Here is a 57,671-nt window from a genome sequence, read left to right on the forward strand (position 1 = left end):
CAGCAGTGATGGTACAGCTAATAGCACAACCTTCACCAATGTTTACACACCAGCTAAAACACAGGTTCCAGTGAAGAAAGTTTGGAATGATAGTGCCAACCAAGATGGGAAACGTCCAGAGTCTATTACTGTTAAACTTCTAGCAGATGGTGTTGAAACTGGTCAAACACGTGAATTGAATGCTGCGAACAACTGGCAAGCTACTTTCACAGATCTGGACGCAGATAAAGGTGGTACTCCAATCTCCTATACAATCGAAGAAGTTTCAGTCGCAGAATATGAATCTAAGGTAACAGGAGATGCCTCAACTGGCTTCACCATTACCAATAGCTACACACCAGGTAAGACTCAAGTACCAGTGAAGAAAGTTTGGAATGATAGCGAGAACCAAGACGGCAAACGTCCAGCGTCTGTTACAGTTAAACTTCTTGCCGATGGTCAAGATACAGGTAAGACCCTTGAACTCAATAAAGACAACAACTGGTCAGGAAGCTTCACAGATCTTGATGTGAACAAAGCTGGTAAAGCGATTAAGTACACTATTGAAGAAGTTTCAGTCGCAGAATATGAGTCTAAAGTAACAGGAGATGCCACAACTGGCTTCACCATTACCAATAGCTACACTCCAGCCAAAACTTCAGTTTCTGTGAAGAAAGCATGGGATGATAAGGACAACCAAGATGGTAAACGTCCAGCGTCTGTCACAGTTAAATTGCTTGCAGACGGTCAAGATACAGGTAAGACACTTGAGCTCAATGCCGCAAACGGTTGGGCTGGAAGCTTCACAGACCTTGATGCTGATAAAGGTGGCACACCTATCCAGTACACAGTAGTAGAAGTAACTGTTCCTGGTTACACTTCTAAGGTTACTGGTGACGTTGCATCAGGATTCACTATCACAAATAGCTATTCTCCAGAAACAGTTGACATTAAAGCAACCAAGAACTGGGATGACGCGAATAACCAAGATGGCAAACGTCCAACTAAGATTACAATCAATCTCTTAGCAGACGGTCAGAAAGTTGATTCAAAAGAGATTCAAGCTGCACCAGACGGCACTTGGTCTGTTGAATTTACAAAACTTGCAAAATATAAAGCTGGTAAAGAAATCAAATACACTGTAACAGAAGAAGCCGTAGCAGAATACGAATCAACTATTACAGACTTTACCATCACAAACAAATATGCTCCTAAAGCAATCGACTACAAAGTAACAAAAGTATGGAACGACGCGAACAACCAAGACGGCAAACGTCCTGAGTCCGTAACCGTTCAACTTTATAAAAAAGTAGGAAATGCGGATCCAGTAGCCGTTGAAGGTAAGAAATTGACCTTGACAGCTAAGGATAAGACTGACGCTAACACTTGGGTAGCATCCTTCACAAATCTTCCACAATACGAAGCTGGTAAAGAAATCACTTACTCTATCAATGAAGTAGATGTACCAGCTGGCTATAAAGCCTCTGTGACTGGTCAAGTAGTGACTAACACTCACAATCCAGATACAGTTATCCTTTCAGGAACTAAGGTGTGGGATGATAACAATAACCAAGATGGTAAACGTACAAGATCTGTGAAAGTTCAAATTCTTAATGGCGATAAAGTCGTTCAAGAAATTGAAGTTTCAGAAAAAACTGGTTGGAAGTTTGAATCTAAAAAACTTCCTAAGTATGAAAATGGTCAAGAAATCAAGTACACTGTCAAAGAAGTGGCTGTGAAAGAATATACCTCAACAGTTACTACGGACAAAGATGGTAAGTACACAGTTACCAATGAATACACACCAGTGAAAACATCTGTAAAAGGTCATAAGATCTGGAAAGGTGGTGAAAACCATAAAGACGCTCGTCCATCTTCTATCACTGTGAAACTTCTTGCGGATGGTAAAGATACTGGTAAAACTGCAATAGCTTCAGAAGCAAGTGGTTGGACTTATGAGTTTACTGGTCTTGAGCGTTATAAAGATACTAAAGATACAGAAATCAAGTACTCTGTAGAAGAAGTACCGGTTGAAGGTTATTCATCTAAAGTAGAAGGCCTCAATATCACAAATACATACGTTCCAGAAGAACCAACACCAGGTGAACCAAATGAACCAGGAAAACCAGGACAAAAACCTCAACTTCCTAACACTGGTGAAAAAGCATCTAGCGCAGCAGTAGTTGCAGGACTTGCTTTGATGGCAGTGACTGGTGGATTGTACTTTGTAAGCCGTAAAAATAAATAATCTCTAGATGAGAGTTGATTTTCAGTTAGTTCTTAGGAAGTAATTGGAAAGGAAATAGTCCAGAACGATTGTTCTGGACTATTTTTTTATCTTGAGAAATAAGCGATGCTCTTCAATCGTTTGAGTAGTGGACGGCTAATGAAACTAATGGCAATAATCTTACCAAGATCAGGGAGGATAAAGGGAAGGACACCAACTGCAAGTGTCTGATCAAATGGCATCCCAGCAAGGAAGTGGAGGCTGAGAATACCTCCGACAAAGACGAGGGAGTCACCCAAGAGGTTGGCTAGGAAAATGCGAATGTAGCCACTATTTTGATGGATGAGATAAGATGTAAGTCCTGCATAGACAAGGTCGAACCAAAGATAGCCTGAACTTGGACCGACTAAAACATGAAATCCTGCACCACCCCCTGCAAAGACAGGTAAACCAATGGCACCCAGCAGGAGATAGATAGCTACAGATAAAACAGCTTCCCTAGGTCTAAAAACAGTGGCAATCAGACCGATCGCAAAGTTTTGCAAAGTGAAGGGGACAGGACCGATAGGGAGACTGATTTGTGCCAATACGGCGATGAGAGCAGCACCGATAGCAGGAATGGCATAGATATGAGCTTTTTTCAAAACTGTTAACCTCTTTTCAAAATTATAGTAACTATTATACTAATTTAGTAACAGAAGTCAACCTATTTTTGAAATCAAGGTAACAATTTTGTAACGGCCGATTTTGCAAGTAAAAAGAGACTACATGGGGTCTCTTTTGGTAATTAGCGCATGGTTACAAATTCTTCTGAGGCAGTTGGGTGGATAGCTACTGTAGCATCAAAGTCCGCCTTGGTTGCTCCCATCTTAATAGCAACAGCGAATCCTTGAATCATCTCATCCACTCCGTAACCAAGTCCGTGAAGTCCAACAACTTTTTCATCAGCACCGGCAGTGATGAGTTTGAAGCGAGACTCTTGACGATGGCTTGTAACGGCAGAGTACATAGATGCAAAGCTTGACTTGTAGACTTTGATGTTATCTTGGCCGTATTCTTTGATAGCTTGATCCTCGGTTAAACCGACCGTTCCGATTGCTGGGTGTGAGAAGACAACAGTAGGGATAGTCGTGTAGTCCATCTTGGCATTTGTTTTTCCGTTAAAGAGGCGTTCAGATAGAGTCCGTCCTGCCTTGATAGCTACTGGGGTCAGTTCCTTCTCACCAGTAACGTCTCCAAGGGCGTAGATACCATCTACAACTGTATTTTGATACTCATCCACTTGGATAAATCCACGTTGGTTGAGTGTGACGCCGGCCTTTTCTAAATCCAGACCATCTACATTTGGACGGCGTCCAGTAGCCCAGATAACTTGGCTAGCAGTGTGACTAGAACCGTCTTCAAAATGAATGGTAATGCCTTGCTCCGTTTCTTCGAGCTTGACGGGTACCTTATGTGTGTGCAAAGGTAGACCTGTTTTTTCCATTTCATTGACAAGTCCTTCAACGATGTAGCTGTCAAAAGTGCGCAAGGGACGATCGCGACGGACAAACAAATCCGTTTTTACTCCTAGTGCGTGGAGAACACCTGCTAGTTCAACCGCGATATAGCCAGCTCCAAGAATCGCAACGGATTCAGGAAGTTGCTCCCAAGCAAAGACATCGTCTGAGCTACCACCGAGTTCCGCTCCAGGAATAATTGGGATGCTTGGACGAGCACCAGTCGCAATCACGATATGTTTGGCACGAATCAATTCGCCATTAACGCTGACCGTATGAGCATCAACGAAATGAGCACGACCTTCAATCAAATCAATCCCATTGCGTTTGAAACTTCCATCATAAGACGAGCGGGCACGATCGATGTAGGCTTCACGATTTTGACGAAGTTTTGCGAAATCAAATTGAACATCTGAACTTGTAAAACCATAGTCAGGGCCGTAGTGGTGGAAGCTTTCAGCAATTTGCGCTCCATACCACATGATTTTCTTAGGAACACAGCCAACGTTGACACAAGTTCCACCTAATTTTTTCTCTTCGATAACGGCTGCTTTAGCGCCGTGTTCGCCAGCGCGGTTCATAGTGGCAATGCCGCCACTCCCTCCGCCGATAGCGATGATATCATATTCTCTCATAGAAAACTCCTTATAGCTTTGATAGTCATATTCTATCGTTTTTACTTTTTGAATGCAAAAATCTGCTACGTTTAAAAAAATTACAAAAACACTTGCCAATTTTGAAAAGATAGTGTATTATATATCTAGCACAATAATCCAATAAACGAATACCGAACGAAATAATGATCCTGAACTATCATTGTTTCCATCTGAACTGTCATTGTTTGGTCTCGGTATTTCTGATATAATGGTTTTTGTAAGGCAAAAGAATAAAGGAGTTTGAAAATGAAAAGAAATAAGAAGGCAAAAAAATGGCAATTATACACAGCGATTGGTGTTGCCAGTGCTATTGTTATCGGTGCTGCGGGGATTTTGATTTTTAGACAGCCTTCCCAGTCAGCAGTCAAGGATGAAACCTCTCATATCGTTACTGCTAAGGAAGGTTCTGTTGCTTCATCGGTTCTCTTGTCAGGTACGGTTACAGCAAAAAATGAACAATACGTTTATTTTGATGCTAGTAAGGGAGATTTAGATGAAATTCTCGTTTCAGTCGGGGACAAGGTCGAAGAAGGGCAAGCGTTGGTCAAATACAGCAGTGCAGATGCTCAAGCTGCCTATGATGCAGCCGATCGTGCAGTTGCAAAGGCAGACCGTCATATTGAGGAGTTAAACAAAGCTCGTGAAAATGCATCAGCTACACCAGCTTCCCCACAGGTTCCAACAGAAGCTGGACTCCCAGAACAAGCACAAGCAACGACTTCTTCAGTATCCTCTATTGATTCTCAAATCAGTGATGCCAAGGATAACCGTGCAGATGCTGTGGCTCAGCTCAACAAGGCTCAAGCACAGCTAGATGCCGCAACTGTCCTCAGTACACTTGAAGGGACTGTAGTTGAAGTTAATCGTAATGTTTCCAAATCACCAACGGGTAACAGCCAAGTGGTAGTTCATGTTGTAAGTAATGAAAACTTGCAGGTCAAAGGGGAGTTGTCTGAATACAACCTTGCTAACCTTTCTGTAGGCCAAGAAGTTACCTTTACTTCGAAGGTTTACCAAGATAAGAGCTGGACAGGAAAAATCAGCTATATTTCTGATTATCCTAAAAACAATGGAGAAGCAGCAAATGCAGCCCTTGGAGGAAATACTGGATCTAAGTACCCTTATACTGTTGATGTGACTAGCGATATCGGTGAGTTGAAACAAGGCTTCTCTGTCAGTGTGGAAGTCAAAAATAAGAGTAAGGCCATCCTTGTTCCTTTGACAAGTGTCATTACTGAAAATGACAAAAATTATGTCTGGCTTGTAGACGACCAGAAAAAAGCGAAGAAGGTAGAAGTTACATTGGGGAATGCGGACGCAGACAACCAAGAAATTACTTCAGGTTTGACAGACGGTGCCAAGGTCATCAGTAATCCAACATCTTCCTTGGAAGAAGGAAAAGAGGTAAAGGCTGATGAAGAAACTAATTAGTCTCAAAAATATCTGCAGGAGTTATCGAAATGGTGACCAAGAACTGCAGGTCCTAAAAAATATTAACTTAGAAGTTCAAGAAGGTGAGTTTGTCGCTATTATGGGACCGTCTGGTTCTGGTAAGTCCACTTTGATGAATACCATCGGAATGTTGGATACACCAACCAGTGGAGAGTACTACCTTGAAGGGCAAGAAGTTGCAGGTCTTGGAGAGAAACAGCTTGCCAAGGTCCGCAACCAGCAAATCGGCTTTGTATTTCAGCAGTTCTTTCTCTTGTCCAAACTCAATGCACTTCAAAACGTCGAATTGCCCTTGATTTACGCTGGAGTTTCAGCTTCAAAACGTCGGAAATTGGCTGAGGAATTTCTAGAAAAGGTTGAGCTAACGGAGCGCAGTCATCATTTGCCTTCCGAGTTATCAGGTGGTCAAAAGCAACGTGTAGCGATTGCGCGTGCCTTGGTAAATAATCCCTCTATCATCCTAGCAGACGAACCCACAGGAGCCTTGGATACCAAGACGGGAAATCAAATCATGCAGCTGTTGGTGGAGTTAAACAAGGAAGGGAAAACCATTATCATGGTCACGCATGAACCTGAGATTGCGGCCTATGCCAAACGCCAGATTGTTATTCGTGATGGGATCATCTCGTCCGACAGTGCTCAGGTAGAAAAGGAGGAAAACTAGATGCAGAATCTGAAATTTGCCTTTTCATCCATCATGGCCCACAAGATGCGTTCCTTCCTCACCATGATTGGGATTATCATCGGAGTTTCATCTGTCGTTGTCATCATGGCTCTTGGCGACTCTATGTCTCGTCAGGTCAATAAAAACATGACCAAATCGCAGAAGGATATCCATGTATTTTTCTCTCCTATCAAGAGCAAGGATGGCTCCTTTACTCAGCGTCAGTCTGCTTTGACAGTCAGTGGGAAAGAAGAGGATGTTCATGTTGAACCGCCAAAACCACTAGAGTCTTGGGTCAAGGAGGCTGCTAAACTCAAAGGAGTAGACAGTTACTATGTCACCAACTCGACCAACGTCACCCTGTCTTATAAGGATAAGAAGGTTGAACGAGCGACTTTGACTGGTGGAAATAGCACCTACATGAATGCGGTTGAAAATGAAATCGTTGCGGGTAGAAGTCTAAGACCGCAAGACTACAAGGAATTTGCCAGTGTGATTTTGCTGGATGAAGAACTAGCCAAGAGTTTGTTTGATAGTCCAGAAGCTGCGGTTAATCAAATCATCTCTATCAATGAATTTAGTTACCGTGTGATTGGTGTTTATACTAGTAATGAAGCTAAAACTGCGAAAGCCTTTGGGATCGGTGGTCTTCCAATTACGACCAATATCTCTCTTGCAGCCAATTTTAATACTGATGAAATCTCGAACATCGTCTTTCGTGTCAATGATACTAGTCTAACGCAGACCTTGGGTCCAGAGTTGGCTCGAAAACTGACTGAGATTGCTGGTCTTCAGCAAGGAGAGTACCAAGTTGCGGATGCGACTGCCGCCTTCCAAGAGGTACAACAACTATTTGGTTTTATGACCACCATTATCAGTGCTATCGCAGGCATCTCTCTCTTTGTTGGGGGAACTGGTGTTATGAATATCATGCTGGTTTCGGTGACAGAACGCACGCGTGAGATTGGTCTGCGGAAAGCTCTCGGTGCTACACGAGCTAATATCTTGGTACAGTTTTTGATTGAATCCATGATCTTGACCTTGTTGGGTGGTGTCATCGGTCTTGGAATTGCTGCTGGAATGACCATGTTAGCCGGAGTGCTGCTTCAAAACATGATTGCAGGTATCGAAGTTGGGGTTTCCCTCCCAATTGCTCTCTTTAGCTTGGCTGTATCAGCCAGCGTTGGTATGATATTTGGTGTCTTACCAGCCAATAAAGCCTCTAAGCTTGATCCGATTGAAGCCCTTCGTTATGAATAAGATATAGAGCAGAAAAAACAAGATGGACATTTGTCTGTCTTGTTTTTGTATGGATTTTCCTATCGAAAATCACTAAAAATATGATATAATGAAGTGTTAGAAAAACAGGTTTCATTTGCCTGGAAAGGAAATATTATGTCTGAAAAGAATTTTTATATTACAACACCGATTTACTATCCATCTGGTAAACTTCATATCGGTTCTGCTTACACAACCATCGCTTGTGACGTACTAGCTCGCTACAAACGTCTCATGGGCTACGATGTCTTTTATCTGACAGGTCTGGATGAGCATGGTCAGAAAATCCAGCAAAAAGCTGAAGAAGCTGGCATCACACCTCAAGCTTATGTTGATGGGATGGCGGTTGGAGTCAAAGAACTCTGGAAATTACTCGATATCTCATATGATAAATTTATCCGTACAACTGATGATTACCATGAAAAAGTAGTAGCACAAGTATTTGAACGCTTGCTTGCTCAAGATGACATCTACTTGGGTGAATACTCTGGCTGGTATTCAGTCTCAGATGAGGAATTCTTTACAGAAAGCCAGCTTGCGGAAGTTTTCCGTGATGAAGCTGGAAATGTGACGGGCGGTATCGCTCCATCAGGTCACGAAGTTGAATGGGTATCTGAAGAGTCTTATTTCCTTCGCCTCAGCAAATACCAGGACCGCTTAGTCGAATTTTTCAAAGCTCATCCTGAATTCATCACTCCAGATGGTCGTCTGAATGAAATGCTTCGCAACTTCATCGAACCAGGTTTGGAAGACTTAGCAGTTTCTCGTACAACCTTTACCTGGGGTGTGCCAGTCCCATCCAATCCAAAACACGTTGTCTACGTTTGGATCGATGCCCTTCTTAACTATGCGACAGCGCTTGGTTACGGTCAAGACGATCATGCTAACTATGATAAATTCTGGAATGGAACGGTCTTTCACATGGTCGGAAAAGACATCCTTCGTTTCCACTCAATCTATTGGCCAATCCTTCTCATGATGTTGGATATGAAATTGCCTGACCGCTTGATTGCCCATGGTTGGTTTGTCATGAAAGACGGTAAGATGTCTAAGTCTAAAGGAAATGTCGTTTACCCTGAAATGCTAGTAGAGCGTTATGGACTGGATCCGCTTCGTTACTACCTCATGCGTAGCCTCCCAGTTGGTTCAGACGGAACCTTCACTCCTGAAGACTATGTAGGTCGTATCAACTATGAATTGGCCAATGACCTTGGAAACCTCCTCAACCGTACGGTTTCTATGATTAACAAGTACTTTGATGGGCAAATTCCAGCCTATGTAGAAGGCATGACAGAATTTGACCATGCTCTTGCTGACGTTGCGAAACAATCAATCGCTGATTACCATACACACATGGAAGTAGTTGACTATCCACGTGCTTTAGAAGCAGTCTGGACGCTTATCTCTCGTACTAATAAATACATTGACGAGACAGCTCCATGGGTCTTGGCTAAGGATGAAGCTCTTCGTGACCAATTGGCAAGTGTCATGAGTCACTTGGCAGCCAGCCTTCGTGTCGTAGCTCACTTGATTGAACCATTTATGATGGAAACTAGTCGCGCTGTATTGGCACAACTTGGTCTAGCAGAAGTTTCTAGCCTAGAAAACTTGAGCTTGGCAGATTTCCCTGCAGGTGTAACAGTCGTTGCCAAAGGAACACCAATCTTCCCGCGTCTCGACATGGAAGAAGAGATTGCCTATATCAAGGAACAAATGGAAGGCAACAAGCCAGACGTCGAGAAAGAATGGAATCCAGATGAAGTTGAACTCAAACTCAACAAGGATGAAATCAAGTTTGAAGACTTTGACAAGGTTGAAATCCGTGTCGCAGAAGTCAAAGAAGTGTCTAAAGTGGAAGGTTCTGATAAGTTGCTTCAATTCCGCCTAGATGCTGGTGATGGTGAAGACCGTCAAATCCTCTCAGGAATTGCCAAATACTATCCAAACGAACAAGAATTGGTCGGCAAGAAGGTACAAATCGTTGCCAACCTTAAACCACGTAAGATGATGAAAAAATATGTCAGTCAAGGAATGATCCTCTCAGCTGAACATGAAGGACAATTAACCCTTCTCACAGTTGATCCAGCTGTACCAAACGGAAGTGTGATTGGGTAAAAGCAAAAAACCAACGTTATACACGTTGGTTTTTCTTGTTATGCGCGAGATTTTCTAAGAAGTAATCCATCTCCTTTTGCGACTTGAGGACAATTACTTTCTCAGGGTAGGTTTCTTGAACCTGCTGATAGCGTACTTTAGCATTCTTTGTCCGCCCATCCCAGAGAATCCATTTGATAAAATCCCAGTCAAAGCGTTCAGGACAGCCTGCTGCCATACTTTCTCTGACCTTGCCTCGGTATGTGAGATACCGTTTAAAGGCTCGAAAGAGACAAGTCCATGGTGAAAAATTGAGAAAGATAATTTGGTCAGCTTCCAGCATTCTTTCTTCATAGCAACACCAAGAGTAGTTGCCGTCGATGACCCAAGCTTCGTGCTTTGTGAGAAAGTTTTTCATCTCGCCCAGCATCCATTCGCGGTCACTGTCTTGCCAACCAGGTTGAAATTGGAGTGTGTCCATATGCAGTTTGGGGATAGAGTAGTAGTTTGATAACGTTTCAGCTAGAGTTGACTTGCCGGCTCCAGAATATCCTATGATTGCTATTTTCATTTTCTACCTTTTCTGATTAGAGGACAAAAAAACAGCCTCTATGGACTGTTTCTTATTTAGCAAGTTTAGCTGAAAGACGAGCTTTATCGCGGCTTGCTTTGTTTTTATGAATCAAACCTTTAGTTTCTGCTTTGTCGATAGCTGAGCTAGCAGCACGGAAAAGTTCTTCAGAAGGGTTTGCTTCGAAAGCTTTGATAGCAGTACGCATAGCTGATTTTTGAGCTGAGTTTTTTTCGTTTTGTTTAACGTTCAATTCAGCGCGTTTGATAGCTGATTTAATGTTTGCCAATGTTCTTACCTCCATATTTACTAACTATACCATTATATATGAAAACTTAGGTTTTGACAAGGGGAAATTATTTTTTTAGGTAAATTTCATCGATTTCATGGTTTTTAGTCTTGTGAAGAATTACCTCGGCGCGATTCCTTGTCGGTTCGATATAGTTTTGTAGATTTGTGAGATTAATACTGGTCCAAACCTGGTGTGCAAAGGCTTCAACTTCTCCAATTGGCATTTGCGTAAAACGGTGGTAGTAGCTGTTGGGATCATTTTGGGCAAAGCTGAGCAGTTTTAAGAAACGATCCAGATACCAACTTTCAATGTCCTCGACAGCAGCATCCACATAGATGGAGAAATCAAAGAAATCAGTGATGTAAAGGCGCTCATTTTGAGGATTTTGAAAGACATTGATGCCTTCAACAATAACAAAATCCGCAGCTTTGACACGTTGTTTCTCTCCAGGAACGATGTCATACACTTCATGGGAATAGACAGGAATATCTACATCTTGCCCATTCTTTAGGCGATCAAGAAAATTCAGCAAGGTTTCCATATCATAACTTTCAGGAAAACCTTTGCGATTTAATATATCTTGATCCATCAAGGTTTGATTGGGATAGAGAAAGCCATCCGTTGTCACTAGCTCTACAGTAGCATCAGTAACTGTACGAGAGAGAAGGATTTGCAGAAGTCGGCTAGTTGTTGATTTTCCTACAGCGACACTTCCTGAAACTCCAATGATAAAAGGCTGGGATTTGCTTTCACGTTGGAGGAAAATTCCTTTTGAAAATGCCAAATCATCCTTGGTGCGCTTGTAAATATGGATAAGATGGACAAGGGGAAGATAGACATCCGTTACGTCCTGCAGACTAATCTGGTCATTGAAACTCTTGATGGATTCTAACTCTTCCTCTGTCAAGGGAGGGGTTGTTTTGCGATGCAATGATTGCCAAGTATGGCGGCTGATTTTCTCAAAATGTAAAAATTCGTTGGTCATTTGTTTTCCCCTAGATATTTTGTTTATCATACCATAAAAAATTAAAAAAATAAAGCGGTTTCTTGATGGTAGTAAGTCAATATCATATAATAGAGGTAGATGGAGGTTGAATAATTTAATGATGAAATAGGGAATTGTTTTTGATGACTTATCAGTTATTAAAAGTGGGCTTTTTAGTTCGCAACTTATAGGGGGTATACTATGAAAATCTTGAGATGTTACATATTGGAACTCTGTTTTATTTTAAGTTTTGCCTTACCTTTTATAAGGGGAGCGAATGCGGATAATGGTAGACGCTTTGTAGAAACCTATTACGGCTTTACCTTCTTAATGGATCATCTCCTTGTAACAGTTGTCTTTATCTGTTCACTCTTGATTGCTTGGTTAGTAAAAAAGCAGTGGACAAAATGGCTTGCTGCTGGTAGTTATCTATTTTTGATTTTGTGGATTGCTACAGAAGGATATCTATTCCGTATGTCACTAGAAGATTTGATACGACTTTGGACAAGTTTGGAAATCTTGACACAAACTTATCAGTTGGGTTTTTATCTAAACATCATATTGGGAATCTTGTTGATAATAAAGTATTTTAAGGTTAAGAAATAGTAATAAAAATGCGCCTGGTTACAGACGATCTGTTTTTTCCTGACTATGATAATTTGTAGTTCTCGATAGATTGTAATGTATTTCTAATAATTGAAAGAGATTGAAGAAAAGGTTTTTTGACTAGGATTCTTCAGTCTTTTTCATTTGATCATCACTTTGTAAACGATTTACAATCCAAGCCAAATTATGGTAAAATAGTTTTATGAGTAAAATGTATTATGCAGAAAATCCTGATGCTGCTCACGACATTCATGAGTTGAGAGTGGAGTTGTTGGGAGAAAATATGACCTTTTTAACAGATGCGGGTGTTTTTAGCAAGAAAATGGTTGACTTTGGGAGCCAACTTTTATTGAAGTGTTTGGAGGTTAACAAAGGAGAAACGGTCCTTGATGTAGGCTGTGGTTATGGGACATTGGGTTTGTCCTTGGCCAAGGCTTATGGAGCTCAGGTAACCATGGTTGATATCAATAATCGTGCCTTGGACTTAGCGCGGCAAAATGCTGAACGAAATAAAATTGAGGCGACGATTTTCCAATCCAATATCTATGAACAAGTTGAAGGGAAGTTTGACCATGTTATTTCCAATCCGCCTATTCGAGCGGGCAAACAGGTTGTTCATGAGATTATCGAAAAGAGCAGAGAATTTTTGAAAGACGGAGGAGATTTAACCATCGTCATTCAGAAAAAGCAAGGAGCTCCGAGCGCCAAAAGCAAGATGGAAGATGTTTTTGGAAATTGTGAAATTATAAAGAAAGACAAGGGATATTATATCCTTAGAAGCGTGAAAGCATGAGAGCAGTTGATTTAATTCAAAAGAAACGAGATGGTCAAGAACTAACTTCAAATGAAATCAAGTGGCTAGTAGAAGGCTATGTGGAAGGAACTGTTCCAGACTATCAGATGTCTGCCTTTGCTATGGCGGTTTATTTCAAAGGAATGACGACACGAGAGATTTCTGACTTGACGATGAATATGGTTAAGACAGGTCAGGAGTTTGACTTGTCAGCTATTGATGGGGTTAAAGTTGACAAACATTCTACTGGTGGTGTAGGTGATAAGGTGACCTTGATTTTAGCTCCCCTTGTTGCTAGCTTTGGTGTGCCTGTGGCAAAAATGAGTGGTCGTGGACTAGGGCATACTGGCGGAACCCTAGATAAGTTGGAAGCAATCAAGGGTTACCAAGTGGAGCGCAGTCAAGAAGATTTCATTCGTCAGGTACAGGATATTGGTGTATCTGTCATTGGGCAGTCAGATCAGCTTGTTAAAGCAGATAAACTTCTCTATGCCCTACGAGATGTGACGGCGACTGTCGACACGATTCCTTTGATTGCGAGTTCTGTCATGAGCAAGAAAATTGCTGCTGGGGCGGATGCCATTTTGCTAGACGTGACTGTTGGTGAGGGTGCCTTCATGAAAACTGTCGATGAGGCGCGAGAATTGGCTCAAACCATGGTCGATTTGGGTAAGGCCGTTGGTCGAAAGACAGTAGCGGTTATTACCGATATGAGCCAACCCTTGGGACGAGCCATTGGCAATCGTCTCGAAATCCTAGAAGCAATTGAAATACTTCAAGGAAAAGGCAGAGAAGATATTAGTCACTTTATTTGTGAACTAGCTCAGATTATGCTTGGTTTGGCAAATGTTGAGAAGACAGTTGAAGAAGTCCGTCAACATCTTGAAAACGGCCAAGCGCTGGCTAAGTTTGAAGAAATGGTGGCGGCTCAAGGCGGTGATTTAGAAGATCTTTATCGCCCAGTCAAGGTGGCGCATGTAGTAGATATCCCGGCTCAAGAGTCAGGTGTCATTTCAGCCCTTCCAGCGATGGAATTTGGTCTCTGTGCCATGAGATTGGGAGCTGGTCGTGCAGTCAAGTCTGATGATTTAGACTATGAAACTGGAATCGTTTTTGAGAAGAAGGTTGGTGACTCCGTTCAAAAGGGAGAAATTGTCGCAAAAGTTTATACAAATGGAAAAATTTCCCCTCAACTAGTTACAGAATTCCAAAAATATGTTAAAATAAATGATGGAGTGAAACGTTTGCAGGAAATAATTGAAATCATCTCATGAAAAAGAGAGGAATCCGAATATGAAATTAAACAAATACATTGATCATACGCTTTTAAAACAAGATGCAAGTCAAGAACAAATTGATCGTTTGCTATCTGAAGCGCGTGAGTATGACTTTGCCAGCGTTTGTGTTAATCCCACATGGGTTAAACATGCGAAAACAGGACTTGAAGACTCAGATGTAAAGGTTTGTACAGTAGTTGGTTTCCCCTTGGGAGCGACAACTTCAGCTGTAAAAGCTTTTGAAACCAAGGAAGCCATCCAAAATGGTGCAGATGAGATTGATATGGTTATCAATGTTGGTGCTCTCAAATCAGGTAATCTTGATTTGGTTGAATCGGACATCCGTGCTGTCGTAGAAGCAAGTGGTGACAAGTTGGTTAAGGTCATTATTGAAGCTTGCTTGTTGACAGACGATGAAAAGATTGTGGCTTGCCAATTATCCCAGAAAGCAGGTGCTGACTTTGTCAAAACATCAACTGGATTTTCAACTGGTGGTGCCACTATAGAGGATGTTAAGTTGATGCGTAAAACAGTCGGGCCAGATATGGGAGTTAAGGCTGCTGGTGGTGCTCGTTCTTATGCGGATGCTGTTGCTTTTGTGGAAGCGGGCGCTACCCGTATCGGAACATCAGCTGGCGTTGCAATTTTAAAAGGAGAATTAGCAGATGGCGACTACTGAGTTGATTGAACTAGCAATTGAAACCAGCAAACAAGCCTATGTACCCTATTCTCATTTTCCTATTGGAGCTGTTTTAGTAGCTAAGGACGGTAGCATTTATACGGGTGTGAACATCGAGAATGCTAGTTACCCCTTGACTAATTGCGGAGAACGTACTGCTATTTTTAAAGCAGTTTCGGAGGGGCAACGGGAGTTTTCAGAATTGATTGTCTACGGACAAACTGAAAAACCTATCTCGCCATGTGGTGCTTGCCGCCAAGTGATGGCTGAATTTTTTGAACAAGATCTAAAAGTGACCTTAGTCGCTAAAGATAAATCGACGGTCGAGATGACGGTCGGGGAGTTGCTTCCATACTCTTTTACAGACTTAAACTAGTCTGAGTCACTCTTTGAGTGACGCGGTCCTTGTGGCCAACCAATCCATACTTGCAACATCGTTGCACATCTTATTTAGGAGGTTCAGTAATGAACAAGAAACAATGGCTAGGCCTTGGTCTAGTTGCAGTAGCAGCAGTTGGACTTGCTGCATGTGGTAACCGCTCTTCTCGTAACGCAGCTTCATCTTCATCAGAAATGAAGACCAAAGCAGCGATCGTAACAGATACTGGTGGTGTTGATGATAAATCATTTAACCAATCAGCTTGGGAAGGTTTGCAAGACTGGGGTAAAGAACACAACCTTTCTAAAGATAACGGTTACACTTACTTCCAATCAACAAGTGAAGCAGACTATGCGAACCACTTGCAACAAGCGGCTGGAAGTTACAACCTGATCTTCGGTGTTGGTTTTGCCCTTCACAATGCAGTTGAGGAAGCAGCAAAAGATCACTCTGACTTAAACTATGTCTTGATTGATGATGTGATCAAAGATCAAAAGAATGTTGCGAGCGTAACATTTGCTGATAACGAAGCAGCTTACCTTGCTGGTGTTGCAGCAGCGAAAACAACTAAAACAAAACAAGTTGGTTTTGTAGGTGGTATCGAATCTGAAGTTATTTCACGTTTCGCTGCTGGATTTAAGGCTGGTGTTGAGTCAGTAGACCCATCTATCAAAGTACAAGTTGACTATGCTGGTTCATTTGGTGATGCTGCCAAAGGTAAAACAATTGCAGCTGCTCAATACGCTGCAGGTGCAGACGTTGTCTACCAAGCAGCTGGTGGTACAGGTGCTGGTGTCTTTGCTGAAGCAAAATCTTTGAACGAAAGTAAAAATGAAGACGAAAAAGTTTGGGTCATTGGTGTAGACCGTGACCAAGCAGCAGAAGGTAAATACACTTCTAAAGATGGTAAAGAATCAAACTTTGTTCTTGTATCTACATTGAAACAAGTTGGTACAACTGTAAAAGATATTGCCAACAAAACAGAAAAAGGTGAATTCCCTGGCGGACAAGTTATTGTCTACTCATTGAAGGATAAAGGGGTTGACTTGGCAGTAACAAACCTTTCAGAAGAAGGTAAAAAAGCTGTTGAAGACGCAAAAGCTAAAATCCTTGACGGAAGCGTAAAAGTTCCTGAAAAATAATGGATAAAAGTCATTTCTTAGGAAGCGACCATCGGTCGCTTCTTTAAGAATTGAGGCAATTTTTTGTCTCAATAGAACTTGTTAACACGATTAGTAGGTTTTATTGAAACAAAATAAACCTCGGAAAGGAAAAGCATATGGCACACGAAAATGTCATTGAGATGCGGGATATTACCAAGGTGTTTGGTGAATTTGTAGCGAACGACAAGATCAACTTGCAACTGCGAAAAGGTGAAATCCATGCACTTTTAGGAGAAAATGGAGCGGGTAAATCCACTCTGATGAATATGCTGGCAGGACTTCTCGAGCCAACTAGTGGTGAAATTGCCGTGAATGGTCAAGTTGTCAAACTAGATTCACCTTCTAAAGCCGCTAGTCTTGGAATTGGGATGGTTCACCAACATTTTATGTTGGTTGAGGCTTTTACAGTAGCTGAAAATATCATTTTGGGGAGTGAAATCACTAAAAATGGTGTGCTAGATATAGCTGAAGCTACTAAAGAAATCAAGGCTCTTTCTGAACGTTATGGTTTGGCAGTGGATCCTGCTGCCAAGGTGGCAGATATTTCCGTTGGTGCTCAACAACGTGTAGAAATCTTGAAGACACTTTACCGTGGTGCTGATATCCTCATCTTTGACGAACCTACGGCAGTATTGACTCCTTCAGAGATTGATGAGTTGATGGCTATCATGAAAAACCTTGTTAAAGAAGGAAAATCCATTATTTTGATTACCCATAAACTGGATGAAATTCGTGCGGTATCCAATCGAGTGACGGTTATTCGTCGTGGGAAATCAATCCAGACGGTTGAAATTGCAGGGGCAACCAATGCAGACTTGGCAGAGATGATGGTAGGACGTTCTGTCTCCTTCAAAACGGAGAAACAGGCACCACAACCAAAAGAAGTAGTCTTGTCTATCAAAGACTTGGTTGTTAATGAAAACCGAGGTGTACCAGCTGTGAAGAATCTTTCTTTGGATGTTCGTGCTGGTGAAATTGTCGGTATTGCAGGTATTGATGGCAATGGCCAATCTGAACTCATTCAAGCCATCACGGGTCTTCGTAAGGTTGAGTCTGGTAGTATTGAATTAAAAGGCAAATCAATCGTAGGGATGCACCCTCGACAAATTACGGAACTCAGTGTAGGGCATGTTCCTGAAGACCGCCACCGTGATGGTTTGATTTTGGATATGATGATTTCAGAAAATATCGCTCTCCAAACTTACTACAAAGAACCACTCAGCAAGAATGGTATCTTAAACTATGCGAATATCACTTCACATGCCAAAAAATTAATGGAAGAATTTGACGTCCGTGCGGCGAGCGAATTTGTCCCAGCAGCAGCTCTTTCAGGGGGAAATCAACAAAAAGCGATTATCGCTCGTGAGATTGATCGTGATCCTGATCTCCTTATCGTCAGCCAACCAACTCGTGGTTTGGATGTCGGTGCCATTGAATATATCCACAAACGCTTGATTGAAGAACGTGATAACGGGAAAGCTGTGCTTGTTGTCAGCTTTGAATTGGATGAAATTTTAAATGTTTCAGACCGAATTGCTGTTATTCATGATGGTAAGATTCAAGGTATTGTGTCGCCAGAAACGACTAACAAACAAGAACTTGGTATCTTGATGGCAGGTGGAAACTTGGGAAAGGAGAAGAGTGATGTCTAAAAAATTACAACAAATTTCGGTTCCCTTGATTTCCGTATTCTTAGGAATCTTGCTCGGAGCCATTGTCATGTGGATTTTCGGCTACGATGCTATCTGGGGTTATGAGGAGTTGTTCTATACAGCTTTTGGTAGTCTCCGTGGGATTGGTGAAATTTTCCGTGCCATGGGTCCTCTTATCTTGATTGGTCTGGGGTTTGCAGTTGCTAGTCGTGCAGGTTTCTTTAACGTTGGGCTTCCTGGTCAGGCACTAGCGGGTTGGATTCTTAGTGGTTGGTTTGCTTTGTCGCATACGGACATGCCACGCCCAATGTTGATTTTAGCGACCGTAGTAATTGCTTTGATTGCAGGTGGGATTGTAGGTGCTATTCCAGGTATTCTCAGAGCTTATTTAGGTACATCAGAGGTTATCGTAACCATTATGATGAACTATATTGTTTTGTACGTAGGGAATGCCTTTATTCATTCTTTCCCGAAAGACTTTATGCAAAGTACAGACTCAACGATTCGTGTGAGTGCCAATGCCACTTATCAAACACCATGGTTATCTGAGTTAACTGGCAATTCTCGTATGAATATCGGAATCTTCTTTGCCATCATTGCTGTTGGTGTGATTTGGTTCTTGCTCAAGAAAACGACTCTCGGTTTTGAAATTCGTGCAGTTGGTCTCAATCCCCATGCCTCAGAGTACGCTGGTATTTCAGCAAAACGTACAATCATCCTATCAATGATTATCTCTGGTGCTTTGGCTGGTCTTGGTGGAGCTGTCGAAGGTCTTGGAACTTTCCAAAACGTTTACGTTCAGGGCTCATCATTAGCTATCGGATTTAACGGGATGGCAGTTAGTTTGCTTGCTGGGAATTCACCAATTGGGATTCTCTTTGCGGCCTTCTTATTTGGAGTTTTGCAAGTAGGTGCGCCAGGTATGAATGCTGCGCAAGTTCCGTCTGAACTTGTCAGCATTGTAACAGCGTCCATTATCTTCTTTGTCAGTGTTCACTATATTATCGAACATTTTGTCAAACCAAAAAAACAAGTTAAAGGAGGTAAGTAAGGATGTCTATTACAACATTACTCACCCTCTTGGTCTCTTCTATGCTGATTTACTCAGCACCACTTATTTTTACGAGTATTGGAGGAGTCTTCTCTGAACGTGGTGGTGTCGTTAACGTCGGTCTTGAAGGAATTATGGTTATGGGAGCCTTTTCTGGGGTTGTCTTTAACCTTGAGTTTGCAGAACAACTTGGAGCAGCGACTCCTTGGATTTCCTTATTAGTTGCCGGTATCGTGGGAGCTATTTTCTCCCTCATTCATGCAGTCGCTACAGTTCATTTCCGTGCGGACCATGTTGTCAGTGGTACAGTATTGAACTTGATGGCTCCCGCCCTAGCAGTTTTCTTGGTTAAAGTTCTTTATAACAAAGGACAAACGGATAACTTAAGCCAGACCTTTGGCCGTTTTGATTTTCCAGTTTTGGCTAATATCCCAGTGATTGGAGATATCTTCTTCAAGTCAACAAGTTTGCTAGGTTATATCGCGATTACCTTCTCATTCTTTGCTTGGTTTATCCTCTTCAAGACACGCTTTGGTCTTCGCCTTCGCTCTGTTGGTGAACACCCTCAAGCAGCAGATACCTTGGGGATTAATGTCTACAAGATGCGGTATCTTGGGGTTATCATATCAGGTTTCCTAGGGGGAATCGGTGGAGCGATTTATGCTCAATCCATTTCAGTTAACTTCTCAGTGACAACTATTGTTGGTCCTGGATTTATCGCTCTTGCTGCGATGATCTTTGGTAAATGGAACCCAATCGGTGCTATGCTTTCTAGTCTCTTCTTTGGACTTTCACAAAGTTTGGCAGTTATCGGTTCTCAATTGCCTTTCCTACAAGGAGTGCCAGCGGTTTACCTTCAAATCGCACCTTACGTCTTGACCATCCTTGTCTTAGCAGCCTTCTTTGGAAAAGCAGTTGCACCTAAGGCAGACGGTATTAACTACATCAAGTCAAAATAAGCATACAAAAAAACGTCAGTTCAAACTGGCGTTTTCTATTTTTAAAATTTCAGTTTTGAAACATATGATAGTAAATTATAGCGAATAAGCAACTCTTAAATTTTAAGTTCTAATTAAACTTAGTTTTCAATTTTTAGTATTCTAAAAATTTTAGGCAACATTATAATTATATATATTAGGAGGGTTCCTCCTCCAAATATGAATATCACCCCTCCATTCACTTCTTTTTGAAAAAGATAAGTGAATACTAGGGTACCTATTGGCATGATAGATGTATTTAGTGTAAATAAAGTACTCATTACTCTGCCTAAAAATTTTGTTTCGATGGAACTTTGAAGGTAAGTCATCACAATAATATTTAAAACAACAAGAGTAAACGCTATGATTCCCATAAATATACTACCAAGAAAAGAAATAATAATTTGAGAGTTAGTTGATGCAAATGTGATGCCTAAACCAATAATAGCCATAGTTAAGAGAACAAGCGGCATGGTTATCTTACTCGAGAGTAAGATGTTGTTTTCTTTCTTATCTGGCAATAGTGACATTGAAATACTGGCTAAAAGCATTCCTACTGCTGCCATAGTTTCAAGCATTCCTACTGTTGAGTTACCTAACAGAAGTTGTTCCTTTACTACAAATGGCACCCCAATACTGATAGATGTGTAGAAAAAATTGAGGATAACACTTACAAGAATAATGTATTTTACAATTTGATTTTTTTTAAGAAATTGAATAATTTCTTTGACTCCATGCAGAGGATTTTCACAACTCGTAGCCTTGTTCTCTTTCTCGTTATATTCATAGTAAAATTTCATACTAAGTAGAACTCCTAAAGAGAGGAGATTTGCAAAAATTTCAATTAGAATAAAACCTGCAAAACCTAACCAACCATAAAAAATGACTCCAATAGCTGGAGAAATCATGGTTGCAATTGCAATGGCAGTCTATGTAACAGAACTTAATCTTTGAATTTTTTTATCATTTACTAATTCATGAATTGAGGCTGAATAACAAGTATCACTTATATTGACTGTAATAGAGTGGAGTATTACAAATGGAATTACTAGATATAAGATACTAGAAGAATCCATAAGAAAATAAAAAGTATAAAACAAAAGAAAGATAAAAATCCTAAAGATGAAATTATATATTAAAATTTTCTTGTGTGGGTATCTATCTACTAGATTACCAATGGGAATTAAGAAAATCAAACTGACTAAAGGATAAATAATCATATTAATCCCAAAACTCATTGCAGATTTTGTTTGATCCAGTAGCATCAGACCTAAAGCAAAATTGAAAGATTTCCCGCTCAAAGAGCCAATGAAATTGCTAATAAAATCTTTTATAATTTGCTTATTTGATATACGATCACTAATTATATTTTTCATTTTTATTTCCACCATGAAAATTATTACTTAGAAAGTTTATATATTAAAATTCTTCACTAGGATACTAGTGTAATAGAATATTTTTAAACGCCAGTTTAAACTGGCGTTTTATTTTTTAGGATTTTGATGTGTCAAGTTTAGTCCCCAAGGAACGAGATTTTCAGTTTTGTTTTTGATGCGTGTGATATTATCCTTGTGACGAATGATAATCAAGCTAGCAAGTGCTAGGATAATCAAAATGAAGAGAGGGTCATAGCTGTTTAGGACAAAACCAAATAGTGGAAATAGGAGAACTCCGATAACGGCTGCGATAGAAGCGGCAACGCTAGACAAGGAAATCATACTACCAAGATAGAGGGTTCCAAAGAATACGACTGCTAGGTAGAGACAGAAGATAGGCGCAAATCCGAAAACAACTCCAGCGCTAGTTGCGACAGCCTTGCCCCCTTTAAATCCTGCAAAGATAGGAAAGGTATGTCCAATTACAGCTAAAAGTCCAAAGACAAGAGGCGATACACCTTGTAGGTGGAAAAGAATAGGAAGTAGAGTGGACAAGGTCCCTTTAAAGAAGTCAATCACAAAGGTTGCCATACCAGCTTTCTTACCTAAAATGCGAAAGGTATTAGTCGTTCCAGTATTACCAGAACCATGCTCGCGCAGATTTGTTTGAAAGAAGATTTGTCCAATCCAAAGACCAGACGGAATCGAACCTAGCAGATAAGCTAAAATTAATAATACAAATGTCATCATAGACCTATTATACCATGAAATGCTTTCGAAAGTCAGAGAATATCCTGTGAAATTGTGACGGCTGAATGGGAAAAATTTTGCAAAATCCCTAGAAAACCTGTAAAATAGAAAAGATGAACGAATAGGAGGTTCCTTGTGTCAAAAAAGGAAATCAGTATTAATAGCTACAATGATGACGCCATTCAGGTGCTAGAAGGGTTGGATGCGGTTCGTAAACGTCCGGGGATGTATATCGGTTCGACCGACGGTGCGGGTCTCCATCACCTAGTCTGGGAAATAGTGGACAATGCAGTCGATGAGGCCTTATCTGGATTTGGTGACCGCATTGATGTAACTATCAATAAAGACGGAAGTCTAACAGTAGAGGACCATGGTCGTGGGATGCCGACTGGTATGCATGCCATGGGAATTCCAACTGTAGAGGTTATCTTTACCATTCTCCATGCCGGAGGAAAATTCGGTCAAGGGGGTTATAAGACATCTGGAGGTCTCCACGGGGTGGGGTCTTCTGTTGTTAATGCCCTTTCTAGTTGGCTAGAAGTAGAAATCACTCGTGATGGTGCTGTTTATAAGCAACGCTTTGAAAATGGTGGAAAACCTGCCACGACTTTGAAGAAAATTGGTACAGCACCCAAGACTAAGACAGGTACCAAAGTCACCTTCATGCCTGACGCGACGATCTTTTCTACGACTGACTTCAAGTACAATACCATTTCAGAACGACTCAATGAGTCAGCCTTTCTCTTAAAAAATGTGACCTTGTCTCTGACAGACAAACGAACAGATGAAGCGATTGAATACCATTATGAAAATGGAGTTCAGGACTTTGTTTCCTATTTGAACGAAGACAAGGAAACCTTGACACCAGTCCTATACTTTGAAGGCGAAGACAATGGTTTCCAAGTGGAAGTTGCCCTCCAGTACAATGATGGATTCTCAGATAACATTCTATCCTTTGTCAATAACGTTCGTACGAAAGATGGTGGAACGCATGAGACAGGACTTAAGTCAGCCATTACTAAGGTCATGAACGATTATGCGCGTAAGACGGGACTTCTCAAGGAAAAAGATAAAAATCTTGAAGGGTCAGATTACCGTGAAGGTTTAGCAGCCGTTCTATCAATTCTGGTTCCGGAAGAACACCTCCAGTTTGAGGGTCAGACAAAGGACAAACTTGGAAGTCCTCTGGCTCGTCCTGTTGTGGATGGCATAGTATCTGATAAGTTGACCTTCTTCCTAATGGAAAATGGTGAATTGGCTTCCAATCTTATTCGCAAGGCTATTAAGGCGCGTGATGCGCGAGAGGCAGCCCGCAAGGCGCGTGATGAGAGCCGAAATGGTAAGAAAAATAAGAAAGACAAGGGCTTGTTGTCTGGGAAATTGACTCCAGCCCAGTCTAAAAACCCTGAAAAGAATGAACTCTACCTAGTCGAGGGGGACTCTGCCGGCGGTTCTGCAAAGCAAGGTCGTGACCGTAAGTTCCAGGCTATCTTGCCCCTTCGAGGTAAGGTCATTAATACAGCCAAGGCCAAGATGGCGGATATCCTCAAAAATGAAGAAATCAACACTATGATTTATACCATTGGTGCGGGTGTGGGAGCAGACTTCTCTATTGAAGATGCCAACTATGACAAGATTATTATCATGACCGATGCGGACACCGATGGTGCCCACATTCAGACCTTGCTCTTAACATTTTTCTACCGCTATATGCGTCCGCTAGTCGAGACAGGACATGTCTATATCGCCTTACCGCCTCTTTACAAGATGTCTAAAGGTAAAGGCAGGAAAGAAGAAGTGGCCTATGCTTGGACGGATGGTGAGCTAGAAGAGCTCCGCAAGCAGTTTGGCAAAGGCGCTACCCTTCAACGCTACAAGGGACTTGGTGAGATGAACGCCGATCAGCTCTGGGAAACAACCATGAACCCAGAAACCCGTACCCTTATCCGTGTCACCATTGAAGACCTAGCACGCGCCGAACGCCGGGTCAATGTCCTCATGGGAGATAAGGTTGAACCCCGCCGTAAGTGGATTGAAGATAATGTTAAGTTTACGCTGGAGGAGACAGGGGTGTTTTGAGATAGGGAGAGAATAAATGAAATTTAATCAAGTGGAAGATAAGATATCAGGATGGATTTTAAAAACTTTTGAGCAAGATAAGTATCAAAACTATGTGAATTCTAAAAATTTAACATCGCTTAAAGTGCTTGACAATAGAGAATATTTGAAAGACCTCTCTATTGCTAAAGAAAGCCTCAATCACTGGAGATTTATAATTGCATTTCTAGCTGCTTGGGGGACGTCCTTTATTAATGTATATAATTTATGGCTAATACTTAGTATGTTTTTTGCATTTAGTTGTTCTTTTGCTGTTGTAATAATATCTATATTACGGTTTCTATACTATAAACTACATAAATGGTTTAAAGTAAGTCCGGCCATCTATATCATTATTCAAACGGTAGTTTTAGCTGGGATATTTACATGGGTGTTTGGACAGTCAACTTTTCCACTTTTTTTTAAAGAGGAAAATTGGCTCAATCACTTATTAACAGAATATAATTTGCAATCTAGTTCTCATTATACGGTTGAGGGATTCTGGTCTTTGTTTGGTATTTTCTTATTAGTCTTACTTGTGGCGCTGTGGTTGAGTTTAAAATCATCTAGTATCTTTGAGTTAGAAAAAATGGGAGTGGGTATGGGAGCTCTAACAGTTGGTTTAACAATAATAGCACTGGTCATTAAAGTAAGTCTTGAGGACATAAGACCAATGGGAATTGTAGTTGTATTACTTACTGGTCAGGCAGTTTTCATATCATGGTACATCAAATCCAAGATAGCTAAGTTACATGAACAAGCGCAAGAAATCTTTGAATGGCAGCTCTTAATTGACAAGCCAGTTTACCAAAAGTTAAAAAAATGCTATGCTTTTGGTGGTCAAAAATATAAAGATAAAATGCTCAATAATAAAGAAATGCGCCAAGTCATTTTACAAAATGAAAAGGATAGTTTTTACAAACTTTTAAACAATGAAGTCTGATTATTCCCACCCCCTCATCGGAAAACCCGACAATCTATTTTAAGTGGCAGGGAGCTTGTCGGGATTTCCGACGACCTCCCTATCGTTTGAGAAATCTCTTCGGAAATGCTGATGAGCTGCCTAGCTGACAGGGAGAAGATCGGGAAATCCGACATCAACACTGCCAAGATGCTGGGACAAAAATCTTGAACATTGAAACCATGTTCTTAATAAGTGCGAGACGCGGTAGCCTTTTGGATTCTGCGTTCGCCTTTTCAGGATCCGCACAACCCTAACAGGCATCGCGGGAGTGGGACAGAACTCATTCCCACAATTTAATAAAATTTTAGGAGAAAAAAATGAAATATAAGATTACAAATTTAGATATGACCAGATTGGAAGGAAAGAGCTTCTTCCAACTGCTGAGCGATAGTCTTGAGGCTGTCAATGCTTTTACAAAAGCCAATAAGTCTGAGCAGGTTTATGTAACGAAGCTTGGGGACATGGAGAAACTTCTTGAGACTTTGCAAGCTGGTTTGCACCGTTCCAAGGCCAGTCAAACGGTGGCTAGTCTGGAAACGTCTGATCGTGAGCGTGATGATGCGCTTTCTACCTTGACTGGTTTGGTCAAGGCCTTCTCTCGTGTAAAAGAGGCAAGTAGCAAGGAAGCTTACGACAAACTCAGCAAACTTTTCAAAAATTATGCTGGGCTAACTAGTATGAGCTACGAAAAAGAGACAGAAGCTATTAACCATTTGCTCAAGGAGCTAAAAGATACTGACTACCATACTGCCCTTTCAACCCTGCATTTGACAACTCATGTAGAAACCTTGACAAAGGCGCAGGCTCAGTTTGAAAAAGCCTATAAGGAGCGCTTGGCTGAGCAAAAAGGCAAGGCACCTAGTCAAAACAAGGAAATCCGTGCGAAACTACAAGAAATCTATGACTTCCTTGTGGACTTTACTGCAATCAACGCCTATGCTTATCCAGATAAAAAGCAGTATGCTGATCTCCGTGACCATCTCAACGCTATCCGTAGTCGCTACCAGAAACGTAAACCAAGCAAAAAAATTACCCCAACACAACCAGAAGAAGCCAAATAGGTTGTTCTGTTTAATTTATGCCAGTCAAAATAAATCTTAGAAAGTGAATATAGGATATAAAGATGAATGAATTAGTGATTGGATTATTTGCGGCTCTGTTAGGTGCAATTGTGTCAATCTTTACCTTATATACCAATTATAGAAGTTCTTTAGATAGCATTTCAGGCTGGCGCTCAAAGCTTTTTGATGCAGCTTCTGCTAAAGAAATTACGCTTAAAGAAGTTCAGGTGTTAAGGACAGCTCTACGCTATGAACCAACTAAGGAAGTTCAAGAAAACACTTTTGCATGGATAACTAATATCATGATTTATTATTGTGATTATATTTCGTTAAAATACTTTGAACATTATGAAACAAGTCTCTTGTATCAAGAACAGGAAATCATCAGGGTTTTTATCAGATGTCTGTTGAAGAACCATTGGGAATACAATGCTTCTATGGTATCATCGTTGAAATTCTTGAAGGTTCATAACAAAGCTTCAGAACAGCCAGAATTTATTCGTGAAACATATGATAAAGCAAAGGCAATAAGCAGAACCTTAGAGAATGACGATAAAGAATACGATCTGATTGAAAAAATCAATAAAAAGATGATGGGAAGTATATTTGAACTAGATGTTAAAATTAATAAAAATAGTGAAGATAAGATAAATAAATTTGATGCTAAGAAGTATTTAGATAATTATATAAAACCCGGTGAAGCTAATCAGGAAAAGGAAGAAAAAGAAAATATTATGACAAAAATTTCAGGTTGGGGCATATTGGTCATGAGTGTAATTGTAGGGGTTAATTTTGCAAGCAATCAAAGCCTGCTAGGGCTCAAGCCAATTGGACGCCAAACGAATGTATTAGCTGTTCTGTTAGTAGTTTTACTTATTATTAATGAGCTTTTTAAAAAGAAGAAATAAAAACAAAGATGGCTGTCAAAGTCATGAAAAAACTAGTCATGGGATTTTTCAAAGAATTTGATAAGGAAAAAGTTCCAGCAGCCAGTCCCCTTTATAGACATGTCCTCTACAGAATCAAAAGTTTTCACTAAAAAGGCAGGTATCCCCATGAGAACTGAACCCCAAATGCTTGATTTAATTTTTCAAACTGCAAAAGTGTTACAAGTCGAGGCTGTCGCTATGTCTGGTTCATGAACGGATACAAAAGCACCAAAAGATGAGTTTCAAGACTATGATGTTGTTTTTGTCGTGGACGACTTAGATAATCTGACGAGTGACCTTTCTTGGCTGGACTCCTTTGGCAAACGTATCATTGAGCAGCATAATATCCTAGGCAACCGTCGTCTCTACCTCATGCTTTTTGAAGATGGCAATAGAATCGACTTGACCCTCTGCCCCAAAGAGCACATTCAAGAGTGGGTGAATAGTGAAGCAGGATTCACCGTTTTAGAAGATCCTAAGGGTTTGTTTGCGCCTTATTATCCAAATCCTCAACGTTACTGGACGAATCCAGCTAGTGAGATTGATTTTGAAAAAGCCTGCAATGAATTTTGGTGGGTTTCCGCCTATGTGGTCAAGGGAATCTGTCGTAAGCAAGTCATCTATGCCACCGACCATCTCTACGGTATTTGTCAACAAGAACTCTTGAAGGTCTTGGCTTGGCAGGTCGCAAGTGATAGGGGAACAGTCGATATCGGTAAGAACTATAAGTATCTTTTCCAGTATTTACCTACAGAGAAAGAGAAGGAAATCTCTGCTCTCCTTGATTTTTCAAGTGTAGAAAAACTTACTCAGTCATTGTTTGATACGATGCAACTTTTTCACAGGGAAGCTCAAATCCTTGCTCAAAAGATGGGCTTTGCCTACGATAAGGAGGTGGCTGAGAAGATGATTGAGTATGCTAAAGAGAGACTTAGCTTCTAATTATTATTAAAAAGAAAAATAAAAAGAGAATTATTATGTCCAATATTCAAAACATGTCCCTTGAGGATATCATGGGAGAGCGCTTTGGTCGCTACTCCAAGTACATTATTCAAGACCGGGCTTTGCCAGATATTCGTGATGGATTGAAGCCGGTTCAGCGTCGCATTCTTTATTCGATGAATAAGGATGGCAATACCTTTGACAAGAGCTACCGTAAGTCTGCCAAGTCTGTCGGAAATATCATGGGGAATTTCCACCCACACGGGGACTCTTCTATCTATGAAGCCATGGTGCGTATGTCTCAGGATTGGAAAAACCGTGAGATTCTAGTTGAAATGCACGGTAATAACGGTTCTATGGACGGTGATCCGCCTGCGGCAATGCGTTATACTGAGGCGCGTTTGTCTGAGATTGCCGGTTATCTCCTTCAGGATATCGAGAAAAAGACCGTTCCTTTTGCGTGGAACTTTGATGATACCGAGAAAGAACCCACTGTTTTGCCAGCAGCCTTTCCAAACCTTTTGGTCAATGGTTCGACGGGAATTTCGGCTGGATACGCCACGGATATTCCACCACATAATTTGGCCGAAGTTATCGATGCGACAGTCTACATGATTGATCATCCAACTGCCAAGGTTGAGAAGCTGATGGAATTCTTGCCTGGACCAGACTTTCCTACAGGAGCCATTATTCAAGGACGTGACGAGATCAAAAAGGCTTATGAAACTGGTAAGGGGCGCGTGGTTGTTCGTTCCAAGACTGAGATTGAAAAGCTAAAAGGTGGTAAGGAACAAATCGTTATCACTGAGATTCCTTATGAAATCAATAAGGCCAATCTGGTCAAGAAAATCGATGATGTTCGTGTCAATAACAAGGTGGCAGGAATTGCCGAGGTTCGTGATGAGTCTGACCGTGATGGTCTTCGTATCGCTATCGAACTCAAGAAAGACGCCAATACCGAGCTTGTTCTTAACTATCTCTTCAAGTACACAGACCTGCAAATCAATTACAACTTCAACATGGTGGCGATTGACAATTTCACTCCTCGTCAGGTTGGAATTGTGCCAATCTTGTCTAGCTACATCGCCCACCGTCGCGAAGTGATTTTGGCACGTTCCCGCTTTGACAAGGAAAAGGCTGAGAAGCGTCTCCATATCGTCGAAGGTTTGATTCGCGTGATTTCGATTTTGGACGAAGTTATTGCCCTTATCCGTGCTTCTGAAAATAAGGCTGATGCTAAGGAAAATCTCAAGGTTAGCTATGAATTCACAGAGGAGCAGGCAGAGGCTATCGTAACCTTGCAATTGTATCGTTTGACCAATACAGACGTGGTTGTCTTGCAGGAAGAAGAAGCAGAGCTTCGTGAAAAAATTGCCATGCTTGCGGCCATTATCGGTGATGAACGGACCATGTACAATCTCATGAAGAAAGAGCTTCGTGAGGTCAAGAAGAAATTTGCGACTTCACGTTTGAGTACTTTAGAAGATACAGCAAAAGTCATCGAGATTGATACAGCTAGCTTGATCGCAGAAGAAGATACCTACGTTAGTGTGACCAAGGCTGGCTATATCAAACGTACCAGCCCACGTTCCTTTGCTGCTTCAACGCTAGAAGAAATTGGCAAACGTGATGATGATCGTTTGATTTTTGTGCAATCTGCCAAGACAACCCAGCACCTCTTGATGTTTACAACTCTTGGGAATGTCATCTATCGACCAATTCATGAATTGGCAGATATTCGTTGGAAGGATATCGGAGAGCATCTGAGCCAGTCTATTACAAACTTTGAAACTAATGAAGAAATCCTCTACGCAGAAGTCGTGGATCAGTTTGATGATGCGACAACCTACTTTGCAGCAACTCGCCTTGGTCAAATCAAGCGCGTAGAACGCAAAGAATTCTCTCCATGGCGGACCTACAAGTCGAAATCTGTCAAGTACGCTAAACTCAAAGACGAGACAGACCAAATTGTAGCAGTGGCTCCGATTAGACTTGATGATGTACTCTTGATTAGCCAAAACGGTTACGCCCTTCGTTTCAATATCGAAGAGGTTCCGGTTGTTGGTGCCAAGGCTGCAGGGGTCAAGGCTATGAATCTGAAAGCAGATGATGCGCTTCAGGCAGCCTTCATCTGTAACACCTCATCCTTCTACCTCTTGACCCAACGTGGAAGCTTGAAACGCGTTTCCATTGAGGAAATTCCAGCGACCAGCCGTGCTAAACGAGGCCTTCAAGTCTTGCGTGAGTTGAAAAACAAACCGCACCGTGTCTTTTTAGCAGGAGCAGTTGCAGAGCAAGGACTTGTAGGTGATCTCTTTAGTACAGAAATGGAAGAAAACGACCAAACGTTACTTGTCCAATCTAACAAGGGAACAATCTATGAGAGCCGATTGCAAGACTTGAACCTGTCAGAACGTACTAGCAACGGAAGCTTTATCTCAGATACCATTTCAGATGAGGAAGTTTTCGATGCTTACCTCAAAGAGGTCTTTAAAGAGGACAAAACAAATTCGTAAAAAGAATCAGTCCAGAGGGCTGATTTCTTTTGTGTTGAAAAAATTTTCAGAAAATTACAAATAATACTTGAAATTTTACTAGAAAAGTGTAGAATAGAACACATAGTTTGAATAGTATAAAGGAGAAACACATGACAGTTGCAATTGATTGGGAAAACCTTGGATTTTCTTATATGAAATTACCTTATCGCTATATCGCTCATTACAAAAATGGTCAATGGGATCAAGGAGAATTGACAGAGGATGCGACCTTGCATATTTCAGAGTCTTCTCCAAGTCTCCACTATGGACAGCAAGCATTTGAAGGTTTGAAGGCCTATCGTACGAAGGATGGTAGTGTTCAACTGTTCCGTCCTGACGAAAATGCCAAGCGTCTGCAACGTACTTGTGACCGTCTCTTGATGCCACAAGTTCCGACAGAAATGTTTGTAGAAGCTTGTAAAGCAGTTGTCCGAGCAAATGAAGAATACGTCCCACCATATGGAACAGGTGGAACCCTTTATCTTCGTCCTCTCTTGATTGGTGTCGGAGATATCATCGGGGTAAAACCAGCAGAAGAGTATATTTTCACCATCTTTGCTATGCCGGTTGGTAACTATTTTAAAGGTGGTTTAGTCCCAACTAACTTCTTGATTCAGGATGAATACGACCGTGCAGCTCCAAATGGTACGGGTGCGGCCAAGGTAGGTGGGAACTACGCTGCTAGTCTCCTCCCAGGTAAAATGGCCAAGTCACGCCAATTTTCAGATGTTATCTACCTAGACCCAGCTACCCACACCAAGATTGAGGAAGTTGGATCAGCTAACTTCTTTGGAATCACGGCTGACAATGAATTTATTACGCCATTGAGTCCATCTATCTTGCCATCCATTACCAAGTACTCTTTGCTTTACTTGGCAGAACACCGCTTGGGCTTGACTCCGATTGAAGGCGATGTCCCAATCGATAATTTGGATCGTTTTGTAGAGGCAGGAGCTTGTGGTACAGCAGCAGTTATTTCTCCAATTGGGGGGATCCAACATGGCGATGATTTCCATGTTTTCTATAGTGAAACAGAAGTAGGTCCTGTTACACGTAAACTCTACGATGAATTGACTGGTATCCAATTTGGTGATGTGGAAGCACCAGAGGGATGGATTGTCAAAGTGGACTAAAAGACACGAAGTAAAGAAGAACTCCATAGCAGTTGTAATGGCTGAAATGGAGTTTTTTCTTGCTAGTTTGAGCATTTTCCTGTACAATAGAAAAAGTGAAAAGAGGTACAGTATGAGTAAAAAAGATAAGAAAATTGAAATTCAATTAACGGATGCAAAAGTGACTGTTGGAAAAGACAGCTATGAAGGATACGTTTTGACGATTGGGAAAAAGGTTATTGGGGAAATTGCCGAATTAGATAGCCAATTTGCCATCATAAAGAATGGAAATGTCGATAGTTTTTATAAAAAACTTGAAAAAGCTGTGGAAATTTTGATTGAAAACTATAATTTGACAAAATAATACTTGTTTTATTGAAAATTTCATGATATAATAGTTCTCGTTAAATATTGGAGAGATAGCGAAGAGGCTAAACGCGGCGGACTGTAAATCCGCTCCTTCGGGTTCGGGGGTTCGAATCCCTCTCTCTCCATTCATCAATGGGGTATAGCCAAGCGGTAAGGCAAGGGACTTTGACTCCCTCATGCGTTGGTTCGAATCCAGCTACCCCAGTTCTTAGGTAATAAATTCAAGATAAAAAGAAAAATATCTTAGGGTATTTTATTTTTATAATTGAAAGGCGTGAACGATGTGAACATGTCTTTGCGGGTGCTTAGGAAAAAAATTATAAGTATGTCAAGTTTGGAAAGACTTGATTGTTGGAGGATTTTTTAGATGAACGAATTTGAAGATTTGCTAAATAGCGTTAGCCAAGTTGAGCCTGGTGATGTTGTTAGTGCTGAAGTATTGACAGTTGATGCGACTCAAGCTAACGTTGCAATCTCTGGGACTGGTGTTGAAGGTGTCTTGACTCTTCGCGAATTGACAAACGATCGCGATGCAGATATCAATGACTTTGTGAAAGTAGGAGAAGTATTGGATGTTCTTGTACTTCGTCAAGTAGTTGGTAAAGATACTGATACAGTTACATACCTTGTATCTAAAAAACGTCTTGAAGCTCGCAAAGCATGGGACAAACTTGTAGGACGCGAAGAAGAAGTTGTTACTGTTAAAGGAACTCGTGCCGTTAAAGGTGGACTTTCAGTAGAATTTGAAGGTGTTCGTGGATTTATCCCAGCTTCAATGTTGGATACTCGTTTCGTACGTAATACTGAGCGTTTCGTAGGTCAAGAATTTGATGCTAAAATCAAAGAAGTTGATCCTAAAGAAAACCGCTTCATCCTTTCACGTCGTGAAGTTGTTGAAGCAGCTACTGCAGCAGCTCGTGCTGAAGTATTCAGTAAATTAGCTGTTGGTGATGTAGTAACTGGTAAAGTTGCTCGTATCACTAGCTTCGGTGCTTTCATCGATCTTGGTGGTGTTGACGGATTGGTTCACTTGACTGAATTGTCACACGAACGTAACGTATCACCTAAATCAGTTGTAACTGTTGGTGAAGAAATCGAAGTTAAAGTCCTTGATCTTAATGAAGAAGAAGGACGCGTATCCCTTTCACTTAAAGCAACAACACCTGGACCATGGGATGGCGTTGAGCAAAAATTGGCTAAAGGTGATGTAGTAGAAGGAACAGTTAAACGTTTGACTGACTTCGGTGCATTTGTTGAAGTATTGCCAGGTATCGATGGACTTGTTCACGTATCACAAATTTCACACAAACGTATCGAAAATCCAAAAGAAGCTCTTACTGTTGGTCAAGAAGTTACTGTTAAAGTCCTTGATGTTAACGCTGACGCAGAACGTGTATCCCTTTCTATCAAAGCTCTTGAAGAGCGCCCAGCTCAAGAAGAAGGACAAAAAGAAGAAAAACGTGCTGCTCGTCCACGTCGTCCAAAACGTCAAGAAAAACGTGATTTCGAACTTCCAGAAACACAAACAGGATTCTCAATGGCTGACTTGTTCGGTGATATCGAACTTTAATCAAATTGATAATCACAAAATCCTTTGTTTAAAACAAGGGATTTTTCTTTTGTCTCTTTCCCATTTTTGATATAATAGTTCTATGTTAGATTCAGAAAAACAATCACAATATCAATTGTTAAATGAGGAACTCTCTTATTTACTTGAAGGTGAGAGCAATGTTCTTGCCAATCTTTCGAATGCTAGTGCCCTCCTAAAATCTCGCTTTCCGAATACTGTATTTGCAGGGTTTTATCTGTTTGATGGTAGCGAGTTGGTTTTAGGGCCTTTTCAGGGTGGTGTTTCTTGTATTCGCATTCCGTTTGGGAAAGGCGTGTGTGGAGAAGCTGCTGAGTTTCAAGAGACTGTTTTAGTTGGCGATGTGAGCACCTATCCAAACTACATTTCTTGTGATAGTATGGCCAAGAGTGAAATCGTAGTCCCTATGCTCAAGAATGGAAGACTAGTCGGTGTCTTAGACTTGGATTCTTCTCTGATTGATGATTACAATGCTATTGATCGTGATTACTTGGAACAATTTGTCGCGATTTTGCTTGAGAAGACAGAATGGGACTTTACGATGTTTGAGGAGAAAGCCTAATGTATCAAGCACTTTATCGAAAATATAGAAGCCAAACTTTTTCACAACTGGTAGGTCAAGAGATTGTGGCTAAAACCCTAAAACAAGCGGTCGAGCAGGAAAAGATTAGTCATGCCTATCTTTTCTCAGGTCCTCGTGGAACTGGGAAAACCAGTGTAGCCAAGATTTTTGCCAAGGCTATGAACTGTCCGAACCAAGTGGACGGAGAACCGTGTAATAACTGCTATATCTGTCAGGCTGTGACAGAAGGTAGCCTAGAAGATGTTATTGAAATGGATGCGGCTTCAAATAATGGAGTTGATGAAATCCGTGAAATTCGTGACAAATCTACCTATGCACCTAGCTTAGCACGTTACAAGGTCTATATTATTGACGAGGTTCATATGCTGTCTACGGGAGCCTTTAATGCGCTTTTGAAGACGCTTGAAGAGCCGACTCAGAATGTCGTCTTTATTTTGGCAACCACTGAATTGCATAAGATTCCTGCAACCATTTTATCGCGTGTTCAACGTTTTGAGTTCAAATCGATTAAAACTCAAGATATCAAGGAGCATATTTATCATATTCTAGAAAAAGAAAATATCAGTTCTGAACCGGAGGCTGTGGAAATCATTGCCAGACGAGCTGAAGGTGGAATGCGGGATGCCTTGTCCATTCTGGATCAAGCTTTGAGTTTAACACAGGGAAACGAGCTCACGACTGCTATCTCTGAGGAGATTACAGGCACCATTAGTTTATCAGCACTAGATGACTATGTAGCTGCCTTGTCTCAGCAGGATGTTCCAAAAGCACTTGATTCTTTGAATCTTTTATTTGAGAATGGCAAGAGCATGACTCGTTTTGTGACGGATCTCTTGCAGTATTTGCGTGATTTACTGGTCGTCCAGACGGGTGGCGAAAATACTCATCATAGCCCAGTTTTTATGGACAATCTAGCTTTATCTCAGGAAAGCCTCTTTGAAATGATTCGAATGGCGACTGTGAGCTTGGCAGATATGAAAGCTAGCCTGCAACCTAAGATTTATGCTGAGATGATGACCATTCGTTTAGCTGAGATTAAGCCTGAACCAGTGCTTTCAGAAGCTGTTGAAGGAGAAATAGCTGCACTGAGACAGGAAGTCGCTCGTCTCAAACAAGAACTTGTTAATGTTGGAACAGCTACTAAACAAGTGGCGCCAGTCCCTAGCCGTCCAGCCACTTCCAAGGCAGTCTATCGAGTGGATCGCAACAAAGTTCAGACTATCCTGCAAGAAGCTGTCGAAAATCCTGATTTGGCACGGCAAAACTTGATTCGCCTCCAAAATGCATGGGGAGAAGTGATTGAAAGCTTAGCTGGTCCGGATAAGGCTCTGCTCGTTGGTTCTCAACCAGTTGCAGCAAACGAACACCATGCTATTTTAGCCTTTGAGTCTAATTTCAATGCAGGGCAAACCATGAAACGGGACAATCTCAATACCATGTTTGGCAACATCCTCAGTCAGGCAGCAGGTTTTTCACCTGAAATCTTAGCCATTTCCCTAGAGGAATGGAAAGAGGTTCGAGCGGCCTTTTCAGCCAAAGCTAAATCTTCTCAAGTTGAAAAAGAAGCAGAAGACAGTCTGATTCCAGAAGGATTTGAATTTTTGGCTGATAAAGTGAAGGTAGAGGAAGACTAAAGAAAGATTTCATGATACAATAAGTTTATGAATAGACAACAATTTATTATGATAGCGTTATTTACGGCTGCTGAGACTTATTTTTTCAATGAAGCCTGGATGACTGGTCGCTATATTATGGCAGCCTTTTGGGCGATTCTACTCTTTCGAAATTTTAGGTTAAGTTACGTGATGGGAAAAATTGTAAACACCATTGATCAGCACCTAAACCGCAAGGACTAGCTCCCAGCTTCTAGACAAAATCAAAGCCTTTTAGGCTTTTTTTTGTTATACTAGTAGAGTATATTTATGGACCTTTTCTTGTGTTTTTTAGAGAAATGTAAGTGATTTCTCTAATGATAAAGGAAGTAGGCTAGAAAAAGAAAGGAATTATCATGTCAGTATTAGAGATTAAAGATCTTCACGTTGAGATTGAAGGAAAAGAAATTTTGAAGGGAGTCAATCTGACTCTGAAAACAGGGGAAATCGCAGCTATCATGGGACCAAATGGTACTGGAAAATCGACTCTTTCAGCCGCTATCATGGGAAATCCAAACTATGAAGTTACCAAAGGTGAAGTCTTGTTTGATGGCGTAAATATCCTTGAGTTGGAAGTGGACGAACGCGCGCGTAAGGGACTTTTCCTTGCTATGCAGTACCCATCAGAAATCCCAGGAATTACCAATGCAGAGTTTCTTCGAGCGGCCATGAATGCTGGTAAAGAAGATGATGAAAAGATTTCAGTTCGTGAGTTTATCACTAAACTAGATGAGAAAATGGAATTGCTCAACATGAAAGAAGAAATGGCAGAGCGTTACCTCAACGAAGGTTTCTCTGGTGGTGAGAAAAAACGTAATGAAATTCTTCAACTCTTGATGTTGGAACCTACATTTGCCCTTTTGGATGAGATTGACTCAGGTCTTGATATTGATGCCCTTAAAGTCGTATCGAAAGGTGTGAATGCTATGCGTGGTGAAGGCTTTGGTGCTATGATCATCACTCACTACCAACGTCTTTTGAACTACATCACACCAGACGTAGTACACGTGATGATGGAAGGTCGTGTGGTCCTTTCTGGTGGTCCAGAATTGGCTGCGCGTCTAGAACGTGAAGGATACGCAAAACTAGCTGAAGAACTTGGCTACGACTACAAGGAAGAATTGTAATTCCCTCGTATCTTTTAGGAGAAGTAAATGACTAAAGAAACTATTAAACTTTTTTCAGAAACGCACGCTGAACCAAGCTGGTTGTCAGACCTCCGTCAAAAAGCTTTTGATAAGATTGAAAGTTTGGAATTACCCGTCATTGAGCGTGTCAAATTTCACCGTTGGAATCTGGGGGATGGAACCATCATAGAAAGTGAGCCTTCAGCAAATGTTCCAGATTTCACTGCACTAGATAATCACTTGAAATTGGTACAAGTTGGAACGCAAACTGTTTTTGAACAAACACCAGTTGAATTGGCTGAACAGGGTGTTATCTTCACAGACTTCCATTCAGCTTTAGAAGAAATTCCAGAGCTTATTGAGGAATTCTTCATGTCATCTGTTAAGTATGATGACGACAAGTTGGCAGCCTACCATACAGCTTACTTTAACAGTGGTGCTGTTCTCTACATTCCTGATAATGTTGAGATTAAAGAGCCAATCGAAGGGATTTTCTACCAAGATAGCGACAGCGATGTGCCATTTAACAAGCATATCCTTATCATTGCTGGTAAAAACTCTAAAATAAGCTATCTTGAACGTCTAGAGTCACGAGGTGGAGGTAGTGCAAAAGCAACTGCCAATATTACTGTAGAAGTGATTGCTCGTTCTGGTGCGCAAGTGAAATTTGCTGCTATTGACCGTTTAGGTGAAAATGTCACTGCCTACATTAGCCGTCGTGGTAAACTTGGCAACGATGCAAGCATTGACTGGGCAATCGGTGTCATGAACGAGGGAAATGTCGTTGCGGACTTTGATAGTGACTTGATTGGAAATGGTAGCCATGCTGATCTTAAGGTTGTCGCCTTATCAAGTGGCCGTCAGATTCAAGGGATTGATACTCGAGTGACTAACTACGGATGTAACTCAATCGGAAATATCCTCCAACATGGGGTTATCCTTGAAAAAGCAACTTTAACTTTCAACGGTATCGGCCACATTATCAAGGGTGCCAAGGGAGCAGATGCGCAACAAGAAAGTCGTGTTCTCATGCTTTCAGACCAAGCGCGTTCAGATGCTAATCCAATTCTTTTGATTGATGAAAATGACGTAACTGCTGGTCACGCGGCTTCTATCGGGCAAGTAGATCCAGAAGACATGTACTATCTCATGAGTCGTGGCTTGGACAAGGCAACTGCAGAACGTTTAGTTGTCCGCGGTTTCCTTGGATCCGTTATCGTTGAGATTCCAGTCAAAGAAGTTCGCGATGAAATGATTGCAACTATCGAAGAAAAATTGTCAAAACGCTAAGGGGAAGCCTATGTTAGATGTAGAAGCGATTCGCAAGGATTTTCCAATTTTAGACCAGATTGTCAACGATGAACCTCTGGTCTATCTGGACAATGCTGCGACGACACAAAAACCATTAGCAGTTCTGGAAGCAATCAACCGCTACTATAAGCAGGACAATGCCAATGTTCACCGTGGGGTTCATACCTTGGCTGAGCGAGCAACAGCTTCTTATGAAGCTGCTCGTGAAACCATTCGTAAGTTTATCAATGCAGGCTCTACAAAGGAAGTTCTCTTTACCAGAGGAACGACAACCAGCCTTAACTGGGTGGCACGCTTTGCTGAGGAAATCCTGACTGAGGGAGACCAGGTTTTGATTTCTGTCATGGAACACCATTCCAATATCATTCCTTGGCAGGAGGCCTGTCGCAAGACTGGAGCAGAGCTTGTCTATGTTTATCTCAAGGACGGTGCCTTGGATATGGATGACTTGCGTTCTAAATTGACTGACAAGGTTAAGTTTGTTTCGCTAGCTCACGCCTCAAATGTCCTTGGTGTGGTCAATCCAATCAAAGAAATCACACAAATGGCTCACCAAGTTGGAGCCATTATGGTGGTGGATGGTGCTCAGTCTACGCCTCATATGAAGATTGATGTGCAGGACTTGGATGTGGACTTCTTTGCCTTTTCAGGTCACAAGATGGCTGGTCCAACTGGTATCGGTGTTCTTTACGGCAAAGAAAAGTATCTTGAGCAAATGTCTCCAGTAGAATTTGGCGGTGAGATGATTGATTTCGTCTATGAGCAATCTGCTAGTTGGAAGGAATTGCCTTGGAAATTTGAGGCTGGAACGCCAAATATGGCAGGTGCTATCGGACTTGCTGCTGCAGTGGATTACCTAGAAAATCTTGGTATGGATGCCATTGAAGCCCATGAACAGGAATTAATCTCATACGTATTTCCAAAATTGCAGGCAATCGAAGAATTGACTATTTACGGTTCACAGGACTTGGCTCAGCGTTCAGGTGTCATTGCCTTTAACCTAGGTGATCTTCATCCTCACGATCTTGCAACAGCTTTGGATTATGAAGGAGTGGCTGTTCGTGCGGGTCACCACTGTGCGCAACCCTTGCTCCAGTATTTGGATGTACCAGCAACAGCCCGTGCAAGTTTTTATATCTACAATACTAAGGCGGATTGTGACAAACTAGTCGATGCCCTACAAAAGACAAAGGAGTTTTTCAATGGCACTTTCTAAACTAGATAGCCTTTATATGGCAGTGGTAGCAGATCATTCGAAAAATCCACATCATCAAGGGAAGTTAGAAGACGCTGAACAAATCAGCCTCAACAATCCAACCTGTGGGGATGTTATTAATCTCTCTGTTAAGTTTGACGCAGAGGACCGTTTGGAAGATATTGCTTTTCTAAATTCAGGTTGTACCATCTCAACAGCCTCGGCTAGTATGATGACAGATGCTGTTTTAGGAAAAACCAAGCAAGAAATTCTAGAACTTGCAACCATCTTTTCTGAAATGGTTCAAGGTCAAAAAGATGACCGCCAAGACCAACTTGGCGATGCAGCTTTCTTATCAGGTGTTGCCAAATTCCCACAACGGATTAAGTGTGCAACTCTAGCTTGGAATGCCCTTAAGAAAACAATTGAAGATCAAGAAAAACAGTAAGACAAGTTTCTTTTGTCTTACGAATCATTAGAAATGAAGAATGAAAGAAAGGATATTATGGCTGAAGAAAGAGTAGAACCAAAACCAATTGACCTTGGTGAATATAAATTTGGTTTCCATGACGATGTAGAGCCTGTCCTATCGACAGGAAAAGGATTGAACGAAGATGTCATTCGCGAATTATCAGCTGCTAAAGGAGAACCTGAGTGGATGTTAGAATTTCGTTTGAAGTCTTATGAAACCTTCAAAAAAATGCCCATGCAAACATGGGGAGCAGATTTGTCAGAGATTGACTTTGATGACTTAATCTACTACCAAAAACCATCTGATAAACCTGCTCGTTCTTGGGATGAAGTTCCTGAAAAAATCAAAGAAACCTTTGAACGTATCGGGATTCCAGAAGCTGAGCGTGCCTATCTAGCTGGAGCTTCTGCCCAGTATGAGTCAGAAGTAGTTTACCATAACATGAAGGAAGAATTTGAGAAGTTAGGTATCATCTTTACAGATACAGATTCTGCCCTCAAGGAATACCCAGACTTGTTCAAACAATATTTTGCGAAGTTGGTACCGCCGACTGATAACAAGTTGGCAGCCCTCAACTCGGCAGTGTGGTCTGGTGGAACCTTTATCTACGTACCAAAAGGGGTCAAGGTAGATATTCCACTTCAAACCTACTTCCGTATCAATAACGAAAATACAGGTCAGTTCGAACGTACTTTAATTATCGTTGATGAGGGAGCAAGCGTCCATTACGTAGAAGGATGTACAGCACCAACTTATTCTAGCAACAGCTTGCACGCTGCCATTGTAGAAATTTTCGCTTTGGACGGAGCTTATATGCGTTATACAACCATCCAAAACTGGTCTGATAATGTCTATAACTTGGTAACAAAACGTGCCAAAGCTTTGAAAGATGCGACTGTTGAGTGGATCGATGGAAACTTAGGTGCCAAAACAACTATGAAATACCCATCTGTTTACCTAGATGGAGAAGGGGCCCGTGGTACCATGCTTTCGATCGCCTTTGCCAATGCTGGGCAACACCAAGACACAGGTGCCAAGATGATCCACAACGCTCCACACACAAGCTCCTCTATCGTGTCTAAATCCATCGCTAAAGGCGGAGGAAAGGTGGACTACCGTGGACAAGTAACTTTCAACAAGAACTCTAAGAAATCTGTTTCTCACATCGAGTGTGATACCATTATCATGGATGACTTATCAGCGTCAGATACCATTCCATTCAATGAAATCCACAACTCGCAAGTTGCTTTGGAACACGAAGCTAAGGTATCTAAGATTTCAGAAGAGCAACTCTATTACCTCATGAGCCGTGGTTTGTCAGAATCTGAGGCAACCGAGATGATTGTCATGGGATTTGTCGAACCCTTCACTAAAGAGCTTCCAATGGAATACGCAGTTGAGCTGAACCGCTTGATTAGCTATGAAATGGAAGGTTCAGTTGGATAAGAATATGCAAAATCTGAACAGGAAGAGTTCCTGTTCAGATTTTTTTCAAAAAGGACCTAATAAATATTCACAAAAATACTTTTATATGGTAAAATAAAACAATTACATTTAGTGGAGATAAAGTATGAATATTTTTAGAACCAAGGATGTTAGTCTGAGACAGACAGAGATGCATCGCCATTTGAAATTGTGGGATTTGATTCTTCTAGGGATTGGTGCCATGGTGGGGACGGGGATTTTCACCATTACAGGTACGGCGGCAGCAACACTTGCTGGTCCATCACTAGTGGTTTCTATCGTGATTTCTGCCCTGTGTGTTTCTCTATCAGCTCTCTTTTTTGCAGAATTTGCCTCTCGTGTACCCGCAACTGGAGGTGCTTATAGTTATCTCTATGCGATTTTGGGAGAATTGCCAGCCTGGATTGCTGGCTGGTTGACCATCATGGAATTCATGACAGCTGTTTCAGGTGTGGCATCTGGCTGGGCAGCTTACTTTAAGGGCTTACTCAGTGATTATGGTATCTCCATGCCCCAAGCCTTGAATGGTACCTTTAATCCTGAACAGGGAACCTATATCGATCTTCTGCCTATTTTAGTGCTGACCTTGGTAACGGGATTGGTTTTATTAAATTCCAAGGCAGCCTTACGCTTTAATTCGCTTCTAGTAATCTTGAAATTTTCTGCTCTAGCCTTATTTATCCTAGTTGGTATCTGGTACATCAAACCTGAAAATTGGTCGAATTTTGCTCCTTTTGGCTTTGGCCAGATTTATGGAGGAAGCACTGGGATTATGGCAGGTGCATCTTTGATGTTCTTTGGATTTCTCGGATTTGAGTCTATTTCCATGGCAGTTGATGAAATCCAAAGCCCGCAAAAAAATATTCCTCGAGGAATTGTACTTTCTCTGACAATCGTCACCATTCTCTATGCCTTGGTAACCTTAGTATTGACAGGGATTGTTCACTACAGTAAGCTCAATGTGGACGATGCAGTAGCATTTTCATTACGGAGTATTGGTATCGGCTGGGCAGCCAATTATGTTTCGCTCGTAGCCATTCTCACCCTGATAACGGTATGTATTTCCATGACTTATGCTTTGTCTCGAATGATTTATAGCTTAGCACGTGATGGACTTTTACCTCAAAGTTTCAAACAATTAAGCAAGACTAGTCGCGTTCCTAAAAATGCGACTCTCTTAACAGGAGTTGCTTCAGCCATTGCTGCAGGAGTCTTTCCTTTAGCCAGTATTGCAGCCTTCTTAAATATCTGTACGCTAGCTTATCTCATTTTGCTAGCCTACGGAATAATAAAACTCAGAAAGGATAAGGGCATGCCAAAAGAGGGAGAGTTTAAAACTCCTTTGGTACCACTCTTGCCAATTCTTTCCATCCTTATCTGTGTTTCCTTTATGCTTCAATATAGTCTAGATACCTGGATTGCCTTTAGCATTGCTCTTGTAGTTGGTCTAATCATCTACTTTACTTACGGTTACCATCATTCAACCCTCACAGAAGAAAAATAAAAGCTGGGATTTCCCAGCTTTTTAATCTTTCACATAAGTAAATCCTTCACCCAGAATTTCATGGGCCTCTGTGATGGTGATAAAGGCTTGAGGATCGACTTGGTGAATCATATCCTTCATTTTGACGATCTCGTTCCGACCGACGATACAGTAAATAATTTTTAAATCTTTCTTGCTGTAATAACCTTGACCAGATATAAAGGTCACACCACGTCCAAGCTCCTCATTAATCTTATCAGCCAGTTGGTCAGGATATTGAGTAATGATGATAAAACCTTTGCCAGCGTAACCCCCTTCGCCAATCAGGTCAATAACGCGAGCGATGATGAAGTCAAACAAGAGAGTATAGGTCACAAGACGGAGATCTTGAAAAATAAGCAGAATTAACATTAAAATGAAAAAGTCAATTCCAAAAAGCAATTTCCCAATCGAAAGATTGGTGTACTTGTTGAGGATACGGGCAACGATATCAGAACCACCAGTGGTTCCACCAGCATTAAAGATAATTCCTAAACCAACTCCCAGTAAAACCCCTGAGACTAAAGCAACGATGATGAGGTCTCCTTGTAAATCAAACTGCAAGGGGATACGCTCAAAGATTGCGAGCCAAATAGAGAGAGAAATAGAACCCAGAAGGCTGGAGTAGAGGGTCTTGGAACCAAATATCTTCCAAGCCAAAATAAATAAAGGAATATTGATTAAGAGATTCATCAATGAGACAGGGATTTTAAAAAGATAGTAGGTAATCAAGGTGATACCTGTCGCCCCTCCCTCAAATAGATGATAAGGAACAACAAAGTAGGTGAGACCAAAGGCATAGATAGCTGCTCCAAATATAATCGTAATAATCGGTTGAACTTTTCGAATCATAGCTGTTCCTCGCTTTTCTATAGATAGATTATACCAAAAATTCAGTTTTTTTAATTGGATTACTTATGATTTTTTATCATTTTTTTGATATAATAAGAGTGAAAAATCCCAATCCTATTGAGAAGAATAGAAAGATTGAACTTATGACACAAGTAAAAATTGTAACGGACTCTTCTGTTACTATCGAACCAGAAGTAGTTAAAGAATTAAATATCACTATTGTCCCCTTATCAGTTATGATTGATGGCGTACTCTACTCAGATGCTGATCTAAAAGAGGGGGAATTCCTTCATCTCATGCAACAAAGCAAGAATCTCCCTAAAACGAGTCAACCTCCAGTAGGAGTGTTTGCTGAAGTCTTTGAAGAGCTGGGAAAAGATGGCAGTCAGGTTGTTGCTATTCATATGTCTCATGCCTTGTCTGGAACGGTTGAAGCTGCTCGCCAAGGCGCAAGTCTCTCAAGTTCTGATGTGACGGTTATTGATAGTTCCTTTACAGATCAGGCTATGAAGTTTCAAGTTGTTGAAGCTGCAAAACTTGCTAAAGAGGGTAAAGATTTAGAAACTATTCTAGCACATATAGAAGAAGTGAAGAATCACACAGAGCTTTATATCGGTGTTTCGACTCTAGAAAACCTAGTGAAAGGTGGGCGTATTGGGCGTGTGACGGGACTATTAAGCTCACTATTAAATATTCGTGTAGTGATGCAGATGAAAAACCACGAACTCCAACCAATCGTCAAAGGACGTGGTGCGAAAACTTTCAAAAAATGGCTTGAAGAGTTAACGGTGACCCTTACTCATAAATCAGTTGCAGAAATTGGAATTTCCTATGCTGGAACGAATGAATGGGCAAATGAGATGAAGAGTTTATTGCAAGCCTATGTTGAGAAACCAATCTCTGTACTGGAAACTGGCTCTATTATTCAAACTCATACTGGAGAGAATGCTTGGGCAATTCTAATCCGCTATAATTCCTAAAAAAATAGAGAAAAATGTTTGAAATGGTGTTTTTGACTTGACCTATGGGCAATTTTAGGATATGATTATATTTGTTAATCAGAAATTATTTGGAGGATTTGTTAACATGGCAAACAAACAAGATTTGATCGCTAAAGTGGCAGAAGCTACAGAATTGACTAAGAAAGATTCAGCAGCAGCAGTTGATGCTGTATTTGCAGCAGTGACTGAATACCTTGCAGCTGGTGAAAAAGTTCAATTGATTGGTTTTGGTAACTTTGAAGTTCGTGAACGCGCTGCACGTAAAGGTCGCAACCCACAAACTGGTAAAGAAATCGAAATCGCAGCTTCTAAAGTTCCAGCATTCAAAGCTGGTAAAGCTCTTAAAGACGCTGTTAAATAATGAATTTAGAAAAAGCCTATTGTATCAAGCTTTCTAGCTTGGTCAATAGGCTTTTTTTGTTGCTTTGGGGCATTTTGGGGCAAAGACGAATATTTCTTCATGATATCTACCACTGTTGATTTCATTTCTTTAGTTATATATGTATAAATTTAGGTGTTTTTCAACTGAGTCTTTGATATGATATATAACTTCTGAGATAAGTAGTCTTTTGAAAAATAGGGTTTAAGCCTTTACAGTAAAAGAAAAAAGGTCCCCATATTTGAGAACCTTCTTTTCATTAGTTTTTAGAAGCTGCTTGGAATTCAGGGTTTTTCCATGCTTCATCAATGATAGCTTGCAATTCTTTAGCAGATGCTTGCATTTTTTGAGTTTCAGCGTCGTTCAATGGGATGTTTACTGGACGAACGATACCGTGTGCACCAACAACAGCTGGTTGACCGATAAAGACGTTTTTAACACCGTATTGACCTTCTTGGAAGACTGAAAGTGGAAGTACTGCATTTTCGTCATCAAGGATTGCTTTTGTGATACGAGCAAGTGCTACTGCAATACCGTAGTAGGTAGCTCCTTTTTTATTGATGATTGTGTAGGCAGCGTCACGAACACCTTCGAACAATTCAATCAATTCAGCTTCTTGAACGTTTTGAGTATCTTTAAGGAATTCTTCAAGGTTTACACCAGCGATGTTAGCGTGTGACCAAACCGCAAATTCAGAATCTCCGTGTTCACCCATGATGTAGGCGTGAACGGAACGAGCATCGACATCCAATTTTTCAGCAAGTGCTTGACGGAAACGTGCTGAGTCAAGTGAAGTACCTGAACCGATAACACGTTCTTTAGGGAATCCAGAGAATTTCCAAGTTGAGTAAGTCAAAACGTCAACTGGGTTAGCTGCAACAAGGAAGATACCATCGAAACCTGATTCAACAACTTGTGTTACGATTGATTTGTTGATAGCCAAGTTTTTACCTACAAGGTCAAGACGAGTTTCACCTGGTTTTTGAGGAGCACCTGCAGTGATAACAACAAGGTCAGCGTCTGCACAGTCAGAGTATTGAGCAGCATAGATTTTTTTAGGTGAAGTGAAGGCAAGGGCGTGGCTAAGGTCAAGCGCATCACCAACAGCTTTTTCGTGCAATTGTGGAATTTCGATAATTCCAAGCTCTTGTGCAATTCCTTGGTTAACAAGTGCGAAAGCGTAAGATGAACCTACGGCACCGTCACCAACAAGGATCACTTTTTTGTGTTGTTTAGTTGAAGTCATTATCTAAACATCTCCTTCATTTTTTTTTAGGGTAATCCCCAGACACTTTCATTCTATCACTTTTAAAAAGCTTTGTCACGAATATTCTATTCGGTTATCGATGTAAACGTTTTAGTGGTTTTCAAAGACTGAAATGAAGGACAAATTATGGTATAATATATCTAATTACTAATAGTGAAATGAGGCATTTATTAATGCAGGATAGAAATTTAGTGAATGTCAATCTGACAAAGGAGATGAAGACCAGCTTTATCGATTACGCCATGAGTGTTATCGTTGCGCGGGCTCTTCCTGATGTTCGAGACGGTCTAAAGCCTGTTCATCGTCGTATTCTTTATGGAATGAATGAACTAGGTGTTACACCAGACAAACCTCATAAAAAATCAGCCCGTATTACAGGGGATGTTATGGGTAAATACCACCCACACGGGGATTCATCTATTTATGAAGCCATGGTTCGTATGGCTCAGTGGTGGAGCTACCGTTACATGCTTGTCGATGGGCATGGAAACTTTGGTTCCATGGACGGGGATGGTGCCGCCGCACAGCGTTACACAGAAGCACGTATGAGCAAGATTGCTCTTGAAATGCTTCGTGACATCAATAAAAATACGGTTGATTTCGTTGATAACTACGATGCCAATGAGCGTGAGCCCTTGGTCTTGCCAGCTCGTTTTCCAAACCTTTTGGTCAATGGGGCAACTGGTATCGCTGTTGGGATGGCAACTAATATCCCACCTCATAACTTGGGTGAAACCATTGATGCGGTGAAGTTGGTTATGGACAATCCTGAAGTAACTACTAGGGACTTGATGGAAGTCTTGCCTGGTCCAGATTTTCCAACTGGTGCCCTTGTCATGGGGAAATCAGGAATTTATAAGGCTTATGAGACTGGTAAGGGTTCTATTGTTCTCCGTTCTCGAACAGAGATTGAGACGACTAAGACAGGGCGTGAGCGCATCGTGGTAACAGAATTTCCTTATATGGTCAATAAAACCAAGGTCCATGAGCATATCGTTCGTTTGGCGCAAGAAAAACGAATTGAGGGCATTACAGCTGTACGTGATGAATCCAACCGTGAAGGGGTTCGTTTCATTATCGAAGTGAAGCGTGATGCTTCTGCGAATGTCATCCTCAATAACCTCTTCAAGATGACGCAGATGCAAACTAACTTTGGTTTCAATATGCTTGCTATTCAAAATGGTGTACCAAAGATTTTGTCTCTTCGCCAAATTTTAGATGCTTATATTGAACACCAAAAAGAGGTAGTTGTTCGTCGTACCCGTTTTGACAAGGAAAAGGCAGAAGCACGTGCGCACATCTTAGAAGGTCTTTTAATCGCGTTAGATCATATCGACGAAGTGATTCGTATCATCCGTGCTAGTGAAACGGATGCCGAAGCACAAGCTGAGTTGATGAGCAAGTTCAAGCTTTCTGAACGTCAAAGTCAGGCTATCCTTGATATGCGTCTTCGCCGCTTGACAGGATTGGAACGCGATAAGATTCAGTCTGAATATGATGAATTGATTGCCTTGATTGCAGATTTGGCTGATATTCTTGCTAAACCAGAACGTGTGGCACAAATCATAAAAGATGAATTGGATGAAGTAAAACGTAAATTTGGTGACAAACGTCGTACCGAGTTAATGGTTGGAGAAGTCTTAACTCTTGAAGATGAAGACTTGATTGAGGAGTCAGATGTCTTAATCACTCTTTCTAACAAGGGCTATATCAAACGTTTGGACCAAGGCGAATTCACTGCTCAAAAACGTGGTGGTCGTGGAGTCCAAGGTACGGGAGTTAAGGATGATGACTTTGTGCGTGAGTTGGTTTCAACCAGCACCCATGATCATTTGCTCTTCTTTACCAATAAGGGCCGTGTATACCGACTAAAAGGTTATGAAATTCCTGAATACGGTCGCACAGCCAAGGGATTGCCGGTTGTCAATCTTTTGAAGCTGGATGAAGGGGAGAGCATACAGACCATCATTAATGTTAAATCTGAACGTAGTGATGACGCCTATCTTTTCTTCACAACCCGTCACGGTATCGTGAAGCGAACCAGTGTTAAAGAATTTGCTAATATCCGCCAAAATGGACTTAAGGCTTTGAATCTCAAGGATGAAGATGAACTGATTAACGTCTTGCTGACAGAAGAAGACACAGATATCATCATTGGTACCAAATTTGGTTATGCCGTTCGCTTTAATCAATCAGCCGTTCGTGGTATGAGCCGTATCGCGACAGGGGTTCGAGGAGTTAACCTTCGTGAAGGAGATACTGTAGTTGGTGCTAGTGTCATCACTGACCAGGACGAGGTCCTTATCATCACTGAAAAAGGTTATGGTAAACGTACTCTTGCAACTGAATATCCAACAAAAGGTCGTGGTGGTAAAGGAATGAAGACAGCCAATGTTGCTGAGAAAAATGGCCCTCTTGCAGGTCTCCTCACTGTTAAAGGAGATGAAGACCTGATGATTATCACGGATACAGGTGTTATGATTCGAACAAATGTTGCCAATATTTCACAAACAGGACGCTCAACTATGGGAGTTAAGGTGATGCGTCTAGACCAGGATGCCAAGATTGTGACCTTTACAACGGTTGATGCGGTAGAAAAAGAAGAAGTTGGGACTGAAAACGAAACAGAAGGTAAAGCATAATGTCTCATAAAAAAACGAAAAGTAAGAAGAATAAGCGTAGGAATTTATTTCTCAATATTTTAGCAGTTTTCTTAATCCTTTTATCCTTAGCTTTGATTTTTAATTCAAAGATTCGAGATCTCTTTATGGTATGGAATACCAATAAATACCAAGTCAATCAGGTTACTAAAGAAAATATAGATGAAAATCTCAAAACAGAAGGAAATTTTGATTTTGATTCGGTTAAATCTATCTCATCTGAAGCAGTTCTAGCCGCTCAGTGGGACGCTCAGAAGCTTCCCGTTATTGGAGGAATTGCTATTCCCGAAGTGGAGATTAACCTACCGATTTTCAAAGGGCTGGATAATGTAAACTTGTTCTACGGAGCAGGAACCATGAAACCAGACCAAAAAATGGGAGAGGGCAACTATTCTCTAGCAAGTCACCATATCTTTACTGCTGAAAATGCCAGTCAAATGCTCTTTTCACCTTTAGTTAACGCTAAAGCGGGTATGAAAATTTACCTGACTGATAAGGATAAGGTTTATACTTATGAGATTACGGAAGTTAAACACGTTACTCCGGACCGAGTAGATGAAATCGAAGATCGTGATGGTATCAAAGAAATCACATTGGTGACCTGTGTGGACTATAATGCGACAGAGCGGATTATTGTTAAAGGTGATTTTAAAGAAGTTAAAGCTTATTCTGAAACATCTGATGATATCCTAAGCGCCTTTAATAAGCCATATAAACAACGTTATTAACCTCAAAAACCAGTGAATTGTATTTTTCACTGGTTTTTGTCAAATAGAAGCGTCAGTCAAAGGAGAATGATGCATGTTCGAATATTTTTTGTTTGGAATGAAAACGATGTGGGAAAGTCCTGTCTTTAGTTTTGCCTTTTACTTATTAGCCTCTATTCTTTTACTAATCTTTTGGCGACGTTTTATAATTGTCCGTCGTAGTGGTGGTGATTTTTTTGCCCCGTTTCACATTGCCAATGGGAGATTTTATATTCACAATGCTTTTGTATTTGTGAAGAGAATCATTCCGCTGAATAACATCAAAATGATTGAAGTCAAATATATTCGAAGTGTCAAATTGAATGGGGCAAGGTATCATTTGTGTATCGAAAGAAAAGATGGAAAAGCTGTCAGTTTTTTCTTTGGACAATCAAAACAGAATGATCTCCTTGTGAAGAATCTAAAGAATGAAACTAAAAACTACCATATTAGAATTGTAATAGATGGATAAGTGTTTAGCTTAAGAAAGGAATGATCATGGATAAGCTACAAGAAGTCAGAGAAAATGAACACTTAAGTACCTTACTGATGACTGAATGTGATATTTATTTTTATGACAAGATAAGTGAAGTTCAGTTTTCAGGGAACAATGAGGAATACTCTCTTGCCTGTAAGGCATTTGCTCAAGACGGTAGTGGGGGAGAATATGTTTTTCTCGAAGATAACAGCATAGGCTTTATCGGAAGTGAGGGCCAAGTTGGGAGAGTAGCAGAAAGTCTGGATGACTTACTGACATTCCTACTTCACGCAGGTTGTATTTCGGATTTTAGCTGTCGGTATCTTTATCAGAACACAGACTTATTGAAAGCATTTTGTAGGGGCTATGTGTCTAAAATACGAGAAAGCTATCAGGCTAAGCAGGAAAATTGGGATCTGGTACGAGGAAATATGGCTCAAAAACTATCACTTGATTTCAATCCTAAAAAACTAGAAGAAGTAGCCATGACATTTTATCAAGCGGCGACAAGGAAGCCTGTCTTTTCCTGTAAGTATATAGGCGGTGAAGAAGAATATACCTGTGATTCAGTCTTGTCGGACATTGTGGGCTTGTGGACGACAGAACTTGTAGGCATGAGTAGAGAAGAAATTGAAAACTATAAAATTTGATAATGTATGATGCTTGCAAGATGATCATTCAACTTTAATGGTATCTTTTCAATGTGAAAGGAAACTGGTCAGTAGGTTGAAAGGTTTATCGTAAGTAACCGAAGGATGCCTGGCATAAGAGAGGATAGATAATGAGTCGGTTAAGAGAAAAGTCTTTAGTTAGGCTCAAAGAAGACATAACAAGTAGTTTTCCATTTGACAAGGATCTTCCTATGATATTCTTGGGAGAAATTGCCAATATGGCTGGATACTGAATCTTCATAGGAAAATCGGGGAAGTCTTATTTTGGATATCATATTTCACATTTTAGAGAACTAAGTGAAGATGAGATATAGGACTTTCGCAGTAGGAAAAATAGATGAGGAGTTGACAATGAATAATCAGATTGACTTGGCACTTCCAAACCTATACGCAAAATTCTTGAGTAGAATTGACAAGGCAGGAGAGTTGATAATAGAGAATGCAGGCATCACCTTATACTCAAGACTAGATTTGCTAGAAAGAAACTTCACCTACTAAATAGAAGAGTGGGAACCTGATTTTTTCCTGATTAGGCAAGATGGGATGTCGCTTTTTTTATAAAGAAAGATTCTGACGATACTATTTATATGAATGATTTGGGGGCATTAGGTTCACTGGAAATGAAACCCATATCTTTGAATATTTTCGAGTTTGTGCAACAAGCGAGTGAACATTTTGATTAATGTTACTAAATTTTTAGTAAATGATAATGATTTGGAGAGTGAACAATGAATTTTGATGAGAGTTTACAGCAATACACTTATGAGCATGAGGGAGTGATCTTTGTTTGGGACAAAGAGCCTGCTTGTGACTTTATAGATAAAGTTGAACTGTTATCAAAAAATTATCAGGAAAATCTCAATAGAATTATCAACTTTATGCTAGCTGATCTTAAGGAAATGTATGGAGAAGTCAGCGAGGAAGATGTGAAGAACAAGCTGGGGAAACCTATCATTGACTACAATCAAGGAACAGTTAGTTATTGTGAGCAAACCTTCGATGACTGGCACCTATTTGAGTTTGAATTTTGGGATGATCAATTTGAAACATTGAAATGTTTTTCTGTTAATGGGTAAAGGAAAGATTTATGGAATTCCCCCAATGCCTTGATTTTCTTTGTAGAAAACGTATACAAGAAAGGCTTTTCAAAATGCGTGCTTTATGTTATAATATTCACAAATAAAAGTTTAGGAGTTTTTTATGGTCTCTTCAGAATTTATTTCAAAGATTGAATTTGCTTGCAAGAAGAAAGAAAGTCTTTATAGCCAAAGTAAGTTTAAGTATGCGATTCGTTCCATGTTTGCAGGTGCCTTTCTAACATTTAGTACGGCTGCAGGTGCAGTTGGGGCTGACTTGATTAATAAGATCGCTCCAGGTAGTGGACGTTTTCTCTTCCCATTTGTTTTTGCTTGGGGATTGGCCTACATTGTTTTCTTAAATGCTGAGCTGGTAACTTCAAATATGATGTTTTTGACAGCAGGTAGTTTCTTGAAAAAAATTTCATGGAGAAAAACAGCTGAGATTTTACTATACTGTACCTTGTTCAACCTTATCGGAGCTTTGATAGCAGGTTGGGGCTTTGCCCACTCAGCAGCCTATGCAAATCTAACACATGATAGCTTCATTTCAGGGGTTGTAGAGATGAAGTTAGGTCGTTCAAATGAGTTAGTCTTGCTTGAAGGTATTTTAGCCAATATCTTTGTAAACATTGCCATTCTTTCCTTCGTTTTGGTGAAAGACGGTGGCGCCAAACTTTGGCTTGTCTTATCAGCAATTTACATGTTTGTATTCCTAACAAACGAACACATTGCTGCGAACTTTGCTTCTTTTGCGATTGTTAAGTTCAGTGTTGCAGCTGATTCTATTGCTAATTTTGACATACCTAATATTCTTCGTCACTGGGGTGTGACCTTTATTGGGAACTTTATCGGAGGAGGTCTCTTGATGGGATTACCATACGCTTTCCTCAATAAAAACGAAGATACTTATGTCGATTAAAGAAACGAGCACGAGTGAATCGTGCTTTTTTGTTTGATGTGTAAGACTAGTCATAGTTGTTCCTTATATCAAAATATAGAAAAACAGTATTGGAAAAGACTAGCCTAAGATGATACAATATCCCTAATGAAGCTATTTGGAGGTCGTCATATGACTCGTGATTTTAAATTTGAAACCCTACAATTACATGCTGGGCAAGTAGTTGATCCAGCGACTAAATCTCGTGCAGTACCGATTTATCAAACAACATCCTTCGTTTTTGATGACACGCAAGAAGGTGCCGATTTGTTTGCCTTGAGAAAACCAGGGAACATTTATACTCGTATCACAAACCCTACAACAGCAGCCTTTGAAGAAAGAATCGCTGCCCTTGAAGGTGGTGTTGGAGCACTAGCGACAGCATCAGGGATGGCTGCTGTAACCTACACTATTTTGGCGCTTGCTCACGCAGGTGACCATGTGGTGGCTGCGTCAACTATTTACGGTGGGACCTTCAATCTCTTGAAAGAAACCCTTCCTCGTTATGGAATCACAACTACCTTTGTAGATGTGGATAATTTGGAGGAAGTTGAAGCAGCTATCAATGACAATACCAAGCTTGTCTTGATTGAAACCTTGGGGAATCCCTTGATTAACATTCCTGACTTGGAAAAATTGGCTGAGATTGCGCATAAACACCAGATTCCTCTCGTTTCTGACAATACTTTTGCCACACCATATTTGATTAACGTCTTCTCTCACGGTGTAGATATTTCCATTCACTCAGCAACTAAGTTTATCGGTGGGCATGGTACGACTATTGGAGGAGTGATTGTCGATAGCGGTCGTTTTGACTGGGCAGCTTCAGGGAAGTTCCCTCAATTTGTTGAGGAAGATCCGAGCTACCATAACTTGAGCTATACTCGTGATGTGGGTGCAGCAGCCTTTATTATCGCTGTTCGTGTTCAATTGCTCCGTGATACAGGTGCTGCCTTGTCACCGTTTAATGCCTTTCTCTTGCTCCAAGGGCTTGAAACTCTCTCTCTTCGTGTGGAACGCCATGTGCAAAATGCAGAGAAAATTGTTGATTTCCTTGTCAACCATCCTAAGGTAGAGAAGGTAAATTATCCAAAACTAGCTGACAGTCCTTACCATGCCTTGGCTGAGAAATATTTGCCAAAAGGTGTTGGTTCAATCTTTACCTTCCATGTCAAAGGTGGAGAGGCAGAAGCCCGCAAGGTGATTGATAATCTGGAAATCTTCTCTGACCTTGCAAACGTAGCAGATGCAAAATCTCTTGTTGTCCATCCTGCGACAACTACTCACGGTCAATTGTCAGAAAAAGACCTAGAAGCAGCAGGTGTCACACCAAACCAAATCCGCTTGTCTATTGGACTTGAAAATGTAGAGGATTTGATTGAAGATTTGCGCTTGGCCTTGGAAAAAATTTAAAGTAAAAGAAGATAAACAGTGGGTTTCGACTCGCTGTTTTTGATTTTCCCTCAGGCATGATATAATGGTTACAGAAGTCTAGAAAGAGGAAAGTTATGAACGAAATCAAATGTCCCAACTGTGGGGAAGTCTTTACAGTAAATGAAAGTCAGTATGCCGAACTTTTATCCCAAGTGAGAACGGTTGAGTTTGATAAGGAATTGCACGATCGCATGAAGCAGGAGCTGGCCTTAGCTGAGCAAAAGGCTATGAATGAGCAACAGTCTAAACTAGCTCAAAAAGACCAAGAAATCGCGCAATTGCAGAGTCAAATCCAAAACTTTGATACAGAGAAAGAGCTGGCCAAGAAAGAGGTTGAACAGACAAGCCATGAGGCTTTATTGGCCAAGGACAAGGAAGTACAGGCCTTGGAAAACCAACTGGCGACCTTGCGTTTAGAGCATGAAAACCAACTTCAAAAGACTCTCTCTGATTTAGAAAGAGAGCGTGATCAGGTCAAAAATCAGCTCCTCTTGCAAGAAAAGGAAAACGAGCTGTCTTTGGCTTCTGTTAAGCAGAATTACGAAGCCCAGCTTAAGGCAGCCAGTGAGCAAGTAGAATTTTATAAGAATTTCAAAGCCCAACAATCCACAAAAGCGATTGGTGAAAGTTTGGAACAGTATGCAGAAAGTGAGTTCAATAAGGTTCGTAGTTTTGCCTTTCCAAATGCCTACTTTGAGAAGGATAATAAGGTTTCTGCGCGTGGATCTAAGGGGGACTTTATCTTCCGTGAATGTGATGAAAATGGTATCGAATTCATTTCCATTATGTTTGAGATGAAAAATGAAGCGGATGGGACTGAGAAGAAGCATAAGAATGCAGATTTTTACAAGGAATTGGACAAGGATCGTCGTGAAAAGAACTGTGAATATGCGGTTCTGGTGACCATGCTAGAAGCGGATAACGACTACTTTAACACAGGGATTGTTGATGTCAGCCACGAGTATGAAAAGATGTATGTGGTCCGTCCTCAGTTCTTTATCCAGTTGATTGGTCTCTTACGCAATGCCGCGCTTAATTCCCTTAAATACAAGCAAGAGTTGGCCTTGGTTCGCGAGCAAAATATCGATATTACACATTTTGAGGAAGATTTGGACGCCTTTAAGCTAGCCTTTGCAAAGAACTACAACTCTGCTTCAACCAATTTTGGTAAAGCTATTGATGAAATCGACAAGGCCATCAAACGCATGGAAGAGGTCAAGAAGTTCCTAACCACATCCGAAAACCAACTCCGCCTCGCAAATAATAAATTAGAAGATGTTTCAGTTAAAAAATTGACCCGAAAAAATCCAACTATGAAAGCGAAGTTTGAAGCACTGAAGGGGGAGTAGTTTCATTTGTAATGTATGGTACTAGTTCAACAATATGAATTAGGAATTATATAATGAATAATAAAAGCTTAATACCTATGCCTGATCTCAATTGGGATGACATAGTACATCTATCAAAAGAAAATGAAAAGTTAATTGTTAATTTTCTAAGTGCATTAGACGAGTTACATACAATCAATCAATTTTATCATATTTATATTTTTAATTTTTATCAAATATTTTATCACTTTGAGTTGGATACTAACGATAACATAAGAAAACAAAATGGTTTGAATGGTGATGAATTCATTATTATTAATTCTTTACTTATAAATTTAATGAGCTCATCTAAGACTTTAGTTGATTTGTTAATCCGCTTTGATAAAAAATATTCACAAAAGTTAGAAAAAACGATAAATAAAATATATGATTCAGAGCTTTCGTATATATTGATTATGACTTTAAGAAATTTCGCATTGCATGGACACATTCCTCTATCTTTCAATCAAAATAAGTATAGCTTTAATTTAGATTATATACTAAAAGAAGGCGAAAAGTTTAATTTCAGTAAGTCGTCAAAGGAAACTTTTATAAGAATTCGTGATGAAATTAGACATGTGTATGGAGATATAGCAAATATTGCTTTTACAAAAATACTTATGGATTTTCACTTTAATTTACTAAAAATTTATTATCACTTTTATCTCGAAAATCAATCTTTACTAACAAGTTTCTTTAAATCTGAAGAGTTAAAATTACAAAAAGAGAAAAGAAAGATAAAAAATGGACAATTAATTATAGAGATTGATGGGGAATGTCACAGTATTATAATGTCCAGTAAAATAGCATTGTTGAATAAACTAATGCAAGAAGCAAAAATTAACTTTTACGATTTTAAGAAACAAAAGTCAAAAAGTCGTAGGGAAAAAAGTTAAAAGATAGCAGTAAACTAGAAAGCAACAGATGAACGGTATTATTAACTTAAAAAAAGAAGCGGGGATGACCTCGCATGACGCGGTTTTTAAGCTGCGTAAGATTTTGGGAACCAAGAAAATTGGTCATGGTGGGACTTTGGATCCGGATGTAGTGGGTGTTTTGCCTATTGCGGTGGGCAAGGCGACCCGCATGGTCGAGTTTATGCAGGATGAGGGCAAGGTCTATGAGGGGGAAATCACTCTCGGCTATTCAACGACGACCGAGGATGCTAGTGGGGAAGTAGTCGCAGAAACTCCTGTTTTGTCGCCCTTGGATGAAATCATTGTCGATAAAGCCATTGCGAGCCTGACTGGGCCTATTACTCAGATTCCGCCTATGTACTCGGCTGTCAAGGTTAATGGTCGCAAACTCTATGAGTATGCACGTGCAGGTCAGGAAGTGGAGCGTCCAGAACGTCAGGTGACTATTTATCAATTTGAGAGGACAAGTCCGATTTCTTATGAGGGCGAACTTGCACGATTCACTTTTCGTGTGAAATGCAGTAAGGGAACTTATATCCGTACCTTGTCTGTTGACTT

51 protein-coding genes, 2 tRNA genes and 4 pseudogenes (1 of these 57 running past the window's edge) are annotated in these 57,671 nt (G+C 40.7%); 48 read left to right on the forward strand and 9 right to left on the reverse strand.

The window, feature by feature from the left end; genetic code table 11:
• On the forward strand, positions 1–2,227 hold a 2,227-nt coding region (locus B7725_RS05140; protein WP_142357352.1), incomplete at its 5' end, for a Cna B-type domain-containing protein.
• Positions 2,228–2,313: 86 nt separating this feature from the next.
• On the opposite strand, the gene B7725_RS05145 is transcribed toward B7725_RS05140, so the two are convergent.
• Together B7725_RS05145 and gor are read right to left on the reverse strand one after the other, a co-directional pair.
• Positions 2,314–2,850 (reverse strand): biotin transporter BioY, encoded by a 537-nt coding sequence (locus B7725_RS05145; RefSeq protein ID WP_084874931.1) that lies wholly within the window; start codon positions 2,848–2,850, stop codon positions 2,314–2,316.
• A gap of 143 nt (positions 2,851–2,993) precedes the next feature.
• On the reverse strand, positions 2,994–4,340 hold the full coding sequence (gene gor, locus B7725_RS05150; protein WP_084874932.1) for a glutathione-disulfide reductase: 1,347 nt from the start codon (positions 4,338–4,340) through the stop codon (positions 2,994–2,996).
• 267 nt (positions 4,341–4,607) lie between these two features.
• Between gor and B7725_RS05155 the strand changes: the two genes are divergently transcribed.
• From B7725_RS05155 to metG, 4 genes are all read left to right on the forward strand, one after another.
• On the forward strand, positions 4,608–5,792 hold the full coding sequence (locus tag B7725_RS05155) for an efflux RND transporter periplasmic adaptor subunit (RefSeq protein ID WP_084874934.1): 1,185 nt from the start codon (positions 4,608–4,610) through the stop codon (positions 5,790–5,792).
• Complete coding sequence (locus B7725_RS05160; RefSeq protein WP_084874936.1) at positions 5,776–6,477, forward strand: ABC transporter ATP-binding protein; 702 nt, start codon at positions 5,776–5,778, stop codon at positions 6,475–6,477. The genes B7725_RS05155 and B7725_RS05160 overlap by 17 nt, the downstream gene beginning before the upstream one ends.
• Positions 6,478–7,737, forward strand: a complete 1,260-nt coding sequence (locus B7725_RS05165) for an ABC transporter permease (RefSeq protein ID WP_084874938.1) — start codon at positions 6,478–6,480, stop codon at positions 7,735–7,737.
• Between the two features lie 135 nt (positions 7,738–7,872).
• The gene (metG, locus tag B7725_RS05170) at positions 7,873–9,870 is read left to right on the forward strand and encodes a methionine--tRNA ligase (RefSeq protein ID WP_084874939.1); all 1,998 of its coding nucleotides are present in this window, start codon (positions 7,873–7,875) and stop codon (positions 9,868–9,870) included.
• A 16-nt stretch (positions 9,871–9,886) separates the two neighbouring features.
• On the opposite strand, the gene B7725_RS05175 is transcribed toward metG, so the two are convergent.
• The 3 genes from B7725_RS05175 to coaA form a co-directional block, all read right to left on the reverse strand.
• Positions 9,887–10,420, reverse strand: a complete 534-nt coding sequence (locus tag B7725_RS05175) for a DNA topology modulation protein (protein WP_084874941.1) — start codon at positions 10,418–10,420, stop codon at positions 9,887–9,889.
• A 52-nt stretch (positions 10,421–10,472) separates the two neighbouring features.
• Positions 10,473–10,709: a 30S ribosomal protein S20 gene (gene rpsT / locus B7725_RS05180; RefSeq protein ID WP_001274000.1), complete on the reverse strand. Its 237-nt coding sequence runs from the start codon at positions 10,707–10,709 to the stop codon at positions 10,473–10,475.
• A gap of 67 nt (positions 10,710–10,776) precedes the next feature.
• Positions 10,777–11,697, reverse strand: coding sequence for a type I pantothenate kinase (gene coaA, locus B7725_RS05185; protein ID WP_084874943.1), 921 nt, complete (start codon positions 11,695–11,697; stop codon positions 10,777–10,779).
• A gap of 201 nt (positions 11,698–11,898) precedes the next feature.
• On the opposite strand from coaA, the gene B7725_RS05190 reads away from it, so the two are divergent.
• From B7725_RS05190 to B7725_RS05230, 9 genes are all read left to right on the forward strand, one after another.
• Positions 11,899–12,303: a hypothetical protein gene (locus B7725_RS05190; RefSeq protein ID WP_084874944.1), complete on the forward strand. Its 405-nt coding sequence runs from the start codon at positions 11,899–11,901 to the stop codon at positions 12,301–12,303.
• Positions 12,304–12,505: 202 nt separating this feature from the next.
• Positions 12,506–13,096: a class I SAM-dependent methyltransferase gene (locus B7725_RS05195; protein WP_084874946.1), complete on the forward strand. Its 591-nt coding sequence runs from the start codon at positions 12,506–12,508 to the stop codon at positions 13,094–13,096.
• Positions 13,093–14,370, forward strand: coding sequence for a pyrimidine-nucleoside phosphorylase (locus B7725_RS05200; protein WP_084874948.1), 1,278 nt, complete (start codon positions 13,093–13,095; stop codon positions 14,368–14,370). The genes B7725_RS05195 and B7725_RS05200 overlap by 4 nt, the downstream gene beginning before the upstream one ends.
• A 19-nt stretch (positions 14,371–14,389) precedes the next feature.
• On the forward strand, positions 14,390–15,052 hold the full coding sequence (gene deoC / locus B7725_RS05205) for a deoxyribose-phosphate aldolase (protein WP_084874950.1): 663 nt from the start codon (positions 14,390–14,392) through the stop codon (positions 15,050–15,052).
• Entirely contained in the window at positions 15,039–15,428 is a 390-nt protein-coding gene (locus B7725_RS05210; RefSeq protein ID WP_084874952.1) for a cytidine deaminase, read from the forward strand. The genes deoC and B7725_RS05210 overlap by 14 nt, the downstream gene beginning before the upstream one ends.
• A gap of 89 nt (positions 15,429–15,517) precedes the next feature.
• On the forward strand, positions 15,518–16,573 hold the full coding sequence (locus B7725_RS05215) for a BMP family lipoprotein (RefSeq protein WP_061598272.1): 1,056 nt from the start codon (positions 15,518–15,520) through the stop codon (positions 16,571–16,573).
• A 137-nt stretch (positions 16,574–16,710) separates the two neighbouring features.
• Complete coding sequence (locus tag B7725_RS05220; RefSeq protein ID WP_084874953.1) at positions 16,711–18,246, forward strand: ABC transporter ATP-binding protein; 1,536 nt, start codon at positions 16,711–16,713, stop codon at positions 18,244–18,246.
• Entirely contained in the window at positions 18,239–19,297 is a 1,059-nt protein-coding gene (locus B7725_RS05225) for an ABC transporter permease (RefSeq protein WP_009730275.1), read from the forward strand. The genes B7725_RS05220 and B7725_RS05225 overlap by 8 nt, the downstream gene beginning before the upstream one ends.
• Positions 19,298–19,299: 2 nt before the next feature.
• Positions 19,300–20,256, forward strand: coding sequence for an ABC transporter permease (locus tag B7725_RS05230; protein WP_084874955.1), 957 nt, complete (start codon positions 19,300–19,302; stop codon positions 20,254–20,256).
• 119 nt (positions 20,257–20,375) lie between these two features.
• Here B7725_RS05230 and B7725_RS05235 read toward each other — a convergent pair.
• Together B7725_RS05235 and plsY are read right to left on the reverse strand one after the other, a co-directional pair.
• Positions 20,376–21,650: pseudogene (locus tag B7725_RS05235) on the reverse strand (MFS transporter).
• Positions 21,651–21,758: 108 nt separating this feature from the next.
• Positions 21,759–22,400 (reverse strand): glycerol-3-phosphate 1-O-acyltransferase PlsY, encoded by a 642-nt coding sequence (gene plsY / locus B7725_RS05240; RefSeq protein WP_033588918.1) that lies wholly within the window; start codon positions 22,398–22,400, stop codon positions 21,759–21,761.
• 135 nt (positions 22,401–22,535) lie between these two features.
• Here plsY and parE point away from each other — a divergent pair, with 135 nt between their 5' ends.
• From parE to B7725_RS05345, 21 genes and pseudogenes are all read left to right on the forward strand, one after another.
• The gene (gene parE / locus B7725_RS05245) at positions 22,536–24,479 is read left to right on the forward strand and encodes a DNA topoisomerase IV subunit B (protein WP_084874957.1); all 1,944 of its coding nucleotides are present in this window, start codon (positions 22,536–22,538) and stop codon (positions 24,477–24,479) included.
• Positions 24,480–24,495: 16 nt separating this feature from the next.
• Positions 24,496–25,440, forward strand: a complete 945-nt coding sequence (locus tag B7725_RS05250; RefSeq protein WP_084874958.1) for a hypothetical protein — start codon at positions 24,496–24,498, stop codon at positions 25,438–25,440.
• A gap of 338 nt (positions 25,441–25,778) precedes the next feature.
• Positions 25,779–26,522, forward strand: a complete 744-nt coding sequence (locus B7725_RS09935) for a DUF6261 family protein (RefSeq protein ID WP_162279015.1) — start codon at positions 25,779–25,781, stop codon at positions 26,520–26,522.
• A gap of 62 nt (positions 26,523–26,584) precedes the next feature.
• Positions 26,585–27,430, forward strand: a complete 846-nt coding sequence (locus tag B7725_RS05265) for a hypothetical protein (protein WP_084874960.1) — start codon at positions 26,585–26,587, stop codon at positions 27,428–27,430.
• Between the two features lie 17 nt (positions 27,431–27,447).
• Positions 27,448–27,561, forward strand: a pseudogene (locus tag B7725_RS10205) (GNAT family N-acetyltransferase); the annotation flags it as partial.
• Positions 27,562–27,577: 16 nt separating this feature from the next.
• Positions 27,578–28,393 (forward strand): annotated as a pseudogene (locus tag B7725_RS05270) (aminoglycoside 6-adenylyltransferase).
• Positions 28,394–28,428: 35 nt separating this feature from the next.
• The gene (parC, locus tag B7725_RS05275) at positions 28,429–30,909 is read left to right on the forward strand and encodes a DNA topoisomerase IV subunit A (protein ID WP_084874962.1); all 2,481 of its coding nucleotides are present in this window, start codon (positions 28,429–28,431) and stop codon (positions 30,907–30,909) included.
• Between the two features lie 116 nt (positions 30,910–31,025).
• Entirely contained in the window at positions 31,026–32,063 is a 1,038-nt protein-coding gene (locus B7725_RS05280; RefSeq protein WP_345788702.1) for a branched-chain amino acid aminotransferase, read from the forward strand.
• A 112-nt stretch (positions 32,064–32,175) separates the two neighbouring features.
• A complete protein-coding gene (locus tag B7725_RS05285) occupies positions 32,176–32,406 on the forward strand; it encodes a DUF2969 domain-containing protein (protein WP_000037107.1) in 231 nt (76 codons plus the stop codon).
• Between the two features lie 49 nt (positions 32,407–32,455).
• Positions 32,456–32,536: transfer RNA gene (locus tag B7725_RS05290), tRNA-Tyr, on the forward strand.
• 8 nt (positions 32,537–32,544) lie between these two features.
• Positions 32,545–32,616, forward strand: a tRNA-Gln gene (locus B7725_RS05295).
• A 162-nt stretch (positions 32,617–32,778) separates the two neighbouring features.
• The gene (rpsA, locus tag B7725_RS05300; RefSeq protein ID WP_001001620.1) at positions 32,779–33,981 is read left to right on the forward strand and encodes a 30S ribosomal protein S1; all 1,203 of its coding nucleotides are present in this window, start codon (positions 32,779–32,781) and stop codon (positions 33,979–33,981) included.
• 82 nt (positions 33,982–34,063) lie between these two features.
• Positions 34,064–34,561 (forward strand): GAF domain-containing protein, encoded by a 498-nt coding sequence (locus B7725_RS05305; RefSeq protein ID WP_084874965.1) that lies wholly within the window; start codon positions 34,064–34,066, stop codon positions 34,559–34,561.
• Positions 34,561–36,216, forward strand: coding sequence for a DNA polymerase III subunit gamma/tau (dnaX, locus tag B7725_RS05310; protein WP_084874967.1), 1,656 nt, complete (start codon positions 34,561–34,563; stop codon positions 36,214–36,216). The genes B7725_RS05305 and dnaX overlap by 1 nt, the downstream gene beginning before the upstream one ends.
• Before the next feature lie 27 nt (positions 36,217–36,243).
• Positions 36,244–36,438 (forward strand): DUF3272 family protein, encoded by a 195-nt coding sequence (locus tag B7725_RS05315; RefSeq protein ID WP_001081612.1) that lies wholly within the window; start codon positions 36,244–36,246, stop codon positions 36,436–36,438.
• Positions 36,439–36,590: 152 nt separating this feature from the next.
• A complete protein-coding gene (gene sufC, locus B7725_RS05320) occupies positions 36,591–37,361 on the forward strand; it encodes a Fe-S cluster assembly ATPase SufC (protein WP_084874969.1) in 771 nt (256 codons plus the stop codon).
• A gap of 27 nt (positions 37,362–37,388) precedes the next feature.
• Positions 37,389–38,651, forward strand: a complete 1,263-nt coding sequence (sufD, locus tag B7725_RS05325) for a Fe-S cluster assembly protein SufD (RefSeq protein ID WP_084874971.1) — start codon at positions 37,389–37,391, stop codon at positions 38,649–38,651.
• A 10-nt stretch (positions 38,652–38,661) separates the two neighbouring features.
• The gene (locus tag B7725_RS05330; RefSeq protein WP_084874973.1) at positions 38,662–39,888 is read left to right on the forward strand and encodes a cysteine desulfurase; all 1,227 of its coding nucleotides are present in this window, start codon (positions 38,662–38,664) and stop codon (positions 39,886–39,888) included.
• Entirely contained in the window at positions 39,875–40,315 is a 441-nt protein-coding gene (gene sufU / locus B7725_RS05335; protein WP_001218473.1) for a Fe-S cluster assembly sulfur transfer protein SufU, read from the forward strand. The genes B7725_RS05330 and sufU overlap by 14 nt, the downstream gene beginning before the upstream one ends.
• Before the next feature lie 57 nt (positions 40,316–40,372).
• On the forward strand, positions 40,373–41,785 hold the full coding sequence (gene sufB, locus B7725_RS05340; protein ID WP_006151262.1) for a Fe-S cluster assembly protein SufB: 1,413 nt from the start codon (positions 40,373–40,375) through the stop codon (positions 41,783–41,785).
• 124 nt (positions 41,786–41,909) lie between these two features.
• Positions 41,910–43,307, forward strand: coding sequence for an APC family permease (locus B7725_RS05345; protein WP_084874975.1), 1,398 nt, complete (start codon positions 41,910–41,912; stop codon positions 43,305–43,307).
• A 21-nt stretch (positions 43,308–43,328) separates the two neighbouring features.
• Here B7725_RS05345 and B7725_RS05350 read toward each other — a convergent pair whose 3' ends face one another.
• Entirely contained in the window at positions 43,329–44,177 is an 849-nt protein-coding gene (locus tag B7725_RS05350) for a YitT family protein (RefSeq protein ID WP_084874977.1), read from the reverse strand.
• Positions 44,178–44,320: 143 nt separating this feature from the next.
• On the opposite strand from B7725_RS05350, the gene B7725_RS05355 reads away from it, so the two are divergent.
• Together B7725_RS05355 and B7725_RS05360 are read left to right on the forward strand one after the other, a co-directional pair.
• Positions 44,321–45,157, forward strand: coding sequence for a DegV family protein (locus tag B7725_RS05355; RefSeq protein ID WP_084874979.1), 837 nt, complete (start codon positions 44,321–44,323; stop codon positions 45,155–45,157).
• A gap of 106 nt (positions 45,158–45,263) precedes the next feature.
• Positions 45,264–45,539, forward strand: coding sequence for an HU family DNA-binding protein (locus tag B7725_RS05360; protein ID WP_001284635.1), 276 nt, complete (start codon positions 45,264–45,266; stop codon positions 45,537–45,539).
• Positions 45,540–45,816: 277 nt separating this feature from the next.
• Here B7725_RS05360 and B7725_RS05365 read toward each other — a convergent pair whose 3' ends face one another.
• Positions 45,817–46,803 carry an L-lactate dehydrogenase gene (locus B7725_RS05365; RefSeq protein ID WP_000204722.1) on the reverse strand — a complete coding sequence of 329 codons (987 nt, stop codon included), beginning with the start codon at positions 46,801–46,803 and terminating at the stop codon, positions 45,817–45,819.
• Positions 46,804–46,997: 194 nt separating this feature from the next.
• On the opposite strand from B7725_RS05365, the gene gyrA reads away from it, so the two are divergent.
• The 11 genes and pseudogenes from gyrA to truB form a co-directional block, all read left to right on the forward strand.
• The gene (gyrA, locus tag B7725_RS05370; RefSeq protein ID WP_084874981.1) at positions 46,998–49,466 is read left to right on the forward strand and encodes a DNA gyrase subunit A; all 2,469 of its coding nucleotides are present in this window, start codon (positions 46,998–47,000) and stop codon (positions 49,464–49,466) included.
• Positions 49,466–50,212, forward strand: coding sequence for a class A sortase (locus tag B7725_RS05375; RefSeq protein WP_084852316.1), 747 nt, complete (start codon positions 49,466–49,468; stop codon positions 50,210–50,212). Before gyrA ends, B7725_RS05375 begins: the two co-directional genes overlap by 1 nt.
• Before the next feature lie 73 nt (positions 50,213–50,285).
• On the forward strand, positions 50,286–50,702 hold the full coding sequence (locus tag B7725_RS05380; protein ID WP_084852315.1) for a hypothetical protein: 417 nt from the start codon (positions 50,286–50,288) through the stop codon (positions 50,700–50,702).
• Between the two features lie 26 nt (positions 50,703–50,728).
• Positions 50,729–51,358: a hypothetical protein gene (locus tag B7725_RS05385; RefSeq protein WP_084874983.1), complete on the forward strand. Its 630-nt coding sequence runs from the start codon at positions 50,729–50,731 to the stop codon at positions 51,356–51,358.
• A 372-nt stretch (positions 51,359–51,730) separates the two neighbouring features.
• Positions 51,731–52,062: pseudogene (locus tag B7725_RS10280) on the forward strand (hypothetical protein).
• Between the two features lie 45 nt (positions 52,063–52,107).
• The gene (locus B7725_RS05390; RefSeq protein ID WP_084874985.1) at positions 52,108–52,455 is read left to right on the forward strand and encodes a hypothetical protein; all 348 of its coding nucleotides are present in this window, start codon (positions 52,108–52,110) and stop codon (positions 52,453–52,455) included.
• A gap of 124 nt (positions 52,456–52,579) precedes the next feature.
• Positions 52,580–53,377, forward strand: coding sequence for a formate/nitrite transporter family protein (locus B7725_RS05395; RefSeq protein ID WP_000254786.1), 798 nt, complete (start codon positions 52,580–52,582; stop codon positions 53,375–53,377).
• A 150-nt stretch (positions 53,378–53,527) separates the two neighbouring features.
• Complete coding sequence (locus tag B7725_RS05400) at positions 53,528–54,808, forward strand: O-acetylhomoserine aminocarboxypropyltransferase/cysteine synthase family protein (protein ID WP_033585385.1); 1,281 nt, start codon at positions 53,528–53,530, stop codon at positions 54,806–54,808.
• Between the two features lie 95 nt (positions 54,809–54,903).
• The gene (locus B7725_RS05405; protein WP_084874987.1) at positions 54,904–56,178 is read left to right on the forward strand and encodes a DUF2130 domain-containing protein; all 1,275 of its coding nucleotides are present in this window, start codon (positions 54,904–54,906) and stop codon (positions 56,176–56,178) included.
• A gap of 53 nt (positions 56,179–56,231) precedes the next feature.
• Entirely contained in the window at positions 56,232–57,092 is an 861-nt protein-coding gene (locus B7725_RS05410) for a hypothetical protein (protein ID WP_084874989.1), read from the forward strand.
• A gap of 28 nt (positions 57,093–57,120) precedes the next feature.
• Positions 57,121–57,671 carry the 5' portion of a tRNA pseudouridine(55) synthase TruB gene (gene truB, locus B7725_RS05415; protein ID WP_084874991.1) on the forward strand. Its footprint extends 328 nt past the window's final position, so 551 of the gene's 879 nt are visible here — the first part of the coding sequence; its start codon is at positions 57,121–57,123; the stop codon falls past the right edge of the window.

This window comes from Streptococcus oralis subsp. tigurinus, from assembly GCF_002096275.1.
Lineage (GTDB): Bacteria > Bacillota > Bacilli > Lactobacillales > Streptococcaceae > Streptococcus > Streptococcus oralis_CN.

What these genes read in the sequence shown, in the direction of transcription:
- B7725_RS05220 (WP_084874953.1), top strand. Translation starts at nt 16,711, where the DNA reads ATGGCACACGAAAATGTCATTGAGATGCGGGATATTACCAAGGTGTTT.
- sufC (WP_084874969.1), top strand. Translation starts at nt 36,591, where the DNA reads ATGTCAGTATTAGAGATTAAAGATCTTCACGTTGAGATTGAAGGAAAA.
- B7725_RS05350 (WP_084874977.1), bottom strand. Translation starts at nt 44,177, where the DNA reads ATGATTCGAAAAGTTCAACCGATTATTACGATTATATTTGGAGCAGCT.
- B7725_RS05405 (WP_084874987.1), top strand. Translation starts at nt 54,904, where the DNA reads ATGAACGAAATCAAATGTCCCAACTGTGGGGAAGTCTTTACAGTAAAT.
- B7725_RS05165 (WP_084874938.1), top strand. Translation starts at nt 6,478, where the DNA reads ATGCAGAATCTGAAATTTGCCTTTTCATCCATCATGGCCCACAAGATG.
- B7725_RS05315 (WP_001081612.1), top strand. Translation starts at nt 36,244, where the DNA reads ATGAATAGACAACAATTTATTATGATAGCGTTATTTACGGCTGCTGAG.
- B7725_RS05400 (WP_033585385.1), top strand. Translation starts at nt 53,528, where the DNA reads ATGACTCGTGATTTTAAATTTGAAACCCTACAATTACATGCTGGGCAA.
- B7725_RS05225 (WP_009730275.1), top strand. Translation starts at nt 18,239, where the DNA reads ATGTCTAAAAAATTACAACAAATTTCGGTTCCCTTGATTTCCGTATTC.
- coaA (WP_084874943.1), bottom strand. Translation starts at nt 11,697, where the DNA reads ATGACCAACGAATTTTTACATTTTGAGAAAATCAGCCGCCATACTTGG.
- B7725_RS05365 (WP_000204722.1), bottom strand. Translation starts at nt 46,803, where the DNA reads ATGACTTCAACTAAACAACACAAAAAAGTGATCCTTGTTGGTGACGGT.
- B7725_RS05215 (WP_061598272.1), top strand. Translation starts at nt 15,518, where the DNA reads ATGAACAAGAAACAATGGCTAGGCCTTGGTCTAGTTGCAGTAGCAGCA.
- B7725_RS05195 (WP_084874946.1), top strand. Translation starts at nt 12,506, where the DNA reads ATGAGTAAAATGTATTATGCAGAAAATCCTGATGCTGCTCACGACATT.
- B7725_RS05390 (WP_084874985.1), top strand. Translation starts at nt 52,108, where the DNA reads ATGAATTTTGATGAGAGTTTACAGCAATACACTTATGAGCATGAGGGA.
- B7725_RS09935 (WP_162279015.1), top strand. Translation starts at nt 25,779, where the DNA reads ATGAAATATAAGATTACAAATTTAGATATGACCAGATTGGAAGGAAAG.
- B7725_RS05380 (WP_084852315.1), top strand. Translation starts at nt 50,286, where the DNA reads ATGTTCGAATATTTTTTGTTTGGAATGAAAACGATGTGGGAAAGTCCT.
- plsY (WP_033588918.1), bottom strand. Translation starts at nt 22,400, where the DNA reads ATGATGACATTTGTATTATTAATTTTAGCTTATCTGCTAGGTTCGATT.
- sufD (WP_084874971.1), top strand. Translation starts at nt 37,389, where the DNA reads ATGACTAAAGAAACTATTAAACTTTTTTCAGAAACGCACGCTGAACCA.
- B7725_RS05210 (WP_084874952.1), top strand. Translation starts at nt 15,039, where the DNA reads ATGGCGACTACTGAGTTGATTGAACTAGCAATTGAAACCAGCAAACAA.
- B7725_RS05230 (WP_084874955.1), top strand. Translation starts at nt 19,300, where the DNA reads ATGTCTATTACAACATTACTCACCCTCTTGGTCTCTTCTATGCTGATT.
- rpsA (WP_001001620.1), top strand. Translation starts at nt 32,779, where the DNA reads ATGAACGAATTTGAAGATTTGCTAAATAGCGTTAGCCAAGTTGAGCCT.
- gor (WP_084874932.1), bottom strand. Translation starts at nt 4,340, where the DNA reads ATGAGAGAATATGATATCATCGCTATCGGCGGAGGGAGTGGCGGCATT.
- deoC (WP_084874950.1), top strand. Translation starts at nt 14,390, where the DNA reads ATGAAATTAAACAAATACATTGATCATACGCTTTTAAAACAAGATGCA.
- B7725_RS05160 (WP_084874936.1), top strand. Translation starts at nt 5,776, where the DNA reads ATGAAGAAACTAATTAGTCTCAAAAATATCTGCAGGAGTTATCGAAAT.
- B7725_RS05360 (WP_001284635.1), top strand. Translation starts at nt 45,264, where the DNA reads ATGGCAAACAAACAAGATTTGATCGCTAAAGTGGCAGAAGCTACAGAA.
- B7725_RS05410 (WP_084874989.1), top strand. Translation starts at nt 56,232, where the DNA reads ATGAATAATAAAAGCTTAATACCTATGCCTGATCTCAATTGGGATGAC.
- gyrA (WP_084874981.1), top strand. Translation starts at nt 46,998, where the DNA reads ATGCAGGATAGAAATTTAGTGAATGTCAATCTGACAAAGGAGATGAAG.
- metG (WP_084874939.1), top strand. Translation starts at nt 7,873, where the DNA reads ATGTCTGAAAAGAATTTTTATATTACAACACCGATTTACTATCCATCT.
- B7725_RS05155 (WP_084874934.1), top strand. Translation starts at nt 4,608, where the DNA reads ATGAAAAGAAATAAGAAGGCAAAAAAATGGCAATTATACACAGCGATT.
- B7725_RS05265 (WP_084874960.1), top strand. Translation starts at nt 26,585, where the DNA reads ATGAATGAATTAGTGATTGGATTATTTGCGGCTCTGTTAGGTGCAATT.
- B7725_RS05355 (WP_084874979.1), top strand. Translation starts at nt 44,321, where the DNA reads ATGACACAAGTAAAAATTGTAACGGACTCTTCTGTTACTATCGAACCA.
- B7725_RS05285 (WP_000037107.1), top strand. Translation starts at nt 32,176, where the DNA reads ATGAGTAAAAAAGATAAGAAAATTGAAATTCAATTAACGGATGCAAAA.
- B7725_RS05375 (WP_084852316.1), top strand. Translation starts at nt 49,466, where the DNA reads ATGTCTCATAAAAAAACGAAAAGTAAGAAGAATAAGCGTAGGAATTTA.
- B7725_RS05200 (WP_084874948.1), top strand. Translation starts at nt 13,093, where the DNA reads ATGAGAGCAGTTGATTTAATTCAAAAGAAACGAGATGGTCAAGAACTA.
- B7725_RS05330 (WP_084874973.1), top strand. Translation starts at nt 38,662, where the DNA reads ATGTTAGATGTAGAAGCGATTCGCAAGGATTTTCCAATTTTAGACCAG.
- B7725_RS05190 (WP_084874944.1), top strand. Translation starts at nt 11,899, where the DNA reads ATGAAAATCTTGAGATGTTACATATTGGAACTCTGTTTTATTTTAAGT.
- parC (WP_084874962.1), top strand. Translation starts at nt 28,429, where the DNA reads ATGTCCAATATTCAAAACATGTCCCTTGAGGATATCATGGGAGAGCGC.
- B7725_RS05385 (WP_084874983.1), top strand. Translation starts at nt 50,729, where the DNA reads ATGGATAAGCTACAAGAAGTCAGAGAAAATGAACACTTAAGTACCTTA.
- B7725_RS05305 (WP_084874965.1), top strand. Translation starts at nt 34,064, where the DNA reads ATGTTAGATTCAGAAAAACAATCACAATATCAATTGTTAAATGAGGAA.
- B7725_RS05345 (WP_084874975.1), top strand. Translation starts at nt 41,910, where the DNA reads ATGAATATTTTTAGAACCAAGGATGTTAGTCTGAGACAGACAGAGATG.
- B7725_RS05175 (WP_084874941.1), bottom strand. Translation starts at nt 10,420, where the DNA reads ATGAAAATAGCAATCATAGGATATTCTGGAGCCGGCAAGTCAACTCTA.
- dnaX (WP_084874967.1), top strand. Translation starts at nt 34,561, where the DNA reads ATGTATCAAGCACTTTATCGAAAATATAGAAGCCAAACTTTTTCACAA.
- B7725_RS05250 (WP_084874958.1), top strand. Translation starts at nt 24,496, where the DNA reads ATGAAATTTAATCAAGTGGAAGATAAGATATCAGGATGGATTTTAAAA.
- sufB (WP_006151262.1), top strand. Translation starts at nt 40,373, where the DNA reads ATGGCTGAAGAAAGAGTAGAACCAAAACCAATTGACCTTGGTGAATAT.
- B7725_RS05395 (WP_000254786.1), top strand. Translation starts at nt 52,580, where the DNA reads ATGGTCTCTTCAGAATTTATTTCAAAGATTGAATTTGCTTGCAAGAAG.
- sufU (WP_001218473.1), top strand. Translation starts at nt 39,875, where the DNA reads ATGGCACTTTCTAAACTAGATAGCCTTTATATGGCAGTGGTAGCAGAT.